This is a genomic window from Pseudomonas sp. GW821-FHT04D07 (genome assembly GCF_059420225.1).
In genome coordinates, this window is the sequence record NZ_JBWKTH010000002.1 from 481235 (window position 1) to 526603 (window position 45369).

Sequence of the window (45369 nt, forward strand, 5' to 3'; positions counted from 1 at the left end):
GAGCACATCCGTTTTGACATGGATGAGGTCGTTGCTGACAGCCACCGGTGCTTCAACAGGTGCACTGGTGTCATTGGCTGCACGTGGAATGTCATCACTGGCGCTTGCTTTGTTGCCAGATACCGAATCCGGCAAGCCGGGAACGGTGGTGCTGGAAGCGACATTCTGGGTCGGCAAGGCAGCCTGACCGTAGTCCTGGTTCCATTTGAGGACCCCGACATAGGTCACGATTGCCAGGGCGACGATCAGGATCGTGCGTTTGATATCCATGATTACTCGGCCATCGAAGAAGAACGGGAGGTAGGGATTGGTGGAACCGGGTCATAACCACCGGCATTCCACGGATGACAGCGACCTAAGCGACGAACGGTCAGCCAGCCACCGCGCAGGAGTCCATGTGTTTCGATGGCTTCATACGCGTAGCAAGAACAACTGGGGTAGAAACGACAGTGATTGGCCATCAAGGGACTGATGGCATAGCGATAAAACTGGATCGGAACGAGGGCCAGTTTACGCATCTGGGCTGTCTACCCCCACAGTTTCGGTTTTGACTGCGGGTACCGCTGGCACCGTACGGGCCAAGCGTTTCCAGAGTTTGCCGAAATGCTGGATCAATTCAGGGTTTTCGATATCGCCCAGACCTTTGCGCGCGACGATAACGATGTCCCAGCCGACCAGTGAATCCTGGTGCAGTCGGAACGACTCGCGCATTAGACGTTTCAGGCGATTGCGCTCAACGGAGAGCTTGACGCTCTTTTTACCGATAACCAGCCCCAGACGGGGATGATCCAGGTCGTTGTTGCGCGCAAGGAGCAGGAGATTTTTCCCCGGAACCTTGCCGGTAGGGGAGTCAAAGACTGCCTTGAAATGCCGAGGAGTAAGCAGACGCTTTTCCCGACTGAAGTCCTGACTCACCACCCGCGCCGGATTATCAAACTGCCAGACGAGCACGGCCTTTGGCGCGGCGACGCGACAGGACGGCACGACCGTTTTTGGTGGCCATGCGAGCACGGAAGCCGTGGGTGCGGGCGCGTTTGATAGTGCTGGGTTGGAAAGTACGTTTCATGGCGTTGCTACCTGGTTCGTCACAACGGGCCGGAATGGCCCCCGTTTTAAGAGACCGGGGATTCTAGAGAAAGCAAGCCCGCAGGTCAATTTCCAACCAGCTTTTACTTCATATAGATATTTGGGCCGATCTGCCTGGCACCCACCATGACCTAGATATAAGAATAAAGAAGGGAATTATTTAAAGCTTTTCTATAAAGCTTATAGAAGCTTAGGAAGCGATTATCTGTGGATAAGTCGCTTTAGGCCATGAAACACGTACTGTACAGAGAATGACAACTGGGTGGGTAAGCGGTGCTCCGCCTGTGCCGCGCTGTCGGATAAGCTGTGGGTGGAATGCCATGTTATCCACAGGCAGGTTACCCACAGACTTTCGCCCCCACTTGTGCAACGCCCTCAGGGGCGGTTATCCACAGAGCTTATGCACATACCATTGGTCGCTTTGTCCACCGATAAGCGGTTGATTCTTCAGGTTGTCCCTGCAACCTACATGTGGATAAGTGCTCGGCCTGCCGGTACAATGGCGGCTTGTTTTTGCCTCACCGGCTTTCAACTTAGGGGATATCCGTGTCAGTGGAACTTTGGCAGCAGTGCGTGGAGCTTCTGCGTGATGAGCTGCCTGCCCAGCAATTCAACACCTGGATCCGTCCACTACAGGTCGAAGCCGAAGGCGACGAGTTGCGTGTCTATGCACCGAACCGTTTTGTGCTCGACTGGGTGAATGAAAAGTACCTGGGACGTTTGCTCGAACTGTTGAACGAGCATGGCAACGGTCTGGCACCAGCGCTTTCCTTATTAATAGGCAGCAAACGCAGTTCCGCGCCTCGTGCGGCGCCGAATGCCCCATTGGCCGCCGCGGCTTCCCAGGCCATGGCCGCCAGCGCTCCGGCCCCGGCCATGGTGACCCCGTCCGCAAAGCTGGCCCCGACCCCGAAGACCGTGGTCGAGGTCAGCGAAGAACCGTCGCGTGACAGTTTCGATCCGATGGCCGGCGCCAGTTCACAACAGGCCCCGGTACGTGCCGAACAGCGTACTGTCCAGGTGGAAGGTGCGCTCAAGCACACCAGTTACCTGAACCGGACCTTTACCTTCGAGAACTTCGTCGAGGGCAAGTCCAACCAACTGGCCCGGGCCGCGGCCTGGCAGGTGGCGGACAACCCCAAGCATGGCTACAACCCACTCTTCCTTTATGGCGGCGTCGGCCTGGGTAAGACTCACTTGATGCACGCTGTGGGTAACCACCTGCTGAAGAAGAACCCGAACGCCAAGGTGGTCTACCTGCATTCGGAGCGTTTCGTCGCGGACATGGTCAAGGCCTTGCAGCTCAACGCCATCAACGAATTCAAGCGTTTCTACCGTTCGGTGGACGCCTTGCTGATCGACGACATTCAATTCTTCGCCCGCAAGGAACGTTCCCAGGAAGAGTTTTTCCACACCTTCAACGCCTTGCTCGAAGGTGGTCAGCAAGTGATCCTGACCAGCGACCGTTATCCGAAAGAGATCGAGGGCCTGGAAGAGCGCCTGAAATCGCGCTTTGGCTGGGGCCTGACCGTTGCGGTCGAGCCGCCGGAGCTGGAAACCCGGGTCGCGATCCTGATGAAGAAGGCCGACCAGGCAAAAGTCGAACTGCCCCACGACGCGGCGTTCTTCATTGCCCAACGTATTCGTTCCAACGTCCGTGAACTTGAAGGCGCGCTGAAGCGGGTGATCGCTCACTCGCACTTCATGGGCCGCGATATCACCATCGAACTGATCCGCGAATCGCTGAAAGACCTGCTGGCGCTGCAAGACAAGCTGGTGTCTGTGGATAACATTCAGCGCACGGTGGCCGAATACTACAAGATCAAGATTTCCGATCTGCTGTCCAAGCGCCGTTCGCGCTCGGTCGCGCGTCCACGCCAGGTTGCCATGGCCTTGTCCAAGGAACTCACCAACCACAGCTTGCCTGAAATTGGTGATGTCTTTGGCGGACGCGACCATACTACGGTCTTGCATGCATGCCGCAAGATCAACGAACTTAAGGAATCCGACGCGGACATCCGCGAGGACTACAAGAACCTGCTGCGAACACTGACTACTTGATGACACCAGCGCAGCTTATTAAGGCAAGGGACTAGACCATGCATTTCACTATTCAACGCGAAGCCCTGTTGAAACCCCTGCAACTGGTCGCAGGCGTCGTCGAGCGCCGCCAGACCTTGCCGGTGCTCTCCAATGTGTTGCTGGTTGTCGAAGGCCAGCAACTGTCGCTGACCGGTACCGACCTGGAAGTCGAACTGGTTGGTCGCGTCCAACTCGAAGAGCCGGCGGAACCGGGTGAAATCACTGTCCCGGCCCGCAAGCTGATGGACATCTGCAAGAGCCTGCCCAATGACGCCCTGATCGACATCAAGGTTGATGAGCAGAAGCTGGTGGTGAAGGCTGGCCGTAGCCGCTTCACCCTGTCGACCTTGCCGGCGAACGATTTCCCAACCGTGGAAGAAGGTCCGGGCTCGCTGACCTGTCAGCTCGACCAGAGCAAACTGCGTCGCTTGATCGAGCGCACCAGCTTCGCCATGGCCCAGCAGGACGTGCGTTACTACCTCAACGGCATGCTGCTGGAAGTCTCGGCCGGTATTATCCGTGCCGTGGCCACCGACGGTCACCGTCTGGCCATGTGTTCGATGCAGGCCGATATCGGTCAGCCGGATCGTCACCAGGTGATCGTGCCGCGCAAGGGCATCCTGGAATTGGCCCGCCTGCTGACCGAGCCGGAAGGCAATGTGAGCATCGTCCTCGGCCAGCACCACATTCGTGCGACCACGGGTGAGTTCACCTTCACCTCCAAGCTGGTGGACGGCAAGTTCCCGGACTACGAGCGCGTTCTGCCCAAAGGTGGCGACAAGCTGGTCCTGGGGGATCGCCAGGCACTGCGCGAAGCCTTCAGCCGTACCGCGATCCTGTCCAACGAGAAGTACCGCGGCATCCGTCTGCAGCTGGCCAATGGTCAGCTGAAGATCCAGGCCAACAACCCTGAGCAGGAAGAAGCGGAAGAAGAAGTCGGCGTCGAATACAACGGCGGTTCGCTGGAAATCGGCTTCAACGTCAGCTATCTGCTGGACGTGCTGGGCGTGATGACCACCGAGCAGGTGCGTTTGATCCTGTCCGACTCCAACAGCAGCGCCCTGGTGCAGGAGTCGGACAACGACGACTCCGCCTACGTCGTCATGCCGATGCGCCTGTAACGGTGTCGCGCCTGCCCATGTCCAGCCAACGCTAGATGTCCCTCAGTCGTGTTTCGGTCACCGCGGTGCGTAACCTGCAGCCGGTGACCTTCTCCCCCTCCCCGCGTATCAATATCCTTTACGGCGCCAACGGCAGCGGAAAAACCAGCGTGCTCGAAGCGCTGCATCTGCTCGGGCTCGCCCGCTCGTTTCGCAGTACCCGTCTGCTACCGGTGATCCAGTACGAGCAACTCGCCTGCACCGTGTTCGGTCAGGTGGAGTTGGCCGAGGGGGGACACAGCGCGTTGGGGATCTCGCGGGACCGCCAGGGTGAATTTCAGATCCGCATCGATGGGCAGAACGCCAAGAGCGCGGCGCAATTGGCGGAAATCCTGCCGCTGCAACTGATCAACCCGGACAGCTTCCGCCTGCTCGAAGGGGCCCCGAAGATCCGCCGCCAGTTCCTCGACTGGGGGGTGTTCCACGTGGAACCTCGTTTCATGTCGACCTGGCAGCGCTTGCAGAAGGCCCTGCGGCAGCGGAACTCATGGCTGCGGCATGGTACACTTGACGCCGCTTCGCAAGCGGCCTGGGACCGGGAACTGTGCCTGGCCAGCGCCGAAATCGATGAGTACCGCCGCGCTTACATCAAAGTCTTGAAACCAGTCTTTGAGCAAACCTTGAGCGAGTTAGTCGAACTCGAGGGCTTAACGCTGAGCTATTACCGTGGTTGGGATAAAGAGAAGGAATTGAGCGCCGTGCTCGCCTCTTCCCTGCACCGGGACCAGCAAATGGGCCACACCCAAGCCGGACCACAGCGAGCTGATTTGCGTCTTCGATTGGGCGCACACAATGCCGCGGACATCTTGTCCCGGGGTCAGCAGAAACTGGTGGTCTGTGCCTTGCGCATTGCTCAGGGACACCTGGTCAGCCAGGCCCGGCGCGGTCAGTGTATTTATCTGGTGGATGACCTGCCGTCCGAGTTGGACGAGCAACACCGTCGCGCACTCTGTCGCTTGCTGGAAGACTTACGCTGCCAGGTGTTTATCACCTGTGTAGACCACGAATTATTGAGGGAAGGCTGGCAGACGGAAACGCCAGTCGCTTTGTTCCACGTGGAACAAGGCTGTATCACCCAGACCCACGACCATCGGGAGTGAAGGCATGAGCGAAGAAAATACGTACGACTCGACCAGCATCAAGGTGCTGAAAGGTTTGGATGCCGTACGCAAACGTCCCGGTATGTACATTGGCGACACCGATGATGGCAGCGGTCTGCACCACATGGTGTTCGAGGTGGTCGACAACTCCATCGACGAAGCGCTCGCCGGTCATTGCGACGAAATCAGCATCATCATCCACCCGGATGAGTCCATCTCCGTGCGCGACAACGGTCGCGGTATTCCGGTAGACGTGCATAAAGAAGAAGGCGTTTCCGCGGCCGAGGTCATCATGACCGTGCTGCACGCCGGCGGTAAGTTCGACGACAACTCCTATAAAGTCTCCGGCGGTTTGCACGGTGTGGGTGTGTCGGTGGTGAATGCCCTGTCCGAATTGCTAGTGCTGACCGTGCGTCGCAGCGGCAAGATCTGGGAACAGACCTACGTCCACGGTGTGCCACAGGAACCGATGAGAATCGTCGGCGACAGCGAAACCACCGGTACCGAAATTCACTTCAAGGCCTCCGCCGACACCTTCAAGAACATCCACTTCAGCTGGGACATCCTGGCCAAGCGGATTCGTGAACTGTCCTTCCTCAACTCCGGTGTCGGCATCGTCCTCAAGGATGAGCGCAGCGGCAAGGAAGAGCTGTTCAAGTACGAAGGTGGCCTGCGGGCGTTCGTTGAATACCTGAACACCAACAAGACTCCGGTCAACCAGGTGTTCCACTTCAACGTCCAGCGTGAAGACGGCATCGGCGTGGAAATCGCCCTGCAGTGGAACGACAGCTTCAACGAGAACCTGTTGTGCTTCACCAACAACATTCCGCAGCGCGATGGCGGTACTCACCTGGTGGGTTTCCGTTCGGCACTGACACGTAACCTGAACACCTACATCGAAGCGGAAGGCCTGGCGAAGAAGCACAAGGTCGCCACCACCGGTGACGATGCCCGTGAAGGCCTGACCGCGATCATTTCGGTCAAGGTGCCGGATCCGAAGTTCAGCTCTCAGACCAAGGACAAGCTGGTCTCTTCCGAAGTGAAGACCGCTGTCGAACAGGAAATGGGCAAGTACTTCTCGGACTTCCTGCTGGAAAACCCGAACGAAGCCAAGCTGGTGGTCGGCAAGATGATCGACGCCGCCCGTGCCCGTGAAGCGGCGCGTAAAGCCCGTGAGATGACCCGTCGTAAAGGCGCGCTGGATATCGCTGGCCTGCCGGGCAAACTGGCGGACTGCCAGGAAAAAGACCCTGCTCTTTCCGAACTGTACCTGGTGGAAGGTGACTCTGCTGGCGGTTCCGCCAAGCAGGGTCGTAACCGTCGTACCCAGGCGATCCTGCCGTTGAAAGGCAAGATCCTCAACGTGGAAAAAGCCCGTTTCGACAAGATGATCTCGTCCCAGGAAGTCGGCACGCTGATCACCGCGTTGGGTTGCGGTATCGGCCGCGACGAGTACAACATCGAGAAGCTGCGTTACCACAACATCATCATCATGACCGATGCTGACGTCGACGGTTCGCACATCCGTACCCTGCTGCTGACTTTCTTCTTCCGTCAGTTGCCGGAGCTGATCGAGCGCGGCTACATCTATATCGCTCAGCCGCCGTTGTACAAGGTCAAGAAAGGCAAGCAAGAGCAATACATCAAAGACGACGATGCCATGGAAGAATACATGACGCAGTCGGCCCTGGAAGATGCGAGCCTGCACCTGAACGAAGACGCCCCGGGTATTTCCGGTGAGGCGCTGGAACGTCTGGTGTATGACTTCCGCATGGTGATGAAGACCCTCAAGCGCCTGTCACGCCTGTACCCGCAGGAGCTGACCGAGCACTTCATCTACCTGCCAGCGGTGAGCCTGGAACAGTTGGGCGATCATGTGGCGATGCAGGAGTGGCTGGCCAAGTATGAAGTCCGCCTGCGTCTGAACGAGAAGTCCGGCCTGGTCTACAAAGCCAGCCTGCGCGAAGACCGTGAACGTAACGTCTGGCTGCCGGAGGTCGAACTGATCTCTCACGGCCTGTCCAACTACGTCACCTTCAACCGCGACTTCTTCGGCAGCAACGACTACAAGACCGTGGTCACCTTGGGCGCGCAGTTGAGCACCTTGCTCGACGAAGGCGCCTACATTCAGCGTGGCGAACGCAAGAAAGCCGTGACCGAGTTCAAGGAAGCCCTGGACTGGCTGATGGCCGAAAGCACCAAGCGCCACACCATCCAGCGCTACAAAGGGCTGGGTGAGATGAACCCGGACCAGTTGTGGGAAACCACCATGGACCCAGCGGTTCGCCGGATGCTGAAAGTGACGATCGAAGACGCCGTCGGCGCGGACCAGATCTTCAACACGCTGATGGGTGATGCGGTAGAGCCACGTCGTGACTTTATCGAGAGCAATGCATTGGCGGTGTCGAACCTGGACTTCTAATGTAGCGGTCACTGAGAACATTCAGTGTGACAAGCGGGCTGGCTAATCTCGCCTTCTAAAGGAAAACCCCGGTCTCAAAGCCGGGGTTTTTTGCTTTGGCCACCGGCCTTTACCCGCTCGTGGCCTGCGCTTATAAACGCGCCTCTTCTTCGGTTATTTTGATTGGGATTTCAAGCGTAAAGGTCGCCCCCTTACCCACCCCCTCGCTATGCACGGTCAAACTACCGCCCATCTCACGCGCAGCTATCACGCAGCTATGCAGACCAAAGCCGTGGCCGTCCTTGCGAGTGGTGAAACCATGGGAAAAGATACGTATCAGGTTTTCTGGTGCAATCCCCTCGCCGTTGTCCACGACCTGGATCTGCACGCTTTGTCCTTGTTCCCAATTCACGCGCAAGATGATCGGCTGTTGCCGGCCAGGCACTCCACTCTGCGCGTGTTTGGCGTTAGTAATAAGGTTGATCAGGATTTCCAGCACCCGGCGCTTGTCCAGCGACAATACGGGCACGTCGGCCACCTCCTTCAGCACTATCACCTCATGCTGCGAGGCGCTCATCTTCACTGCTTCCTCAAACAGATCCTTTAGCTGTACCGGCTCGAGCACACTGGACGCTCCGGCGTAGGCCTGTTGGGCCGCGACGATACCCTTGATATGGTTGATGCCTTTGGTGAGCTGATCCAGCTCGTCGATAATTGCCTCGCGCTCTGCCGTTATGGCCTCTGCCAGCTTGAGCAGATAGTCGGGTAGCATCTTGCCTTTCTGGTCGCCGGTCAGAAATTCGCTCAAGTCGTCGACGTGCTCGTTCATCAGATGAGCCACCTTGCCCAGCCCCTGGGCTTTGGAACCGCGCACCCGGCTGCTGACCAGTTCCGCCGATATGTTCACACTGTTGAGCACATTGCCGACGTTGTGCAGCACATTGGTGGCGATTTCGGCCATCCCGGCCTGACGCGCTGTAGAGACCAGTTTGGACTGCGTCTTTCTCAATTCGTCATTCACTTTAGCCAGCTGTTGCGGACTGGGAATAAGCAGTGCGGCGGGGATCAATTTGATCAGGAGTATGGCGGTGACGCAGGAGGCGACAGCGGTAATGGCCTTGATCAGGGCCGATAGCCAGTAACTGGGATGCCAGATGGTCCATATTTCCATCACGTGGGTGCTGCCACACGCGAGGATAAATATCCCAAAGGCAGCAAACATCCAGTCAAACGGGATATCACGCCTTTTCCGGATAAAGTAGACCAGGGTGATCGGGATTGTCATATAGGCAAAAGCAATCAGGGTGTCCGAAATAACATTCGTCCACAGCAGTTCAGGTATCCACAAGTAGCAGTGCCCATGGGGCATGAATCCGTCGGAGCGTAATAAGTTGGCCAGGTATTCCATTACGGCTCTCCCATTTCATCATGTATTGCGTTCGTACATCTGCGACGTTGGCGAGGCTGTGCCACATGAAATGTAGTAGAGATATCCACTTCCATTCGGAATGGCTGAGGGTCGTGAGGAATCGCCAGCTTCGAGGTGGCGTCGGTGCGCGTCCACCCCCTACGATTTAAAAGCAAACTCGCCCTTCTGTATTCAGCAAGCCCGTCTACACTCATGAGTCTGTGCCCATAGATGGCATTGTGCCGCACCCGCTCATTGAACGGTTTACCACTATCCGACGACTGGCCCCGCGCCATGCTCAAGCAGGCTGGGGTTTTGGCGGATAGCCTTGTTGTGCAGTGGAGCTTTGTCCAACTGATTCAGGGAGGATCCTATGTCGTCATCCAGCAACCTGCAGGGTTTACCGCCCGCCCCCCAGGCTGGTGCTTTCTTCTGGATACCTTTTGTTCCCGCCGCCAGTGGTGTGTGCGTGTTGCTGTTGAGCGACTGGCGCCCTGCCAACCTGGCCTGGTCGGCGGGTTTGTTGGTGGTGGGTGCTCTCGTCGGACTCCTGAACCAGCGTCACTATCGGCAATTGTCAGCCCGGATCCTGAGTGACGCCGAGGCCGCGCAGACCACCACCGATAGCGCCCCAACCGGTGGTCTGGAGGCCGTCTGCCTGGAAGCGATCCCTATCTGGTCCCGGCAAATCGAAAGCTCTCGGACTGAAACCGAGACTGCCATCATTGAACTGACCAGCCGTTTCAGCGCCATTTCCGAGCGCTTGCGACAGACCGTCGATGCCTCCCAGGCCACGGCGGGCGATCTGGCCCACCAGAACCAGGGGGGGGCGCTGGAAGTATTGGCCAAGAGTGATGCCGAGTTGCTGCATGTGATCGAGTCGCTCAAGACCATTCAGCAAAGCCGTGACGAGATGCTGGTACAGGTGCGCAACCTCACCGGTTATACCGGCGAGCTACGGGCCATGGCCGGCGAAGTGGCGGCCATCGCCCAACAGACCAACCTGCTGGCGCTCAACGCCGCCATCGAGGCCGCCCGTGCCGGTGAGGCGGGACGCGGCTTTGCGGTGGTCGCCGACGCGGTACGGACCCTCTCCAGCCAATCCAGCGAAACCGGGCAGAAGATGTCCGCCAAGGTCGACATCATCAACGGCGCCATTAACCAGTTGGTCGAGGCCGCGGCCAGCAGTACCGATCATGACAAGGATTCGGTGGCTGACTCGGAAGCCAGCATCCAGGGGGTACTTGAGCGTTTCAAGAGCATCACCGGTCAGCTCTCGGAATCATCGGCCCTGCTGCAACGCGAAGGCCTGGGGATTCGCGACGAGGTCACCGAGGTGTTGATCAACCTGCAATTCCAGGATCGGGTCAGCCAGATCCTCGCGCAGGTGCGCAACAACATGGAGGCCCTGCTCCGTCACCTGCGCGAGGCCCAGGTGCCGGGCGCCACGGTGCTGGTCGACGCGCCCGCCTGGCTGGCGGAAATGGAGTTGACCTACGCCACCGACGAGCAGCGGCGTAATCACCACACGGGTAAGGTCAACGTCAATCAGCCCGCTAAGATCCAGGAAATCACCTTCTTTTAGGAGCCGGTCATGGCAAAAAACGTAATGGTGGTCGACGATTCGAGCAGTGTCCGTCAGGTGGTCAGCATCGCGCTCAAAAGCGCCGGTTACGACGTGATCGAAGCCAGCGACGGCAAGGACGCGCTGGGCAAGCTCACCGGGCAGAAAGTTCACCTGATCATCAGTGACGTGAACATGCCGAACATGGATGGCATCACCTTCGTCAAGGAAGTGAAAAAGCTGCCCAGCTACAAATTCACCCCGATCATCATGCTCACTACCGAGTCCCAGGAAAGCAAGAAGCAGGAGGGGCAGGCCGCGGGGGCACGGGCCTGGGTGGTCAAGCCGTTCCAGCCGGCACAGATGCTCGCGGCCGTGTCCAAGCTGATCCTGCCCTGAGCCCGGACACCATCAGACCGGGCAAACAGGGAGACTCGAGCATGCCGATCATTTGCCAAGCAAACACTTCGACCCCCCACCTGGGTATCGAAGGTGAGATGACCATCTACACCGCCGCGCAGCTGTATGCCGAACTGGCGCCGTTCCTGACGCTGGCCAGCCCGCTGGACATTGACCTCTCGCAGGTCACTGAAATCGACGGCGCGGGCCTGCAACTGTTGATGCTCGCCAAGCGCGAAACCTTGCGCACAGGCGTTGCGCTACAACTGAGCGGGCACAGCCCGGCGGTGCTTGAGGTGTTCGAATTGTGTGACCTGGGCGGTACGCTGGGTCAGCCTTGATCCAGCGTTGACAGCTTCCCGTGGTTCTCTGACCCCGGGGCGATAAAAGGGACTCTATCGTGACCATCAATCTCGACCAGGCGCAGCAGACCTTTATCGTGGAAGCGCGCGAGCTGCTCCAGGACATGGAATCGTCGTTACTGCAGTTGGAGTCCGAACCCGATGACAGCGACGCCATCGGTGCAATCTTCCGCGCGGCGCACACCATCAAGGGGGCTGCCGGACTGTTCGGCTTGAGTCCCATCGTCGGTTTTACCCATATCGTCGAAGACGTGCTCGATCGCTTGCGCGAGGGCGCCATCCAGGTCGATGCGCCGTTGATCGCCCTGCTGCTCAGAAGCGCCGACCATATGCTGGAGCTGGTTGACGTCGTCGCCGGTGCCGGCGAGGCGTTGAGCGACATCGCCCTGGAGCGTGAGGCGGCGCTGCGGCAAGGATTGCAGAACTACCAGGCCGTGCGGGCGACGTCTGTCGTGCCGGCCTTGCTCGAGATCCCGGTGGCCCAGCCGGTACCTGGCCAGGACTCGGTCGGCTCCGGCTATTGGCACATCTCCCTGCGGTTCGGTGCCGATGTGTTTCGCAATGGCATGGACCCGCTGTCCTTTCTTCGTTACCTGAACACCCTGGGCGAGATCATCCATGTGGTCACCCTCGCCGACACCCTGCCCGCCCTGGAGCGGTTCGATGCCGAGAGCTGCCACCTGGGGTTCGAGATCGACCTGGACTCGGATGCCAGTCGTGAAACCATTGCTGAAGCTTTCGATTTTGTGCGCGACGACTGCCAGATTCATATCCTGGCGCCCTACAGTCGCCTGGAAGAATACCTGCGAGTCATCGCCGCGCTGCCCGAAGAGCCGGCGCGACTGGGGGAGATCCTCACCCGATGTGGTGCGCTGACGGCCCAGGAGCTGGAGGATGGCTTGCGCGCCCAGCGCGAGCATGCCGAGTCGGCCGGCGCGCCAGCCATGCCACTGGGCGAAATCCTGATTGAACAGCGCGTGGTCGAAGCGGCCGTGGTGCAGTCGGCCCTGGAAAAACAGGGCCGGCAGCGTGAGCAGCCCCAGGCTACGGCTGTCGAAGCGCGGTTTGTCCGGGTCAATGCCGACAAGCTGGACGAGCTGATCAACCTGGTCGGCGAGCTGGTCATCGCCAGCGCCGGGGCCAACCTGTTGGCGCGTAGTAGCCCGAGCGGCCCGTTGCAGGAGTCCACTTCGGTGGTGTCGGGGCTGGTGGAGGAGATCCTCGACGGCGCGCTGCACCTGCGGATGATCCCCATCGGCGATACATTCAACCGCTTCCGCCGGGTGGTGCGGGATGTCAGCCAGGAGCTGGGCAAGGACATCGAACTGCTGATCAGCGGTGCCGACACCGAGCTGGACAAGACCGTGGTGGAGAAAATCGGCGACCCGCTGATGCACCTGTTGCGCAATGCAATGGATCACGGCATTGAATCCCCATCGGTACGCCAGGCCGCCGGCAAGCCCGCCAAGGGCCGGCTGCAGCTCAACGCCTTTCACGATTCGGGCAGCATCGTGCTGGAGATTGCCGACGATGGTGCCGGTCTCAATCGTGATCGGATCCTGCAAAAAGCTGTCGAGCGCGGCCTGGTCGCCGCGGCGTCGAACCTGACGGACCAGGAAATCTACAACCTGATTTTCGAGCCGGGTTTTTCCACCGCCGAGGCGGTGACCAATCTGTCCGGACGCGGCGTGGGCATGGACGTGGTCAAGCGCAACATCACGCTGTTGCGCGGTACCGTCGATCTGGATAGCCAACCCGGGCAAGGCACGATCATCCGTATCCGCCTGCCGTTGACCCTGGCGATCATCAACGGATTCCTCGTTGGCATCGGCCAGATCCACTACGTGGTGCCGCTGGAAATGGTCCAGGAATGCATCGAGTTGAGTGCCGGGCAGCGTCAGGATCTGTCGGGAAACAACTACCTGGACCTGCGCGGTGAAGTCCTGCCGCTGGTGCGCCTACGCGACCACTTCGGTCATGCGGGGCACAGCGTTCGCCGCGAGAACGTGGTGGTGGTGCGTTGTGCCGAGCAAAAGGCCGGACTGGTAGTCGATGACCTGCTGGGGGAATTCCAGACCGTCATCAAACCCCTTGGCAAGCTGTTCAACGCACTGCGCGGTATCAGTGGCTCAACCATCCTGGGCAGCGGCGAGGTGGCACTGATTCTCGATGTTCCTGCGCTGCTGGGCGAACTGGTCCAGCGTGAAACCCGCCAGGCCGCAGTTTATTCCTTGACCGATAGCAAACCTGGCAACTCAGCCAACCACACCGTACATGGAGGGGCTCTTCAATGAAATGGTTCTACGATTTGAGGATAGCAACCAAGATCATCGCTTCGTTTCTGGTGGTGTTGGCACTGATGGCGGCGATGGGGGCGTTTGCCGTCATTCAACTGCGTCAGGTCAACCAGACGGCCACTGACATGCGCGAGAACTGGTTGCCCTCCGTGCGCCTGTCCTCGGGCATTCGGTTTTTTGTCGCCAACTACCGGATCAAGGAGATCCGCTATCTGCTGGCCGAAGGTCCGACGGAACAGGCTCAGTATGAACAGGAGGCTGCCGATGCCCGCAAGGATGTCGACACCCGTATTGTCCGTTATGAAAAGGAAGGCCTGATCTCCGGCCCTGCGGAACAAGCGCTGTTCGATACGTTCAAGAACGACTGGGAGAGCTACCTGGCGAGCAGCAAGAAAATGTTCGCCGAGTCCCGGCAGGAGGGCGGACGGGAGCAAGCCATGGCGGTTCTCAGAGGCGATTCGAAGCGAACCTTTGAAGTGATCGCCACCGATCTGCTGAAAATAATCGAACTCAACGACACCGGCGCGACGGCCGCCAATCAACGGGGTAACGAGATCTACACCAATGGACGGCTGTCGATCATGGCCTCGGTGATCGTGGCCCTGCTCGTGGGGATTGCCCTGGCGTTGTTCATTTCGCGGATCATTGCCAACCCGCTGAAAACTGCGGCCGGGGTTGCCGGCCAGTTGGCCGAGGGCAATCTGGCGGTCACCATTGCAGCGGGCTCCAAGGACGAGACCGGTCAGGTGCTCACGGCCATGCAGGCCATGGTCGGCAAGCTCTCGCAGATTATCGGTGAAGTACGCACCGCCGCCGACAACCTGGCCAGCGCGTCCGAGGAAGTCAGCGCCACGGCCCAGTCCATGAGCCAGGCCACCAGCGAGCAGGCGGCCAGTGTCGAAGAGACCAGTGCCTCCGTCGAGCAGATGAGCGCCAGCATCAACCAGAACACTGAGAACGCCAAGATCACCGATGGCATGGCAAGCAAGGCGGCCAAGGAAGCCACCGATGGCGGCGACTCGGTGCAACAGACCGTCCAGGCCATGAAGAAGATTGCCCAGCGCATCAGCATCATCGACGACATTGCCTACCAGACCAATCTGCTGGCCTTGAACGCGGCCATTGAAGCGGCGCGCGCCGGTGAGCATGGCAAGGGCTTCGCGGTGGTGGCGGCGGAAGTGCGCAAACTGGCCGAGCGCAGCCAGGTGGCCGCGCAGGAAATCGGCGAGCTGTCCACCAGCAGCGTCGAAATGGCCGAACGGGCCGGGCACTTGCTGGACGAGATGGTCCCTTCGATCAACAAGACCTCCGACCTGGTCCAGGAGATCACCGCGGCCTCCGAAGAACAGGCGGCTGGCGTGGCGCAGATCAATACCGCGATGAACCAGCTCAACCAGGTCACCCAGCAAAACGCTTCGAGCAGCGAGGAGTTGGCCGCTACCGCCGAAGAAATGAGCAGCCAGGCCGAACAGTTGCAGCAGGCAATGAGCTTTTTCACGCTGGAGGCGGTCAGCGCGCCGGTGATCGTGGCGCAAGGCAAATCGCGCTCGGCGGTCGGTACGCCGCGAGCCGTGGTGCGGGCCATGCAACCGGCCTCGCACAAGAGCTTCGCCCAGGCCGCCGGCCCCGACGAAAGCGAGTTCACCCGGTTCTGAGCGACGCCCGGACGCGGGCCCTTTTCATGCAGGAGAGCAACATGGGCGCATTAACCACTACCCGACAGGCGACCGCGGTGCTGCCGGCGCAGGAGGCGCAGTACCTGACGTTCTTGCTGGCCGGCGAGATGTTCGCCATTGGTATCCTGGGGATCAAGGAAATCATCGAGTACGGCCACGTTACACCTGTACCGATGATGCCCGCCTTTGTCCGTGGCGTGATCAACCTGCGCGGTGCCGTGGTGCCGGTGGTGGACCTGGGGGCGCGTTTCGGACAACAGCGTTCCACCGTGACCCGGCGCAGCTGCGTGGTGATCATCGAAGCCAGCAGCGACGACCGCCAGGCCCAGGATATCGGCTTGCTGGTCGACACGGTGTCCGAGGTGCTGGAAATACCGGCGGCCGAGATGGCACCACCGCCGAGCTTCGGTGCGCGCATTCGCGCTGATTTCATCAGCGGCATGGCCAAGGTCGAGGGTAAGTTCGTCATTGTCCTGCAAGTTGATCGGGTGTTGTCCGTGGACGAGATGTCGCAATTGGCGGAGGTCGGTGACAGCCACCCACAGCAGGTGCAGTGAGTGGCGAAGAGGGAGGCGCAGGGTGAACGGCATTACGCTCGAGGATCGCGAATTTACCCAGTTTCAGGCCTGGCTCTACGGTGTGGCGGGCATCAGCTTGTCGCCCGCGAAAAAGGCCCTGGTCGCAGGACGTTTGTTCAAACGCCTCAAACACCACGAGCTGGAGAGCTACGGTGCCTATTTCAAACTGATCATGGGCAAGGAGAACAAGGGTGAACTGCAGGTGGCCCTCGACCTGTTGACCACCAACGAGACGTACTTCTTCCGCGAACCCAAGCACTTCGATTTTCTGCGTCAACAGGTGTTGCCTCGCGCCGCGCCGGGGAAAACTTTCCGGGTCTGGAGCGCGGCCAGTTCGTCGGGCGAAGAGCCTTACAGCCTGGCCATGACCCTGGCCGAGGGTCTGGGCAGTACGCCCTGGGAGGTGATCGGTTCGGATATCAGCACCCAGGTGCTGACCAAGGCCCGCAGCGGGCACTACCCGATGGAGCGGGCGAGCAACCTGCCGCCGGCGTTGCTGAGCCGCTATTGCCTCAAGGGCATCGGCCAGCAGGCCGGGACTTTCCTGATCGACAAGGCCCTGCGCCAGCGGGTCAGCTTCATACAGGTCAATCTGAACGACAGCCTGCCGCAACTGGGGGAGTTCGAGGTCATTTTCCTGCGCAATGTGATGATCTACTTCGATCAGGAGACCAAGCGCAAAGTGGTCAACCGCCTCCTGCCGTTTCTCCGGCGTGGCGGTTATTTCATCATCAGCCACTCGGAAAGCCTGCACGGCGTCAGTGACGCGTTCAAGCTGGTGGCCCCCTCCATCTATCAAAAGCCATGAAGGTCGCCATCGCCATGGACGTCGAGGAAATCTACCTGGCTCCCGGGAGCCTGTGCTTTCGCAACAGTCCCGCCCGTATCCATACCCTGTTGGGCTCCTGTGTTTCGATGATTGTCTGGCATCCGCTGCGCAAGCTGGGCGGGATATCCCATTGCCTGCTGCCCAACCGTCGACAGCGCGGCGTGACCCTGGACGGCAGTTATGTCGATGAAGCCTTCGAGTGGCTGATACAGAATATTCATGGCCATCAGAGCGAGGCCAGCGAGTATCAGCTGAAGTTGTTCGGCGGCGGTGAGATGTTTCCCGAACAATCGCGTGATTATCCCACCGCTGATATCGCCGGTTTGAACCGCGCGGCGGTCACGGCCATCGCGGCGCGTCTGCAATGGTCGCCTTGTGCCATGGACCTGGGGGGCACCGGGCATCGCAACCTGGTCTTCGATACCTGGAGCGGTGACGTCTGGGTCCGGCATCTCTCTTTGAAAACGCTGGAAGGCAGTCATGAAAAGAATAAGCGTTCTGCTGGTCGATGACTCCGCCGTGGTCCGGCAGGTACTGATGGCGATTCTCGACCAGGCCCCGGATATCGACGTGACGGTCGCCGCCGACCCGATCTTCGCCATGGATAAAATGGCCAAGGCCTGGCCGGATGTGATTGTGCTGGACGTGGAAATGCCACGCATGGACGGCATCACCTTCCTGAAAAAGATCATGGCCGAGCGTCCCACCCCGGTGCTTATCTGCTCCTCGCTGACCGAACGCGGCGCCGAGACCACCTTGCAGGCGCTCGCGGCCGGAGCGGTGGATATCATCACCAAGCCGCAGGGCGGCGTTAAGCATTTCCTGTTGGAGTCCGCCGCGCATCTGCTGGGTGCCGTTCGTGGTGCGGCCGGGGCCAATGTCAGGAATCTCAGCCAACGTGTCGCCGCTCCACGTCTTGAGGTTGCCAGCAAGCTGAATGCCGATGCGATGTTGTCGGCGGCTGGCAGCCACGCGATGGCCCAGACCACCGAACGGATTGTCGCCATCGGTACTTCCACGGGGGGAACCCAGGCCCTGGAGGCGCTGCTCACCGTGTTGCCGAGAGTCTGCCCGGGGATTGTCATCGTTCAGCATATGCCGGAGAAGTTCACCGCCTCCTTTGCCCAGCGTCTCAACGGGCTGGCGCAGATTGAAGTCCGCGAGGCGCAACACAATGATCGGGTGCTGCCGGGCCTGGCGCTAATCGCCCCGGGCGGCAAACACATGATGCTGGTGCGCAACGGCGCCTATTACCATGTGCAGGTGGCGGACGGTCCGCTGGTCAATCGCCATCGGCCGTCGGTGGATGTGCTTTTTCGCTCGGTGGCCAAATTCGCCGGGAAGAACGCCACCGGTATTATCATGACCGGGATGGGCGACGATGGTGCTCGTGGTCTCAAGGAAATGTCTGACGCGGGCGCCGCGACCGTGGCCCAGGACGAGGCCAGTTGCGTGGTCTTCGGCATGCCCAAGGAAGCGATAAAACTGGGGGCGGTCAAACGTGTCCTGCCGCTGCAGGACATGCATCTGGCAATACTGGGCAAGTAGCGCGCGTTCGCCCCGGCTCAGGCTTATTCCTGGGAATACTTCCCAGTCAGCACATTTGCGCCGCAGGCACCTCAATCATTGCGCCAAGTCAGGAGGGGTTCAGGCCTCGGCTGTATGATGTCCAGAAATATGCGGTAATAAAAAATCCGATCAGTGCCTCCCGGCAAACCGTCCTCCAGGATAAGACCATGCCCGACCCGCAGCCCTTGACCCCCCTGGAACCGGAAAGCCCTTCCGCCTCGCTGGGCGACCAAGCCCGCGCGATGGGCTTGCGGGCCAATCGTTTCGTTGCCCTCACGGGACTGCAAGGCAAAGGTCTGGCGCTGCTCGCCGGGTTGCTGGCGTTTGTCTGGATCGTCGGGGGCATCTACAAGGTCCAGCCCGACGAACAAGGCATCGTCCTGCGTTTTGGCAAATGGGTCGACACCACTGAGGCCGGCTTGCACTACCACCTGCCCTTCCCCATCGAAACGGTGCTACTGCCCAAGGTCACCACGGTCAACCAGTTGCAACTGGGGCACGCTCCCGCGCTCGGCCTGAACGACAGCAGCCTGTCCCGCGACAAGCAGATGCTTACCGGCGACGAGAATATTGTCGAGGCCGACTGCGCGGTGTTCTGGCGGATCAAGGACGCCGGACAATTTCTGTTCAGCATGGACAAGCCCGAATTCGCCATCAAGCTGGCCGCCGAAAGTGCCCTGCGCGAAGTTATCGGGCGCACGCCGATCCAGGCGGCCCTGTCGGACAAGCGCCAGGAGATCGCCGAGGAAACCAAGACGTTGTTGCAACGCCTGCTCGACGATGAAAAAGCCGGGGTACTGATCACCCAGATCCAGTTGCAGCGCGTCGACCCGCCGCCGGCGGTGATCGATGCCTTCAACGATGTGCAGCGGGCCCGGGCCGACCAGGAGCGTGCGCGCAACGAGGCCGAGTCCTACGCCAACGACATTCTTCCGCGGGCCCGGGGCGAAGCGTCGCATATCAATCAGGAGGCCGAAGCCTACAAGGCTCAGGCGGTGAACCTGGCTGAAGGCGACGCGAAAAGCTTCCTGGCGGTGTACGAAAGTTATGCACAGGCCAAGGACGTGACCAGCTGGCGCCTGTACATGGAAAGCACCGATGAAGTGCTGAAAAGAGCTTCCAAGGTGATCATCGACACTTCCGGCAAAGGCGTTTCGGGCGTGGTGCCCTATATGCCGCTATCGGAACAGGACAAGCGTCCGGTCAAGGAGCAGACCCGATGAAACCGTCGATTCGCGTGGCTCTGGTGATCCTGACGCTGGTTGTTCTGTGGGGGCTCGGCGCCTCGCTGTATACCGTCGATGAAGCGCAGCAGGCCCTGGTGGTCAGGCTCGGGGCACCGACCGCGCCGGTGAGTACGCCGGGCCTGAAACTCAAGGTGCCGTTGATCGACACCGTCATTTATTACGACACCCGTATCCTGACCCTGGCGCCGCCTTCCGAACAGGTGATACTCGGCGACCAGAAACGTCTGGAGGTGGAAACTTATGCGCGTTATCGCATCGTCGATCCGCTGCGTTTCTATCAGGCCCTGCGCACGGTGGACCAGGCCAATGCGCAACTGGCCCAGTTGGTCAGCTCGTCGCTGCGCCGCGAACTGGGACAGGTGATGCTCAAGTCGTTGTTGTCCGCCGAGCGGCCGAAGATCGTCGAGCATATCCAGAGCGAAGTGGTGGAGAAGGCCAGGCCCCTGGGTATTGAAGTCACCGAAGTGCGTTTTCATCGCGCCGATCTGCCGTTTGAAACCAGCCAGGCCATCTATGACCGGATGAAGTCCGAGCGTCAGCGCGAGGCCAAGGAACTGCGCGCCCAGGGCTTCGAGTGGGCGCAACAGATCCAGGCCAATGCCGAGCGCGAACGGGCGGTGCTGATCTCCGAAGCACAACGGCAAAGCCGCATCACCCGGGGCGAAGCCGATGCCCTGGCGAATCGGATCTCGTCCCAGGCGTTCGACAAGGACCCCGCGTTCTACAAGCTCTACCGCAGCCTGCAGACTTACCGGCAATCCTTGTCCGAATCCGCGCCGACCCTGGTGCTGTCACCGGATACGGCGTTCCTCAAGGATTTCAAAAGTGGCCCGCAGGTAAATAGCCGACCCTGACATCCCGCCAGGGTCGATGAACGGGATTTTTACCTTCTACGCACACGCACTCCATGCGCCGGGAACAGACATGATGCCAAGCGTTTCAATGCCCTCGAGCCGACTGCGCCTGATGGCCGCCGCCGTCGGCCCGGGGCTGGTGGTGATGCTGGCGGATACTGAAGCCGGCAGCGTGATCACCGCCGCGCAGAGTGGCGCGCAATGGGGCTATCGGCTGCTGTTGCTGCAGTTCCTCATCATTCCCCTGCTGTACACCGCGCAGGAACTCTCGATCCGTCTGGGGCTGGGAACGGGCAAGGGCTTCGGTGAGCTGGTGCGCCAGCGGTTTGGCCGGGGCATTGCGTTGCTGTCCCTGGCGACACTGGTGCTCAGTTGTTTCGGCGCGCTGGTGACCGAGTTGAGCGGGCTGGCCGGGGTCGGTGAACTGTTCGGCGTGCCCTTGTGGGAAACCATCGGTGTGCTGGTGGTACTGATTTTCGCGATGGTCTGCACCGGCTCCTACCGGGGCGTCGAACGGGTCGCGATTTGCCTCGGTCTGTTCGGCGTGGCCTTTATCGCCGTGGCCTGGAACGCTCACCCCGATCCCCGGCAGATCATCGCGCAGTGGTACCAGATGCCGCTTCACAATAATGCCTATCTGTATCTGGTGGCCGCCAACCTGGGGACCAGTGTCATGCCGTGGACAGTGTTCTACCAACAGTCGGCGTTGATCGACAAAGGCCTCGATGCCAGGCACTTGAAAGCAGCGCGCATTGAAACGTTGCTCGGTGCGACCCTTTGCCAGATCCTCACGGCCGCCGTGGTGATTGCCGCGGCGGCGTGTTTCAACCGAGCCGACACCGCCTTTACCTTGACCAGCGTACCGCAACTGGCCGATGCCTTTACCGCGTCCCTGGGCCAGACGGTTGGGCGCGGGGTCTTTGCCATGGGGTTGGCCGGGGGCGCACTGGTGGCCACTATCGTGGTCTGCCTGACCGTGGCCTGGGGCGTTGGCGAGGCCACCGGCCGCCGGCATTCGCTGGAACAGCGGCCCACCGAAGCGCCCTGGTTCTACGCGGCATTCGGCGCCATGTTGCTGGGGGCCGGCGTGCTGGTGGGTTCCGGGGTCAATCTGGTCGAGCTGTCGATTTTCACCGGGGTGGTCAACGCGCTGTTGCTGCCGGCGGTGCTGGGCCTGCTCTATTGGTTGGCCCGCACACAATTGACCGGAGCTTTCCGGTTACAGGGCGGGTATGCGTGGGTAGTGGGCCTGGTGTTCGGGTTCGCCTCTCTGGCCGGTCTGTTCTGTGGTGTGGGAGGTTTGCTGAATTGATGACGATGGTTGCGGGAGCGGCAAGATGATCGGCTTGGATACCGGGATACAGGGCATCAACCTGACGTTGCAGGTGTTCCTGCTCGACCTGCTGCTGAGCGGCGACAATGCCGTGGTCATTGCGCTCGCCTGCCGTCATCTGCCGGCGCGGCAGATGCGCCAGGCGCTGTTCGCCGGGATGGGCGTGGCGGTCGGGTTGCGAATCCTGTTCACCTCGGTGATCAGCCTGTTGCTCAAGGTGCCCTGCCTGAAACTGCTGGGCATGTGCGCCTTGGTGGTGATTGCCATCAAGCTGTTGGTCGACGATGAGGGCGCCGAGCATCTGCCGCAGCATTCGGGTGGCACCCTGTGGTCGGTGATCGGGCTTATCGTCTTCGCCGACCTGACCATGAGCCTGGATAATGTGGTGGCCTTGGCCGCCGTGGCCCAGGACAACCTGGGGATCCTGGTGCTGGGGTTGCTGCTGAGCATCCCGATGCTGATGTATGGCAGTTTGTTTGTCAGCGGACTGTTCAAGCGTTATCCGTGGTTGATCCCGGCGGGCGGTGCCTTGTTGGGTTGGGTGGCCGGGGATATCGGCATGTCCGATCCGCTGATTGCCGATTGGGTGGCGACCCAGGCACCGGGCCTGGTGCTGGCGATGCCACTGGCCTGTGCGATTTTTGTGCTGGTGGAAAGTCGGATCATTCAGCGCAACCTGCGTTTGTTGCCCAGACCCGAGCCGGTTTTGCGGCAGGCCCGCATGGATGAGCCGGTGCTCGCCGAGCCGCTGCCGGCCAGCGTGGTTCGGGTGGTCGAAGCAGCAGAGGCTATTCCGGGGGGGCGTGAACCCATCTCCGCCGAGTTACTCTCTCCCGAGGCGGTCCCGCCTGTGGATAACTCGCCTGTCGAGCCTTTGCCAGACAGATCGAACCGCAAGCGCCGCTGGTACTGGGCCGGGGCGCTGGCGGCGGTACCGGTGCTGGCGTATATCGGTTATTCGGTGATCTATGTCGGCATCATCAACAGCGGCTATATGCCGAAGCCCAGGCTGCTGAGCAGTTACGAGTGTCCTGGTCTGAACGGGCCGTTCGTCTTCTTCTACCAGCATGGCAAGGACACCGTGCGTATCCACAGCAGTGCCGGCTCGCTCGACGGCGCGCTGATCAAGGGCCGGCTGGAATGGATCAATGCGACCCGGGCCTCGTCGATGCTCGGTTTTACGCCGCCCCAGGAAATTACCAATGACGATGCCACCTCCATTCGCATCAATGGGGGGAGCTTTTCGCAAATGGAGTGTTACAAGAAAAGCTGAGGGTCGATATTTTTACTGCGCCAGCAACACCCCCTGCTCACTCGCGCACAACGCCAGCAGAAAATCCCACACCACTCGCAAGCGCACTGACTTGTGCAGCTCCCGTCGGGTACTGATCCAGTAGCTGCGCTGGATGGTTTCCTCCGGCAATACCCGCACCAGTTGCGGGTCGTCCTTGGCCATGTAGTTGGGCAACACCGCAATCCCCAGCCCGGCCCGCGCCGCCTGTTGCTGGGCTATCACGCTGGTGCTGCGAAAAATCACATTCGGTGTGCGGCAGAAGTTGTTGAGGAACAGCAGTTCCTCGCTGAACAGCAGGTCGTCGACGTAGCCGATCCAGTTGTGTTGCGACAGATCATCCCGGTGCTGCAACGCCCGCGCCCGGGCGAGGTAGTCCGGGCTGGCATACAGCGCCAGGCGATAGTCGGTCAGCTTGCGAGTGATCAACAGGTCGGCATTCGGCCGGTCGAGGTGGATGCTGATTTCCGCCTCGCGGTTGAGGATGCTGACGAAACGCGGCACCGCCACCAGTTCCACTTCCAGCCCCGGATAACGTTCGTACAGGCTGCCCATGCGAGTGGTGAGAAACATGATGCCGATCCCTTCGGTCACCCCCAGGCGGATCTTGCCCAGGGGCGCGATGGCCTGGGTGATTTCCTCCTGGGCCAGCAAGGCGACATTTTCCATGGCCTCGGCATGCTTGAGCAAGGCCTGGCCCGAAGGCGTCAGCTCGTAGCCCTGGGCATGCTGGACAAACAGCGCCGTGCCCAGACTCTGCTCGATGGTCTCGATATGCCGGGCCACGGTGCTGTGGGTAGTGTTCAGGCGCTTGGCCGCGGTCAGCAGGCGTCCGCTGCGCTGCAACTCGAGGAAAAAACGTAGATCGTTCCAGTCGAACATCGGGCTTCCTTGTGAATCGCAGGGTTCACTGCCTTGCTTGAAAACGCACAGCACTTGCGCAAAAACGAAGGTTTTCATCTCGAAACTAATCAATAACATGAAGGGAGGCAAGAACAATAAAAAAGGCGAGGTTGCCTATGTCATCCGCCCACCTGCCCTATGACTACGTGATAGTCGGTGCCGGGCCCGCAGGCTGTGTGCTGGCCAATCGGCTGTCCGCCGATCCGCGGAACCATGTGTTGCTGCTCGAAGCCGGCGGCCGGGATAACTACCCGTGGATTCATGTGCCGGTAGGGTATCTGTACTGCATCGGTAATCCACGCACCGACTGGTGCTTCAAGACCGAAGCACAACCCGGCCTGCAAGGGCGCAGCCTCGGCTACCCACGCGGCAAGGTGTTGGGCGGCAGTTCTTCGATCAATGGCATGATCTACATGCGTGGCCAGGCCGGCGACTATGATCGCTGGGCCGCGCAAGGTAACCCGGGCTGGGCCTGGAACGATGTCCTGCCGTTGTTCAAGCGCAGCGAAAACCACTTTGGCGGCGCCAGCGAATTCCACAACGACCAGGGCGAATGGCGGGTCGAGCAGCAGCGCTACTCCTGGTCGATCCTCGACGCCTTCCGCGACGCCGCGGCTGAAAACGGTATCGCCAGCGTCAGCGATTTCAACGCTGGCGATAACCAGGGCTGTGGGTACTTTCAGGTCAACCAGCGTTCCGGCGTACGCTGGAATTCGTCGAAAGCCTTTCTGCGGCCGATCCTCAAGCGCCCCAACCTGACGATCCTGACCGGAGTCCAGGTTGACCGGGTAACCCTGGAACAGGGCCGCGCCTGTGCCGTTGTCGCGCGCTGGCAGGGTGAGGAACATGTGTTCAACGTTCGTCGCGAGATCATTTTGTCTGCCGGTTCGGTCGGCTCCCCCGGCATTCTCCAGCGTTCGGGCATCGGCCCGCGGCCCTTGCTGGAAAACCTCGGGATCGCGCTGCATCACGAATTGCCGGGTGTCGGCGGTAATCTGCAGGATCATCTGCAACTGCGCCTGATCTACAAGCTCAGCCATGCCCGTACCCTCAACCAGGTCGCCAATAGCCTGTGGGGCAAAGTCGGCATGGGCCTGCGTTATCTCTACGACCGCAGTGGTCCGTTGGCCATGGCGCCGAGCCAGTTGGGGGCGTTCGTAAAGTCCTCGCCGGAGCAGCCCTCGGCCAATTTGCAGTACCACGTGCAGCCCTTGTCGCTGGAACGCTTCGGTGAGCCGCTGCATCGGTTCCCGGCCTTTACCGCCTCGGTGTGCAACCTGCGACCGATGAGTCGGGGGCGGATCGATATTCGTTCGGCCGATCCGGATGTGCCGCCATTGATTGACCCGAATTACCTGAGCGATCCCGAGGATCTGAACGTCGCGGCCGAGGCAATCCGGCTGACTCGGCGCATTGTCGACTCCCCTGCCCTGCGGCGCTTCCAACCCGAGGAATACCTGCCCGGGGCGGCGCTGCAAACTGAAGAACAGTTGCATGAGGCGGCCGCGCGGATCGGTACGACGATCTTTCACCCGGTGGGCACCTGCCGGATGGGCAGCGGCGCACTGGATGTGGTGGATGCCCGGCTACGGGTGCACGGTGTCGCGGGGTTGCGGGTCGCCGATGCGTCGATCATGCCGGACATCGTCTCCGGCAATACCTGTTCACCAACGGTGATGATTGCCGAGAAGGCGGCGCAGATGATTCTGGAGGATGCCCCGGCCATTCATGACATTCAAACGGAGGAAATTCTGGCCCCCTTGTAGGAGCCGGCTTGCCGGCGATGGCGTCGGTATGGGCGATGCATGACTCCAGGGCCTCATCGCCGGCAAGCCAGCTCCTACAAGGGGCCGCGTTATACCGGTAGATCGCGTCAATAGTGCAAAAGCGGATTCCGGTGGAAGTCAGCCGGAATCCACAGTGGAACAACAACAATAATCACTGTGGCCCTCAGGGCCGAGGACATGGCAAATGTCGGACTACATCGAGCAACAGTCCGTGAGCGCAACCGCGAGCACTGGCAAGGAAGAACGAAAGATCATTTTTGCGTCATCCCTCGGGACGGTTTTCGAGTGGTATGACTTTTTTCTCTATGGCGCCCTGGCGGCGGTGATCAGCAAGCAGTTCTTTGCCGGGGTCAACGACACCACGGCGTTTATCTTCGCCCTCATGGCATTTGCCGCGGGTTTCCTGGTCCGGCCTTTCGGCGCCCTGGTGTTCGGGCGCCTGGGAGATATGATCGGGCGCAAATACACCTTCCTCATGACCATCATCCTGATGGGCCTTTCCACCTTTGCTGTCGGCTTGTTGCCAACCTACACCAGCATCGGCCTCGCCGCGCCGATCATCCTGGTCCTGCTGCGCATGCTCCAGGGGCTGGCGCTGGGTGGCGAATACGGTGGCGCCGCGACTTACGTGGCGGAGCACGCACCGACCGGCAAGCGCGGTTCGTATACCGGCTGGATTCAATCCACCGCCACCCTGGGCCTGCTCCTGTCCCTGCTGGTGGTGCTCGCCAGCCGTTATATCAGCGGCGACCAGTTTGAAGTCTGGGGCTGGCGCCTGCCGTTCCTGCTGTCGATCTTCCTGCTGGCGATTTCCACTTGGATCCGCCTGAGCATGCACGAGTCGCCGGCTTTCGTGAAAATGAAGGCCCAGGGCAAGGTCAGCCGCTCGCCGATCCGCGAATCCTTCGGCTCCTGGCAGAACCTGAAGATCGTCCTGACTGCCCTCTTCAGCATCAACGCCGGGCAGGCGGTGACCTTCTACACCGCGCAGTTCTACGTGCTGTTCTTCATGACCCAGATGCTCAAGATGGACCCGACCCAGGCCAATACCCTGCTGATCATCAGCGTGGTGATCGGTGCGCCGTTTTTCGTGCTGTTCGGCTGGCTGTCGGACAAGATCGGCCGCAAGCCGATCCTGATGCTCGGCCTGCTGCTGGCGACGCTGTGTTATTTCCCGCTGTTCAAGGCCTTGAGCCATTACGCCAATCCGCAGATCGATGCGGCCAGCCGGCAGGCGCCGATTGTGGTGCTGGCCGACCCGGCGAGTTGCACCTTCCAGTTCGACCCGGTGGGTAAAGCCCGTTTCGATAGCCCGTGCGACAAGGTCAAGACCTTCCTGGTCAAGCAGGGTCTGCCCTATAGCTCGCAGGCCGCGGCAGCTGGGACGGAGGTGACGGTATCGGTGGGTGAACAGAAGATCAGCGGTTTCGACGAAGCGGCGATGCGCTCGGCGATCACCACGGCGGGCTATCCGGCCAAGGCCGATAGTGCGTCGGTGAACGAGCCGATGGTGGTGCTGCTGATTGTCTTGCTGATTCTGATTGCCACCATGACCTATGGCCCGCTGGCGGCGGTGATGGTCGAGCTGTTCCCGACGCGCATCCGCTACACCTCGATGTCGTTGCCCTACCATATCGGCAACGGCTGGTTCGGCGGGTTCCTGCCCACGGTGTCCTTTGCGCTGGTGGTCTACACCGGGGATATCTTCTATGGCCTGTGGTACCCGGTATTGGTGACCGGGGTCAGCCTGGTGGTGGGGTTGTGCTGCCTGAAGGAGACCAAGGGCGTGGATCTGGACAAGGTCTGAGGTTACCGACGACCTTGTAGACACCACGAAACCTTGTAGCTGGCTTGCCAGCGATGGCGCCCTTGACGCTTGCATCGCCCATAACGGCCTCATCGCCGGCAAGCCAGCTCCTACAAGGGAGCGTATTTAGCCAGGAAAAACCGGCATTAAAGCCGGTTTTTTTATCGCTTGAAAAAACTTATGCACGATTTACAGCAGAAAGTCATACAGAGAAATAAGCAATAAAATCAGTCGCTTAGGTAGTTTTTCTGAAAGAAATCAAAATCTTGTACACAAGTTATCCACAATTACCTCAAACCACGACGGACGCCTCTGCCGCCGGTGCCGGCGGCAATGAGCCCATCTCCCGCTGAGTCTGCTCGTTCCAGGCCTGAACCCGGTCGTTGAGCTCGGCAATCGCCCGTGGCCCGCTGCCCTCGGCCATCATCGGCGCGCCGATCACCACGGTGATGGTGCCCGGGTTCTTCAGCCAGCCGGTCTTCGGCCAGAACTTGCCGGCGTTGTGGGCAATTGGCAGCACCGGCAGATCGGCGTTCACCGCCAGTGCCGTACCGCCCCGGGAGAACTTGCCGACCGTACCGAACGGCACGCGGGTGCCTTCCGGGAAGATCAGCACCCAGACATTGTCCTTGAGCAACTCGTCGCCCTTCTTCGCCACATGCTTGAGCGCCGCCTTCGGGTTGTCCCGGTCGATGGCGATCGGCCGCAACATGGCCATGGCCCAGCCGAAGAACGGCACGTACAGCAACTCACGCTTGAGCACCTGGCTCAACGGCGAGAAGTAGGCCGAGAGGAAGAAGGTTTCCCAGGTGCTCTGGTGATTCGACAGAATCACGCAAGGGCGCTCGGGCACATTCTCCGCACCCTTGATCTCGACCGTGATGCCGAGGAAGACCTTGGTCAGCCACAGGGCACAACGGCACCAGTACACGTTGATAAAGCGATAACGTGCCTTGAACGGCAGGAACGGCGCGATAAAAAAGCTCAGGGAGCACCACAACAGCGAACTGGTGCCCAGTAGCAGGTAAAAGAAAAAGGTTCTGATGGCCTGCAGGATCGACATAGCGGCATTTACCGTTGCGGGCATTGCCCGCCTATAAAAAGCGCTTCCCGAACAGTCCTTGGTCAGGAGGTCAGAAGAGCTTCAGTTGTGGATAAGTTCTGCGGCAACCGCCGCCAGATCGTCAAAAACCAGGGTGCCCACCGGCAGGGTTTTACCCAGTGTCTTTTCGCCTTTACCGGTTTTTACCAAAACAGGCTGACAGTCGACGGCCTGCGCCGCCTCCAAGTCACCGAGGCTGTCGCCGACAAACCATAGCCTGGCCAACGACACCCCATAATGTTCGGCAATGCTGTGCAACATGCCGGGCTTGGGTTTGCGGCACGCGCAGCCCTCATCCGGGCCGTGCGGGCAATACACCACCAGCCCCAGCGTACCGCCCTGTTGCGCCACTAACGAACGCAGGCGCTCGTGCATGGCTTCCAGGGTGGCGATGTCGTAGTAGCCGCGAGCAATGCCGGACTGGTTGGTGGCCACCGCCACCGTCCAGCCGGCCCTGCTCAACTGCGCGATGGCTTCGATCGCGCCGGGGAGTGGAATCCATTCCTCCACCGACTTGATGTAGGCGTCGGAGTCCTGGTTGATCACCCCGTCCCGATCGAGAATCAGCAGTTTCAAGACGCGCCCTCAGCCCAGCAGCGAAATATCGGCGACACCCAGGAACAGGCCTCGCAGACGCGCCAGCAGCGCATAACGGTTGGCGCGTACCTTGGCGTCCTCGGCATTTACCATCACCGCTTCGAAGAACGCATCCACCGGCTCGCGCAGGGCGGCCAGGCGTGCCAGCGATTCGTTGTACTGGCGTGCCGCGGCCATCGGCTGGACCGCCTGGTCCGCCTGCTGGATCGCCGAGTACAGCGAGAACTCGTTGGCGTTGTCGAAGTACTTGGCTTCCACGGTGCTCGGGATGCTGCCTTCGGCCTTGCTCAGCAGGTTCGATACACGCTTGTTCACCGCCGCCAGGGCTGCCGCTTCCGGCAACTGGCGGAATTTCTGCACGGCTTGTACGCGTTGGTCGAAGTCCAGCGCCGAACCCGGCTTGAGGGCACGTACCGACAGGTAGGTCGCGACGTCTACGCCTTCGTCTTCGTAACGGGCGCGCAGGCGGTCGAAGATGAACTCCAGCACCTGGTCGGCCAGGCCGGCGGCCTTGACCCGGGCACCGAAGGCCTTGACCGCGAACTCCACGGTCTCGATCAGATCGAGGTCGAGCTGCTTGTCGATCAGGATGCGCAACACGCCGAGGGCGGCGCGACGCAGGGCGTAGGGGTCTTTGCTGCCAGTCGGCAGCATGCCGATGCCGAAGATCCCGACCAGGGTGTCGAGCTTGTCGGCAATCGCCACCGCCGCACCGGTCAGGGTGCCTGGCAGTTCTGCGCCGGCACCGCGGGGCATGTACTGTTCGTTCAGGGCCAGGGCGACATCTTCCGGCTCGCCGTCATTGAGGGCGTAGTAGTAACCGGCAACACCTTGCATCTCCGGGAACTCGCCGACCATCTCGGTGGCCAGGTCGCACTTCGACAGCAGACCGGCACGGGCCGCGCGCTGGGCGTCGCCGCCGATGCGCGGGGCGATGAACGCGGCCAGCTTGGAAACACGCTCGGCCTTGTCGTAGACGCTGCCCAGTTTCTCCTGGAACACCACGTTTTGCAGACGCAGGTTGAACTGTTCGAGCTTCTGTTTCTTGTCCTGCTTGAAGAAGAATTCGGCGTCGGTCAGGCGCGGGCGAACGACTTTCTCGTTACCGGCGATGATCTGTTGCGGGTCCTTGCTCTCGATGTTGGCGACGGTGATGAAGCGCGGCAGCAGCTTGCCTTCGCCGTCCAGCAGGCAGAAGTACTTCTGGTTGTCCTGCATGGTGGTGATCAGGGCTTCCTGAGGCACGTCGAGGAAGCGTTCTTCGAAGGCGCACACCAACGGCACCGGCCATTCGACCAGGGCGGTGACTTCGTCGAGCAGGTCGGCCGGCATGATCGCGGTGCCTTCCTGCTGGGTCGCCAGCTCGGTGGTGCGTTTGCTGATCAGCTCGCGCCGTTCGCCAGCGTCGGCCAGGACATAGGCGGCGCGCAGGTCGTTCAGGTAGTTGGCCGGCGAGGTGATACGCACGCTTTCCGGGTGGTGGAAGCGGTGCCCACGGGAGTCGCGACCGGATTTCTGGGCGAGGATGGTGCAGTCGATGACCTGATCACCGAGCAGCATCACCAGCCACTGGGTCGGACGCACGAACTCTTCCTTGCGCGCGGCCCAGCGCATGCGCTTGGGAATCGGCAGGTCGTTCAGCGAATCCTCGACGATGGTCGGCAGCAGGCTGCTGGTTGGCTTGCCCTGGATGCTCTGGGTGTAGCGCAGTTTCGGCCCGCTCTGGTCGATTTCGCTCAGTTCCACGCCGCATTTCTTGGCGAAGCCGAGGGCGGCCTGGGTCGGGTTGCCTTCGGCGTCGAAGGCGGCCTGGCGTGGCGGCCCGTCGAGGTTGATGCTGCGGTCCGGCTGCTGGGTTTGCAGCTGGGTCAGCAGTACCGCGAGGCGGCGCGGCGCGGCGTAGACCTGTTTGCTCTCGAAACTCAGGCCGGCGCTTTGCAGGCCCTTTTCGATGCCGGCGAGAAAAGCCTCGGCCAGGGTATTGAGGGCCTTGGGTGGCAGCTCTTCCGTGCCCAGTTCAACCAGAAAATCTTGAGCACTCATTGTGCTGCCTCCAACTTAGCCAACACTTCGTCACGCAAATCCGCGGTTGCCATCGGGAAGCCCAGTTTGGCCCGGGCCATCAGATAGGCCTGCGCCACCGAACGGGCCAGGGTGCGGACCCGCAGGATGTACTGCTGGCGCGCGGTGACCGAGATCGCCCGGCGTGCATCCAGCAGGTTGAAGGTGTGCGAGGCCTTGAGGACCATTTCGTAGCTCGGCAACGGCAGCGGCTGGTCCAGTTCGATCAGGCGCTTGGCTTCGCTTTCATAGAAATCGAACAGTTCGAACAGCTTCTCGACGTTGGCGTGTTCGAAGTTGTAGGTCGACTGCTCGACTTCGTTCTGGTGGAACACGTCGCCGTAGGTCACCTTGCCGAACGGGCCGTCGGCCCAGACCAGGTCGTAGACCGAGTCGACGCCCTGCAGGTACATCGCCAGGCGTTCGAGGCCATAGGTGATTTCGCCGGTGACCGGGTAGCACTCGATGCCGCCGGCCTGCTGGAAGTAGGTGAACTGGGTGACTTCCATGCCGTTGAGCCAGACTTCCCAGCCCAGGCCCCAGGCGCCGAGGGTTGGCGATTCCCAGTTGTCCTCGACGAAACGGATGTCGTGCACCAGCGGGTCGAGGCCGACATGCTTGAGCGAGCCCAGGTACAGCTCCTGGAAGTTGTCCGGGTTCGGCTTGAGGACTACCTGGAACTGGTAGTAATGCTGCAGGCGGTTCGGGTTTTCGCCGTAGCGGCCGTCAGTCGGGCGGCGGCTGGGTTGTACGTAGGCGGCGTTCCAGGTTTCCGGGCCGATGGCGCGCAGGAACGTGGCGGTATGAAAGGTGCCGGCGCCTACTTCCATATCGTAGGGCTGAAGTACCACACAACCTTGCTCGGCCCAGTATTGCTGGAGGGCGAGGATCAAGTCTTGGAAGGTACGCACGGCTGGCGTAGGCTGGCTCACGAAATTCACCTGTTACTTGGGCTGCGATTCAAAAGGCGGGAGTATACCCGATTCGGCCACGCGCACGCCCCCTGGAGCCTTATGCCACGCTGCTTTTGGTGCAACGACGATCCTTTGTACATGGCCTATCACGATCAGGAGTGGGGCGTGCCGCTGCGCGATGGGCAGCGTCTGTTCGAGTTGCTTTTGCTCGAAGGGTTCCAAGCCGGTTTGTCGTGGATCACCATCCTGAAGAAACGCGAGCACTACCGGAAGGTCTTGTTCGGCTTCGATGTGCACGCAGTCGCGGCCATGAGCGATGCCGATATCGAGCAATTGATGCTCGATCCGGGGATTATCCGTAATCGTCTGAAACTCACTGCCGCGCGGCGCAATGCCCAGCTCTGGCTGACGCTGGAGGATCCGGTGGCGCTGCTCTGGTCCTTTGTCGGTGGCGTGCAGAAGATCAATCATTTCAAGGTCCGCGGCGAAGTCCCGGCCGTCACCCCCGAGGCCGAGGCGATGAGCAAGGCGCTGAAGAAACTCGGCTTCAAATTCGTTGGCCCGACCATCTGCTACGCCCTCATGCAGGCCTCCGGCATGGTCATGGACCACACCACCGATTGTGATCGCTACGCGACATTGGCCACGCCACGGTTACAATAGCCGGCTAACAAGCTCGATCACGACAGGAGTGGCCTGTGGACAAGTTTAAAGGCGCCATGCTGGTGGGGGCGTTGCGGTTGTTTGCACTGCTGCCCTGGTGCGCGGTGCAGCGGGTGGGCGCGGCCATCGGCTGGATGATGTGGAAGCTGCCCAACCGTTCCCGCGAAGTGGTGCGGATCAACCTGGCGAAATGTTTCCCGGAACTCGACCCGGTGGCTCGCGAGCAATTGGTCGGCCGCAGCCTGATGGGCATCGGCAAGTCCTTTACCGAAAGTGCCTGCGCCTGGATCTGGCCGGCCCATCGCTCCATGGAGCGGGTGCGCGAAGTCGAAGGCCTGGACATCCTCAAGGAGGCCCTGGCCTCGGGCAAGGGGGTGGTCGGTATCACCAGCCACCTGGGCAACTGGGAAGTGCTCAATCACTTCTATTGCAGCCAGTGCAAGCCGATCATTTTCTATCGCCCGCCCAAGCTCAAGGCGGTCGACGAGCTGTTGCGCAAGCAGCGGGTGCAGTTGGGCAACCGGGTTGCCGCCTCCACCAAGGAAGGCATCCTCAGCGTCATCAAGGAAGTGCGCAAAGGTGGTGCGGTGGGCATTCCCGCTGACCCGGAACCGGCCGAATCCGCCGGGGTGTTCGTGCCGTTCCTCGGTACCATGGCGCTGACCAGCAAGTTCGTGCCCAATATGCTCGCCGGCGGCAAGGCGGTGGGCGTGTTCCTGCATGCGTTGCGGTTGCCGGACGGTTCGGGCTTCAAGGTGATCCTCGAAGCCGCGCCCGAAGCCATGTACAGCACTGATACAGAGACCTCCGTGGCTGCCATGAGCCAGGTGGTGGCGCGTTATGTGCGGGCTTATCCGGACCAGTACATGTGGAGCATGAAGCGCTTCCGCAGGCGCCCGGCGGGTGAGAAACGCTGGTACTGAAACGAGATTGGCATGATCTGTGGATAAGTCCGCGATACGGATTTATCCACAGGTGCACCTTCCAAGGACGCAACAGATGTCCAATAACAAGAACTCCTTGCGCATCAAGATCCAGCATCCCAGCATCGGCGAGTGCCTGGGGCAGACACGCAACCTGTCCAGCAAGGGCGTGTATGTGACGCACCCGAGCTTGTCGTGCCTGACCACCGGCGAGGTGGTCTATGGCCAGGTGCAGGGGCTGTCGGCGGTGGCGCCGCGGATTCGCATGGAAGTGGTGCGGGTCGACGTCGACGGCATCGGCCTGCGCTTCATTGACCTTTGAGCGCGGCTTTTTCGAGCTTTTTCAGAAACACCGTCATTTCCTTTTCCGCCTGCTTGTCGCCATGGCCGCGGGCGGCTTCCAGTCCCTGCTCCCAGGCTTGCCGGGCCGCGGCGGTGTCGCCCGCGGCCTGATGGGCCTTGCCCAGCAGTTTCCAGGCGGCGGAGTATTTCGGGTCGAAGTCGACGCAGCGTTGCAGGTGTTCGGCGGCTTTGGTGTTGTCCCCAAGGTCCAGGTAACCCTTGCCGAGGCCGAAGCGCAGCAGCGAGTTATCCACACCCTTGGCGAGCATTTTTTCCAGTGATTCGAGCATGACGTTCCTTCTGTGTTGCCGTTGAGATAGCTATCGCTGGCAAGCCAGCGATGACGGCCGTCCAGGCGCCGCAATACTTAGAAAAAGCTCAGACCGACATGAAACAGCTTTTCCACATCGCGGATCTGCTTTTTATCCACAAGGAACAGAATGACATGATCGCCAGCCTGGATCACCGTCGCATCGTGGGCGATTAGCACCTCTTCGTCGCGAATGATCGCGCCGATGGTCGCCCCCGGCGGCAAGGCGATATCCGCGATCGCCCGGCCCACCACCTTGCTCGACTTCGCATCGCCATGGGCAATCGCCTCGATCGCCTCCGCTGCCCCGCGCCTGAGGGAATGCACGCTGACGATATCGCCGCGCCGCACATGCGCGAGCAAGGTGCCGATGGTCGCCAGTTGCGGACTGATGGCGATATCGATCTCGCCGCCCTGGACCAGGTCGACATAGGCCGAGTTGTTGATCAGGGTCATGACCTTCTTCGCCCCGAGGCGCTTGGCCAGCAGCGACGACATGATGTTGGCTTCATCGTCGTTGGTCAGGGCCAGGAACACGTCGGTGTCGGCGATGTTTTCTTCCAGTAGCAGGTCACGGTCCGAGGCGCTGCCTTGCAGCACCACGGTGCTGTCCAGGGTGTCCGAGAGGTAGCGGCAACGCGCCGGGTTTTTCTCGATGATCTTGACCTGGTAACGGCTTTCAATGGCTTCGGCCAGCCGCTCGCCGATCTGTCCGCCGCCGGCGATCACAATGCGCTTGTAGCGCTCGTCGAGGCGGCGCATTTCGCCCATTACCGCGCGGATATGCGCCTTGGCGGCGATGAAGAACACTTCGTCGTCGGCTTCGATCACCGTGTCGCCACGGGGCATGATCGGCCGGTCGCGGCGGAAGATCGCCGCCACGCGGGTGTCGACGTTGGGCATGCGTTCGCGCAACTGACGCAATTGTTGCCCCACCAGTGGCCCGCCGTAGTAGGCCTTGACCGCCACCAACTGGGCCTTGCCCTCGGCGAAGTCGATCACCTGCAAGGCGCCCGGGTGCTCGATCAGGCGCTTGATGTAATGGGTCACCACCTGCTCCGGACTGATCAGCACATCCACTGGAATCGCGTCGTTGTCGAACAGCCCGGCGCGGGTCAGGTAGGCCGCTTCACGGACCCGGGCGATCTTGGTCGGGGTGTGGAACAGGGTGTGGGCGACCTGGCAGGCAACCATGTTGGTTTCGTCGCTGTTGGTCACCGCCACCAGCATGTCGGCGTCATCCGCGCCGGCCTGGCGCAGGATTGTCGGAAACGAGGCGCGGCCCTGCACGGTGCGGATATCCAGGCGGTCGCCGAGGTCGCGCAGGCGCTCGCCGTCGGTGTCGACCACGGTGATGTCGTTGGCTTCGCTGGCCAGGTGTTCGGCCAGCGTGCCGCCGACCTGGCCGGCACCGAGGATGATGATTTTCATCAGCTCGCTCCGTTACCCCGGCTCAGCCGCGCGCGGCGATCTTGATCAGTTTGGCGTAGTAGAAGCCATCGTGACCACCTTGCTGGGCGAGCAACTGGCGACCGTGGGGCTGCTTGATGCCAAAGGCCCCGGCGATGTCCAGCTCGCGGGCGCCGGAGGTCCGGGACAGGAACGCCGCGATCACTTCGGTGTTCTCGGTCGGCAAGGTCGAGCAGGTGGCGTAGAGCAGGATGCCGCCGACTTCCAGAGTCGTCCACATTGCGTCCAGCAGTTCGCCTTGCAAGGCGGCCAGGGCGGCGATGTCGTCGGGCTGGCGGGTCAGCTTGATGTCGGGATGGCGACGGATCACGCCGGTGGCCGAGCACGGCGCGTCCAGCAGGATGCGCTGGAACGGCTTGCCGTCCCACCATTTGGCGGTGTCACGCCCATCGGCGGCGATCAGTTCGGCGTCCAGGCCAAGGCGTTCGAGGTTCTCGCGCACCCGTACCAGGCGCTTGGCCTCCAGGTCGACGGCAACCACGCCGGCCAGTTGCGACTGGACTTCGAGGATATGACAGGTCTTGCCGCCAGGGGCGCAGCAGGCGTCGAGCACCCGCTGGCCGGGCGCCAGGTCGAGCAGGTCGGCGGCCAGTTGCGCGGCTTCGTCCTGGACGCTGATCCAGCCTTCGTTGAAGCCGGGCAGGTTGCGCACGTCGCCGGCCTCTTCCAGGACGATACCGTCCGGGCTGTAGACACAGGCCTGCGCGCCGACTCCGGCGTCGCCCAGCAGCTTGAGGTAGGCATCGCGCGAGTGATGGCGGCGATTGACCCGCAGGATCATCGGCGGGTGGGCATTGTTCGCCGCGCAGATGGCTTCCCATTGTTCCGGCCAGAAGGCTTTCAGGGATTTCTGCAGCCAGCGTGGGTGGGCGGTACGCACCACCGGGTCGTGTTCCAGCTCGGCCAGCAGCGCCTCGCTTTCCCGTTGCGCGCGGCGCAGCACGGCATTGAGCAAGGCCTTGGCCCAGGGTTTTTTCAGCTTGTCGGCGCAACCGACGGTCTCGCCGATGGCGGCATGGGCTGGCACGCGGGTGTAGAGCAGTTGATAGAGGCCGACCAGCAGCAAGGCTTCGACGTCGGTATCGGCGGCCTTGAAGGGTTTTTGCAGCAGCTTGGCCGCCAGTGCCGAGAGGCGTGGCTGCCAACGCGCGGTGCCGAACGCCAAGTCCTGGGTCAGACCGCGATCGCGAGCCTCGACCTTGTCCAGTTGCAGCGGCAACGAGCTGTTGAGCGACGCCTTGCCGTTGAGGACGGCGGTGAGTGCCTTGGCGGCGGCCAGACGCGGGTTCATTGGCCGAGCACCGTACCGAGGGCGAATTTCTCGCGGCGGCTGTTGAACAGATCGCTGAAATTCAGCGCCTTGCCGCCGGGCAGTTGCAGGCGGGTCAGGCACAGGGCGCCGGCGCCGGTGGCGACGATCAGGCCGTCCTTGCTCGCGGCGAGGATTTCACCCGGCGCGCCCTTGCCTTCGGCCACGCCACCGGCCAGTACTTTCAGGGCTTCGCCGTCGAGGGTGCTGTGGCTGACCGGCCAGGGGTTGAAGGCACGAATCAGGCGTTCCAGCTCGACCGCCGGACGGTTCCAGTCGATACGCGCCTCGTCCTTGTTCAGCTTGTGGGCGTAGGTGGCGAGGCTGTCGTCCTGCACTTCGCCGTCCAGGGTCCCGGCGGCGAGACCGGCGATGGCCTGGAGCACGGCGGGCGGGCCGAGTTCGGCCAGGCGATCATGCAAGGTGCCGCCAGTGTCTTCGGCGCTGATCGGGGTGACGCTCTTGAGCAGCATCGGCCCGGTGTCGAGTCCGGCCTCCATGCGCATCACGGTCACGCCGCTTTCGCGATCACCGGCTTCGACGGCGCGCTGGATCGGCGCCGCACCGCGCCAGCGCGGCAGCAGCGAGGCGTGGCTGTTGATGCAACCCAGGCGCGGGATATCCAGCACCACCTGTGGCAGGATCAGGCCGTAGGCGACCACCACCAGCAGGTCCGGCTTGAGCGCCGCCAGTTCGGCCTGGGCCTCGGCGTTGCGCAGGGTCGGCGGTTGCAGGACGCTGATGCCGTGCTCCAGCGCGAGCTGCTTGACCGGGCTCGGCATCAGCTTCTGCCCACGGCCCGCCGGCCGATCCGGTTGGGTGTAGACCGCGACGATCTGGTAAGGGCTGTCGAGCAGGGCCTTGAGATGTTCGGCGGCGAATTCGGGGGTGCCGGCAAAGACGATGCGCAGTGGCTCAGACATAAAAAGGGCTCGCTTGGATACTGTAGGAGCGAGCTTGCTCGCGAGGGTGGCCGGGGCAGCGCGGGGTATCAGGTACCCCGCGTTATCGTTGACGTCCATCGCGAGCGAGCTCGCTCCTACAGGAGATACAGGAAGGGGCGGATCAGGCGTTCTGGCGATGGAGCTTTTCCAGCTTCTTCTTGATCCGGTCGCGCTTGAGCGTAGACAGGTAATCGACGAACAGCTTGCCGTTGAGGTGATCGCATTCATGCTGGATGCACACCGCCAACAGGCCTTCGGCCTCCAGTTCGAACGGCTTGCCGTCGCGGTCCAGGGCCTTGACCCGCAGTTTCGTCGGGCGGTCGACGTTTTCGTAGAAGCCCGGCACCGACAGACAGCCTTCCTGGTACTGCTCCACTTCCGCGGTCAGGGTTTCGAACTCGGGGTTGATGAACACCCGGGGTTCGCTACGATCTTCGCTCAGGTCCATGACCACGATACGCTGGTGCACATTGACCTGGGTCGCCGCCAGGCCGATGCCTGGGGCTTCATACATTGTTTCAAACATGTCGTCGATCAGCTGCCGCGCCTGGTCGTCCACCACGGCCACGGGTTTGGCGATGGTGCGCAGGCGCGGGTCTGGAAATTCGAGGATGTTTAAAATGGCCATAGGCGTATTTGCTGCACTTGTGAGGTAAAGTCAGAGACGGTTGCCGAAATGTCCCGGTGGGATCGGCTACCGTTGTAAAACGTTCTCCCTGGGAGCGAGCCGCGGGGGCTCTGGCGTTTCACGCGAAGGCACATAATAAAGGGATTCACTGCATGAGGAAAACACTACTCGCCCTGTTGCTGGCCGTTAGCGGCGTCGTGCAGGCGCAAGTGCAACTCAAGGACGGTTATCCACAGCGCTATACCGTAGTGCGCGGTGACACACTTTGGGACATTTCCGCCAAGTTTCTCAGCGAGCCGTGGAAGTGGCCGGAGATCTGGCACGCGAACCCCCAGGTGGCCAATCCGGACCTGATCTATCCCGGCGACACCCTGACCCTGCAGTTCGTCGACGGCCAGCCGCGGTTGGTGGTGGATCGCGGCGCGTCGCGGGGGACCGTGAAGTTATCGCCGCAGGTGCGCCGCTTGCCGGTGGCCGAGGCGATTCCGAGTATTCCGCTGGAAAAGATCAATGCGTTCCTGTTGAGCAACCGCATTGTCGACAACGCCAATGATTTCCAGAAAGCCCCGTATATCCTGGCCGGCAGCAATGAGCGGGTGCTCAGTGGCATGGGCGACCGGATCTATGCCCGTGGCGTGTTCGACCCGGCGCACACGGTGTACGGCCTGTTCCGCCAGGGCAAGGTCTATACCGACGCGCAGACCAAGGAGTTCCTTGGGATCAACGCCGACGACGTCGGCACGGGCGAGTTGGTGGCGACCGAAGGCGATATCGGCACGTTGAACCTGCGCCGCACCACCCAGGAAGTTCGCCTGGGTGACCGCCTGTTCGTCAGCGAAGAGCGCCCGGTCAATTCGACGTTCATGCCCAGTGCGCCGCAAGTGCAGATCCTCGGCACGATCATAGATGTGCCACGGGGTGTTACACAGATCGGGGTCATGGACGTGGTCACGATCAATAAGGGGCGACGCGATGGCCTGGTCGAAGGCAACGTTCTAGCGGTGATGAAGACCGGCGAGACCGTACAAGACCAGATCACCGGACAGCGGGTGAAGGTCCCCGACGAACGTTCGGGCCTGTTGATGGTGTTTCGCACCTACGAAAAGCTCAGCTATGGTTTAGTACTTACTGCCACGCGGTCCCTGACAGTTCTGGACAAGGTGCGCAACCCGTAGCGCTGGATGCTCGATGGCTGGCCGAAGACTCGGTCCCCCTGAAACCCCGCGTCTTTGTGGGAGGCCGGCTTGCTGGCGATGGCGATGCAAGACTCACCGCCGCCATCGCTGGCAAGCCCGCTCCCACAATGATCGTGTTTGGGTCCTGCAATTGCGCTTTCCAATGGATCAGAACGCTGCCTCCAGGGTAGCGTCCAAGGTCGCCTCCGTTAGCAGGCTAAACAGGTTACCCACAGAGTTATCCACAGCTTGTTCCTGCTGTTCCAGGACCGCCACAGATCAAGGATGATCCGATGTCGCTGTCCAACTGTACCTCCCTGTCCCCGGCAGAGCTGGAAGCCCGCCTGCGTCTGCACCGACTGCCGGAACTCGGTCCACGGCGCTTTCGCAGCCTGATCAAGGCCTTCGGTTCGGCCTCGGCGGCCCTTGGTGCGCCGGCCGCCGCCTGGCGTGCGCTAGGCTTGCCGACGGCCTGTGCCGAGGCGCGCCGCAGCCCTGAAGTGCGTGACGCTGCCAGCGCTGCATTGCGCTGGCTAGAGCGCCCGGCTTGTCATTTGGTGATGTGGGACCAGGGCGATTACCCGGCCCTTCTCGCCGAACTGGACGACGCCCCGCCGTTGCTGTTCGTGGCCGGCGACCCTACCCTTCTGGAACAACCGCAGCTGGCGCTGGTTGGCAGTCGGCGTGCCTCCAAGCCAGGCATGGACACGGCGGCGGCCTTTTCCCGAAGCCTGGCCGGCGCCGGTTTTGTCATCACCAGCGGGCTGGCGCTGGGGATCGACGGCGCGGCCCATCAGGCGGCCCTGGACATCGGCGGGCGAACTATCGGGGTACTCGGTACCGGCCTGGAAAATTTTTATCCACAACGCCATCGCCGGCTGGCGCAGGCCATGATTGCCCAGGGCAGCGCCGTGGTGTCCGAGTTGCCGCTGGAGGCAGCGCCGCATCCGAGCAACTTTCCCCGGCGCAACCGGATCATCAGCGGCTTGTCCCTGGGCGTGCTGGTGGTGGAGGCCAGTGTCGCCAGCGGCTCATTGATCACCGCCCGGCTGGCGGCGGAACAGGGACGCGAGGTGTATGCGATTCCCGGCTCCATCCACCACCCCGGCGCCAAGGGTTGTCATCAGTTGATCCGCGACGGTGCGGTGCTGGTGGAAACCGTCGAACATATCCTCGAACCCTTGCGTGTCTGGCAGCGGGTGACGGCCAGCCCTATTCCCACTGCGTCCGAGCACCCGCTACTAGGCTTGCTGCACGCCGCGCCGCAGAGCAGCGAGGCCCTGGCCCAGGCGTCTGGCTGGGCACTGCCGCGAGTATTGGCGGCACTGACCGAGTTGGAGCTCGAAGGCCGGGTTGCCAATGAAAGCGGACGCTGGTTAGCTCGCGCGAGGTAGGCTTACCTGAGTAAACTGCGAGCAGCGTTAAATCCGGAGAGCGAGCAATGGTCAACAGTTGGCGTGTGCAAGAAGCCGCACGAGAAATTCGCGCAGGGGCGGTGATTGCCTATCCAACCGAGGCGGTCTGGGGCTTGGGTTGCGATCCCTGGAACGAAGAAGCGGTGGACCGCTTGCTGGCGATCAAAAATCGTTCGGTGGACAAGGGCCTGATCCTGATCGCCGACAATATTCGCCAGTTCGATTTTCTCTTCGAGGATTTCCCGGAAGACTGGATTGACCGCATGGCCAGTACCTGGCCGGGACCCAATACCTGGTTGGTGCCGCATCAGGACCTGTTGCCGGAGTGGGTGACCGGTGTGCATGACACCGTGGCCTTGCGGGTCAGCGATCATCCGTTGGTGCGCGATCTGTGTTCGTTGGTGGGGCCGCTGATTTCCACTTCCGCCAATCCCCAGGGGCGCCCGGCGGCGCGCACGCGGATTCGCGTGGAGCAGTATTTCCGTGGGCAGCTCGACCTGGTGCTGGGCGGTAACCTGGGTGGGCGCAAGAACCCGAGCCTGATTCGCGACCTGGCGACCGGCAAGGTGGTGCGCCCGGCGTAAGAGCGGTGTGCGGGCAAGCACCGCTCCCACAAGAGGGCGGACGCTTCCTCGGAGACCGCGTTATCGTTCATCGCCAGCAAGCCGGCTCCTAGAGGACGGTGTCGATCACAAAAAGGTGTTGCGACACGGAGACTGTCGGAGCCGGCTTGCTGGCGATCCGCTGCGTCAACAGCGGCCGCCCACCTCGATCACGGCAACAATACGGTCGACCCGGTGGTCCGTCGCGCCGCCAGTTCGGTCTGGGCCTTGGCCGCGTCCGCCAGGCCATACCGTGCGCCGATCTCGATCTTCAGTTTGCCGCTGGTGATCATCCCGAACAGATCCTTCGCCATGAGCTGCAGGTTTTCTGCGTTGTTGGCGTAGGTCGCCAGCGTCGGTCGGGTCACATACAACGAGCCCTTGGCCGCCAGGATCCCCAGATTGACGCCGTCCACCGCGCCCGAGGCATTGCCGAAGCTGACCATCAGCCCACGGGGTGCCAGGCTGTCCAGCGAGGTCAGCCAGGTGTCCTTGCCCACGCCGTCATACACCACCGGGACCTTCTTGCCATCGGTCAACTCCAGCACCCGCTTGGCCACATCCTCATGGCTGTAGTCGATGGTTTCCCAGGCACCCAGAGACTTGGCCAGGGCCGCCTTTTCCGGCGAACTGACGGTACCGATCAGCTTTACGCCCAGGGCCTTGGCCCACTGGCAGGCGAGCAGGCCGACACCGCCGGCCGCGGCGTGGAACAGCACGGTTTCGCCACCCTTCAACTCATAGGTCTGGCGCAGCAGGTACTGCACCGTCAGGCCCTTGAGCATCACCGCGGCCGCCTGTTCGAAGCTGATACCTTCCGGCAGATGCACCAGATTGGCCGCCGGCAGCACATGCACTTCGCTGTAGGCGCCCAAAGGACCGCTGCCATAGGCCACGCGATCACCGACCTTGAACTGGCTGACCTCGCTGCCGACCGCCTCGACCACGCCAGCCCCCTCGGCCCCCAGGCCCGACGGCATGGTCGGTGGTGCATACAGCCCGCTGCGCAAATAGGTGTCGATGAAGTTCAGGCCGATGGCGTGGTTGCGTACCCGCACCTGCTGCGGGCCCGGCTCGGCGGGGGTGTAGTCGACATACTCAAGGACTTCGGGGCCCCCATGGGTGCGAAACAGGATACGTTTGGCCATCTTTCTCTCCTTGGACATTTCACTAAGGGGCGCGGTGTGGCGCGATGCAAGGGCCCTATCGGACTCCTTCGCTTGATCTTCGTCAACAGCGACGAGCATAAACGCGGTGCTATGCTACGCGCCTCTTTGCCACCGGCCGTCCGAGAGGCCGCGTGGCTTTGCCCGATTCAAGGTGATGCCATGACTACCCGCACCGAGGCCGTGAAAGCCTACCTGCTCGACCTGCAAGACCGTATCTGTGCCGCCCTGGAAGCCGAAGACGGTGGCGCGCATTTTGTCGAAGACGCTTGGACCCGCCCCGCCGGTGGCGGCGGTCGGACCCGGGTGATCGGCAACGGCCAGGTCATCGAGAAAGGCGGCGTGAACTTCTCCCACGTCTTCGGCAGCGGCCTGCCACCGTCGGCCAGCGCCCATCGGCCGGAACTGGCCGGGCGCGGCTTCGAGGCCCTGGGCGTGTCGCTGGTGATTCACCCGCACAACCCCCATGTACCGACGTCCCACGCCAATGTGCGCTTTTTCATCGCCGAGAAGGAAGGTGAGGAACCGGTCTGGTGGTTCGGCGGCGGTTTCGACCTGACGCCCTACTACGCCAATGAAGAAGACTGCGTGCACTGGCACCGGGTGGCCGAGCGTGCCTGTGCGCCGTTTGGCGCCGATGTCTACCCACGCTACAAGGCCTGGTGCGACAGTTACTTCCATATCAAGCACCGCAACGAGCCACGGGGTATCGGTGGCCTGTTCTTCGATGACCTGAATGAGTGGGACTTCGACACCAGCTTTGCCTTCATGCGGGCGATCGGCGATGCCTATATCGAGGCGTACCTGCCGATCGTGCAGCGGCGCAAGGCCCAAGCCTGGACCGAACAGCAGCGCGAGTTCCAGGAGTTCCGTCGCGGTCGTTACGTGGAGTTCAACCTGGTGTACGACCGTGGCACCCTGTTCGGCCTGCAATCGGGTGGCCGTACCGAGTCGATCCTGATGTCGTTGCCGCCGCAAGTGCGTTGGGGCTATGACTGGAAGGCCGAGCCCGGCAGTGCCGAGGCGCGCTTGACCGAGTACTTCCTGCAGGACCGCGACTGGCTGGCGGAGGGTGATGCCTGATGGATCGTTATGTCGTCTTCGGTAACCCCATCGGCCATAGCAAGTCGCCGTTGATTCACCGTCTGTTCGCCGAGCAGACCGTTCAGCCGTTGGACTACAGCACCTTGCTGGCACCTCTTGATGATTTTTCCGGCTGTGCCCGGGCGTTTTTCCAGGAAGGCCGCGGGGCCAATGTGACGGTACCGTTCAAGGAAGAGGCCTATCGCCTGGCCAACAGCCTGACGGCCCGGGCACAGCGGGCCGGGGCGGTGAATACCTTGAGCAAGCTGGCCGATGGCAGTTTGTTGGGTGATAACACCGATGGCGCCGGGTTGGTGCGTGATCTGACGGTCAATGCCGGGTTCAGCCTGCGGGGCAAGCGCATCCTGCTGCTGGGGGCTGGCGGTGCGGTACGTGGCGCGCTGGAGCCGTTGCTGGCGGAGCAGCCGGCTTCGGTGATCATTGCCAATCGGACCGTTGAGAAAGCCGAGTTGCTGGCTGAGTTGTTCGCCGACCTGGGGCCGGTGTCCGCCAGTGGGTTTGACGGGTTGCGCGAGCCGGTGGACCTGATCATCAATGCCACTTCGGCGAGTCTGTCGGGGGATGTGCCACCGATTGCGCCAAGCCTGATCGAGCCAGGCAAGACCCTCTGCTACGACATGATGTACAGCAATGAGCCGACGGCGTTCTGCCGTTGGGCGAGCGAGCATGGTGCGGCGGTGTCGATGGATGGCCTGGGCATGTTGGCGGAACAGGCGGCGGAGGCTTTCTTCCTCTGGCGCGGTGTACGCCCGGATACGGCGCCGGTGTTGGCGGAGTTGCGGCGTTTGCTGGCCCTCTGAGCAAGGGCACAATATGACTGGCGGATCGCTCTAATGTGGGAGCGGGGGGGGGGGGGGGGGGGGGGGGGGGGGGGGGGGGGGGGGGGGGGGGGGGGGGGGGGGGGGGGGGGG

The 45369-nt window shown here is 61.6% G+C and carries 43 protein-coding genes (1 of these 43 running past the window's edge); 27 read left to right on the forward strand and 16 right to left on the reverse strand.

From position 1 onward, the window contains the following. The 4 genes in view from yidC to rpmH are tightly spaced (at most 13 nt apart) and all read right to left on the reverse strand, a layout consistent with a single transcriptional unit that may run on beyond the window. Nucleotides 1–270, reverse strand: the 5' end (the start) of a protein-coding gene (yidC, locus tag AC07T0_RS05770; RefSeq protein ID WP_495000249.1) for a membrane protein insertase YidC. 1413 nt of this gene lie to the left of the window's left edge; the window shows 270 of its 1683 coding nt (coding positions 1–270); the start codon lies at nt 268–270; its stop codon lies beyond the left edge, outside the window. A 2-nt stretch (nt 271–272) separates the two neighbouring features. Next, nucleotides 273–518: a membrane protein insertion efficiency factor YidD gene (gene yidD / locus AC07T0_RS05775; protein WP_100939920.1), complete on the reverse strand. Its 246-nt coding sequence runs from the start codon at nt 516–518 to the stop codon at nt 273–275. After that, the gene (gene rnpA / locus AC07T0_RS05780) at nt 511–918 is read right to left on the reverse strand and encodes a ribonuclease P protein component (protein WP_495000307.1); all 408 of its coding nucleotides are present in this window, start codon (nt 916–918) and stop codon (nt 511–513) included. The genes yidD and rnpA overlap by 8 nt, the downstream gene beginning before the upstream one ends. 13 nt (nt 919–931) lie before the next feature. Then, nucleotides 932–1066 (reverse strand): 50S ribosomal protein L34, encoded by a 135-nt coding sequence (gene rpmH, locus AC07T0_RS05785; RefSeq protein ID WP_003213577.1) that lies wholly within the window; start codon nt 1064–1066, stop codon nt 932–934. Nucleotides 1067–1632: 566 nt separating this feature from the next. On the opposite strand from rpmH, the gene dnaA reads away from it, so the two are divergent. Genes dnaA through gyrB form a run of 4 tightly spaced genes read left to right on the forward strand, consistent with a single transcriptional unit; the run spans nt 1633 to nt 7850 of the window. After that, nucleotides 1633–3147, forward strand: a complete 1515-nt coding sequence (dnaA, locus tag AC07T0_RS05790; RefSeq protein ID WP_495000250.1) for a chromosomal replication initiator protein DnaA — start codon at nt 1633–1635, stop codon at nt 3145–3147. Between the two features lie 38 nt (nt 3148–3185). Further along, complete coding sequence (dnaN, locus tag AC07T0_RS05795) at nt 3186–4289, forward strand: DNA polymerase III subunit beta (protein WP_495000251.1); 1104 nt, start codon at nt 3186–3188, stop codon at nt 4287–4289. Nucleotides 4290–4324: 35 nt separating this feature from the next. Then, nucleotides 4325–5428, forward strand: a complete 1104-nt coding sequence (gene recF, locus AC07T0_RS05800; RefSeq protein ID WP_100939924.1) for a DNA replication/repair protein RecF — start codon at nt 4325–4327, stop codon at nt 5426–5428. 4 nt (nt 5429–5432) lie between these two features. Further along, nucleotides 5433–7850 carry a DNA topoisomerase (ATP-hydrolyzing) subunit B gene (gene gyrB, locus AC07T0_RS05805; RefSeq protein ID WP_495000252.1) on the forward strand — a complete coding sequence of 806 codons (2418 nt, stop codon included), beginning with the start codon at nt 5433–5435 and terminating at the stop codon, nt 7848–7850. 130 nt (nt 7851–7980) lie between these two features. Here gyrB and AC07T0_RS05810 read toward each other — a convergent pair whose 3' ends face one another. Continuing rightward, nucleotides 7981–9237: a sensor histidine kinase gene (locus AC07T0_RS05810; RefSeq protein ID WP_495000253.1), complete on the reverse strand. Its 1257-nt coding sequence runs from the start codon at nt 9235–9237 to the stop codon at nt 7981–7983. 913 nt (nt 9238–10150) lie between these two features. Here AC07T0_RS05810 and AC07T0_RS05815 point away from each other — a divergent pair. The 13 genes from AC07T0_RS05815 (at nt 10151) to AC07T0_RS05875 (ending at nt 23218) form a co-directional block, all read left to right on the forward strand. Continuing rightward, entirely contained in the window at nt 10151–10822 is a 672-nt protein-coding gene (locus AC07T0_RS05815) for a methyl-accepting chemotaxis protein (protein ID WP_495000308.1), read from the forward strand. A gap of 9 nt (nt 10823–10831) precedes the next feature. Then, a complete protein-coding gene (locus AC07T0_RS05820; protein WP_495000254.1) occupies nt 10832–11200 on the forward strand; it encodes a response regulator in 369 nt (122 codons plus the stop codon). 41 nt (nt 11201–11241) lie between these two features. Further along, nucleotides 11242–11541: an STAS domain-containing protein gene (locus AC07T0_RS05825; protein ID WP_495000255.1), complete on the forward strand. Its 300-nt coding sequence runs from the start codon at nt 11242–11244 to the stop codon at nt 11539–11541. 59 nt (nt 11542–11600) lie between these two features. Next, nucleotides 11601–13856, forward strand: coding sequence for a chemotaxis protein CheA (locus AC07T0_RS05830; RefSeq protein WP_495000256.1), 2256 nt, complete (start codon nt 11601–11603; stop codon nt 13854–13856). Next, on the forward strand, nt 13853–15514 hold the full coding sequence (locus AC07T0_RS05835; RefSeq protein ID WP_495000257.1) for a methyl-accepting chemotaxis protein: 1662 nt from the start codon (nt 13853–13855) through the stop codon (nt 15512–15514). Before AC07T0_RS05830 ends, AC07T0_RS05835 begins: the two co-directional genes overlap by 4 nt. A gap of 41 nt (nt 15515–15555) precedes the next feature. Then, nucleotides 15556–16092 (forward strand): chemotaxis protein CheW, encoded by a 537-nt coding sequence (locus tag AC07T0_RS05840; protein WP_495000258.1) that lies wholly within the window; start codon nt 15556–15558, stop codon nt 16090–16092. 22 nt (nt 16093–16114) lie between these two features. Beyond that, nucleotides 16115–16921, forward strand: coding sequence for a CheR family methyltransferase (locus AC07T0_RS05845; RefSeq protein ID WP_495000259.1), 807 nt, complete (start codon nt 16115–16117; stop codon nt 16919–16921). Then, a complete protein-coding gene (locus AC07T0_RS05850; RefSeq protein ID WP_495000260.1) occupies nt 16918–17454 on the forward strand; it encodes a chemotaxis protein CheD in 537 nt (178 codons plus the stop codon). Before AC07T0_RS05845 ends, AC07T0_RS05850 begins: the two co-directional genes overlap by 4 nt. Next, on the forward strand, nt 17423–18490 hold the full coding sequence (locus tag AC07T0_RS05855; protein WP_495000261.1) for a protein-glutamate methylesterase/protein-glutamine glutaminase: 1068 nt from the start codon (nt 17423–17425) through the stop codon (nt 18488–18490). The genes AC07T0_RS05850 and AC07T0_RS05855 overlap by 32 nt, the downstream gene beginning before the upstream one ends. A gap of 188 nt (nt 18491–18678) precedes the next feature. Continuing rightward, entirely contained in the window at nt 18679–19734 is a 1056-nt protein-coding gene (hflK, locus tag AC07T0_RS05860; protein WP_495000262.1) for an FtsH protease activity modulator HflK, read from the forward strand. After that, on the forward strand, nt 19731–20612 hold the full coding sequence (gene hflC, locus AC07T0_RS05865; protein WP_495000263.1) for a protease modulator HflC: 882 nt from the start codon (nt 19731–19733) through the stop codon (nt 20610–20612). Before hflK ends, hflC begins: the two co-directional genes overlap by 4 nt. Before the next feature lie 88 nt (nt 20613–20700). Beyond that, nucleotides 20701–21924, forward strand: coding sequence for an NRAMP family divalent metal transporter (locus AC07T0_RS05870; protein ID WP_495000264.1), 1224 nt, complete (start codon nt 20701–20703; stop codon nt 21922–21924). Between the two features lie 25 nt (nt 21925–21949). After that, on the forward strand, nt 21950–23218 hold the full coding sequence (locus tag AC07T0_RS05875) for a TerC family protein (RefSeq protein WP_495000265.1): 1269 nt from the start codon (nt 21950–21952) through the stop codon (nt 23216–23218). Between the two features lie 12 nt (nt 23219–23230). Here the strand turns inward: AC07T0_RS05875 and AC07T0_RS05880 are convergent, their stop codons facing one another. Further along, on the reverse strand, nt 23231–24118 hold the full coding sequence (locus AC07T0_RS05880) for a LysR family transcriptional regulator (protein ID WP_495000266.1): 888 nt from the start codon (nt 24116–24118) through the stop codon (nt 23231–23233). A 137-nt stretch (nt 24119–24255) separates the two neighbouring features. On the opposite strand from AC07T0_RS05880, the gene AC07T0_RS05885 reads away from it, so the two are divergent. Then, the gene (locus AC07T0_RS05885) at nt 24256–25905 is read left to right on the forward strand and encodes a GMC family oxidoreductase (protein ID WP_495000267.1); all 1650 of its coding nucleotides are present in this window, start codon (nt 24256–24258) and stop codon (nt 25903–25905) included. 205 nt (nt 25906–26110) lie between these two features. Beyond that, nucleotides 26111–27733 carry an MFS transporter gene (locus tag AC07T0_RS05890; RefSeq protein ID WP_495000268.1) on the forward strand — a complete coding sequence of 541 codons (1623 nt, stop codon included), beginning with the start codon at nt 26111–26113 and terminating at the stop codon, nt 27731–27733. Between the two features lie 292 nt (nt 27734–28025). Here AC07T0_RS05890 and AC07T0_RS05895 read toward each other — a convergent pair whose 3' ends face one another. Genes AC07T0_RS05895 through glyQ form a run of 4 tightly spaced genes read right to left on the reverse strand, consistent with a single transcriptional unit; the run spans nt 28026 to nt 32425 of the window. Further along, nucleotides 28026–28820 carry a lysophospholipid acyltransferase family protein gene (locus AC07T0_RS05895; RefSeq protein ID WP_495000269.1) on the reverse strand — a complete coding sequence of 265 codons (795 nt, stop codon included), beginning with the start codon at nt 28818–28820 and terminating at the stop codon, nt 28026–28028. Nucleotides 28821–28877: 57 nt separating this feature from the next. Beyond that, nucleotides 28878–29411, reverse strand: a complete 534-nt coding sequence (gene gmhB / locus AC07T0_RS05900) for a D-glycero-beta-D-manno-heptose 1,7-bisphosphate 7-phosphatase (RefSeq protein WP_495000270.1) — start codon at nt 29409–29411, stop codon at nt 28878–28880. 9 nt (nt 29412–29420) lie between these two features. Next, nucleotides 29421–31475: a glycine--tRNA ligase subunit beta gene (gene glyS / locus AC07T0_RS05905; RefSeq protein ID WP_495000271.1), complete on the reverse strand. Its 2055-nt coding sequence runs from the start codon at nt 31473–31475 to the stop codon at nt 29421–29423. Continuing rightward, entirely contained in the window at nt 31472–32425 is a 954-nt protein-coding gene (gene glyQ / locus AC07T0_RS05910; RefSeq protein ID WP_248804124.1) for a glycine--tRNA ligase subunit alpha, read from the reverse strand. Before glyQ ends, glyS begins: the two co-directional genes overlap by 4 nt. An 81-nt stretch (nt 32426–32506) precedes the next feature. Here glyQ and AC07T0_RS05915 point away from each other — a divergent pair, with 81 nt between their 5' ends. From AC07T0_RS05915 to AC07T0_RS05925, 3 genes are all read left to right on the forward strand, one after another. Further along, the gene (locus tag AC07T0_RS05915) at nt 32507–33070 is read left to right on the forward strand and encodes a DNA-3-methyladenine glycosylase I (protein ID WP_495000272.1); all 564 of its coding nucleotides are present in this window, start codon (nt 32507–32509) and stop codon (nt 33068–33070) included. A gap of 35 nt (nt 33071–33105) precedes the next feature. Beyond that, nucleotides 33106–33993, forward strand: coding sequence for a lysophospholipid acyltransferase (locus AC07T0_RS05920; protein WP_495000273.1), 888 nt, complete (start codon nt 33106–33108; stop codon nt 33991–33993). A gap of 76 nt (nt 33994–34069) precedes the next feature. Next, nucleotides 34070–34315 carry a PilZ domain-containing protein gene (locus tag AC07T0_RS05925; RefSeq protein ID WP_495000274.1) on the forward strand — a complete coding sequence of 82 codons (246 nt, stop codon included), beginning with the start codon at nt 34070–34072 and terminating at the stop codon, nt 34313–34315. On the opposite strand, the gene AC07T0_RS05930 is transcribed toward AC07T0_RS05925, so the two are convergent. The 5 genes from AC07T0_RS05930 to def form a co-directional block, all read right to left on the reverse strand. Then, nucleotides 34302–34625: a tetratricopeptide repeat protein gene (locus tag AC07T0_RS05930; RefSeq protein ID WP_495000275.1), complete on the reverse strand. Its 324-nt coding sequence runs from the start codon at nt 34623–34625 to the stop codon at nt 34302–34304. The genes AC07T0_RS05925 and AC07T0_RS05930 overlap by 14 nt on opposite strands. Nucleotides 34626–34702: 77 nt before the next feature. Beyond that, nucleotides 34703–36076 carry a Trk system potassium transporter TrkA gene (gene trkA / locus AC07T0_RS05935; protein WP_495000276.1) on the reverse strand — a complete coding sequence of 458 codons (1374 nt, stop codon included), beginning with the start codon at nt 36074–36076 and terminating at the stop codon, nt 34703–34705. Nucleotides 36077–36098: 22 nt separating this feature from the next. After that, nucleotides 36099–37406, reverse strand: a complete 1308-nt coding sequence (gene rsmB, locus AC07T0_RS05940) for a 16S rRNA (cytosine(967)-C(5))-methyltransferase RsmB (RefSeq protein WP_495000277.1) — start codon at nt 37404–37406, stop codon at nt 36099–36101. Further along, the gene (gene fmt / locus AC07T0_RS05945; RefSeq protein ID WP_495000278.1) at nt 37403–38347 is read right to left on the reverse strand and encodes a methionyl-tRNA formyltransferase; all 945 of its coding nucleotides are present in this window, start codon (nt 38345–38347) and stop codon (nt 37403–37405) included. The genes rsmB and fmt overlap by 4 nt, the downstream gene beginning before the upstream one ends. A gap of 142 nt (nt 38348–38489) precedes the next feature. Then, nucleotides 38490–38996: a peptide deformylase gene (gene def, locus AC07T0_RS05950; RefSeq protein ID WP_495000279.1), complete on the reverse strand. Its 507-nt coding sequence runs from the start codon at nt 38994–38996 to the stop codon at nt 38490–38492. Nucleotides 38997–39148: 152 nt separating this feature from the next. Between def and AC07T0_RS05955 the strand changes: the two genes are divergently transcribed. The 3 genes from AC07T0_RS05955 to tsaC all read left to right on the forward strand — a co-directional run bounded on the left by AC07T0_RS05955 (nt 39149) and on the right by tsaC (nt 42170). Further along, nucleotides 39149–40171: a LysM peptidoglycan-binding domain-containing protein gene (locus AC07T0_RS05955; protein WP_495000280.1), complete on the forward strand. Its 1023-nt coding sequence runs from the start codon at nt 39149–39151 to the stop codon at nt 40169–40171. 293 nt (nt 40172–40464) lie between these two features. Further along, nucleotides 40465–41565 (forward strand): DNA-processing protein DprA, encoded by a 1101-nt coding sequence (gene dprA / locus AC07T0_RS05960; RefSeq protein WP_495000281.1) that lies wholly within the window; start codon nt 40465–40467, stop codon nt 41563–41565. A gap of 47 nt (nt 41566–41612) precedes the next feature. Continuing rightward, nucleotides 41613–42170, forward strand: coding sequence for an L-threonylcarbamoyladenylate synthase type 1 TsaC (gene tsaC / locus AC07T0_RS05965; protein WP_248799700.1), 558 nt, complete (start codon nt 41613–41615; stop codon nt 42168–42170). Nucleotides 42171–42358: 188 nt separating this feature from the next. Here the strand turns inward: tsaC and AC07T0_RS05970 are convergent, their stop codons facing one another. Then, nucleotides 42359–43336, reverse strand: coding sequence for a quinone oxidoreductase family protein (locus AC07T0_RS05970; RefSeq protein ID WP_495000282.1), 978 nt, complete (start codon nt 43334–43336; stop codon nt 42359–42361). Between the two features lie 180 nt (nt 43337–43516). On the opposite strand from AC07T0_RS05970, the gene hemF reads away from it, so the two are divergent. Continuing rightward, a complete protein-coding gene (hemF, locus tag AC07T0_RS05975) occupies nt 43517–44437 on the forward strand; it encodes an oxygen-dependent coproporphyrinogen oxidase (RefSeq protein ID WP_495000283.1) in 921 nt (306 codons plus the stop codon). Continuing rightward, nucleotides 44437–45258 (forward strand): shikimate dehydrogenase, encoded by an 822-nt coding sequence (gene aroE / locus AC07T0_RS05980; protein ID WP_495000284.1) that lies wholly within the window; start codon nt 44437–44439, stop codon nt 45256–45258. Before hemF ends, aroE begins: the two co-directional genes overlap by 1 nt. Nucleotides 45259–45369 lie beyond the last annotated feature (111 nt).

Coding starts and splice junctions, on each gene's coding strand:
- AC07T0_RS05885 (WP_495000267.1), top strand. CDS start 24,256: ATGTCATCCGCCCACCTGCCCTATGACTACGTGATAGTCGGTGCCGGG.
- rpmH (WP_003213577.1), bottom strand. CDS start 1,066: ATGAAACGTACTTTCCAACCCAGCACTATCAAACGCGCCCGCACCCAC.
- aroE (WP_495000284.1), top strand. CDS start 44,437: ATGGATCGTTATGTCGTCTTCGGTAACCCCATCGGCCATAGCAAGTCG.
- hflC (WP_495000263.1), top strand. CDS start 19,731: ATGAAACCGTCGATTCGCGTGGCTCTGGTGATCCTGACGCTGGTTGTT.
- glyS (WP_495000271.1), bottom strand. CDS start 31,475: ATGAGTGCTCAAGATTTTCTGGTTGAACTGGGCACGGAAGAGCTGCCA.
- AC07T0_RS05895 (WP_495000269.1), bottom strand. CDS start 28,820: ATGCCCGCAACGGTAAATGCCGCTATGTCGATCCTGCAGGCCATCAGA.
- AC07T0_RS05930 (WP_495000275.1), bottom strand. CDS start 34,625: ATGCTCGAATCACTGGAAAAAATGCTCGCCAAGGGTGTGGATAACTCG.
- dprA (WP_495000281.1), top strand. CDS start 40,465: ATGTCGCTGTCCAACTGTACCTCCCTGTCCCCGGCAGAGCTGGAAGCC.
- fmt (WP_495000278.1), bottom strand. CDS start 38,347: ATGTCTGAGCCACTGCGCATCGTCTTTGCCGGCACCCCCGAATTCGCC.
- trkA (WP_495000276.1), bottom strand. CDS start 36,076: ATGAAAATCATCATCCTCGGTGCCGGCCAGGTCGGCGGCACGCTGGCC.
- gyrB (WP_495000252.1), top strand. CDS start 5,433: ATGAGCGAAGAAAATACGTACGACTCGACCAGCATCAAGGTGCTGAAA.
- AC07T0_RS05970 (WP_495000282.1), bottom strand. CDS start 43,336: ATGGCCAAACGTATCCTGTTTCGCACCCATGGGGGCCCCGAAGTCCTT.
- AC07T0_RS05810 (WP_495000253.1), bottom strand. CDS start 9,237: ATGGAATACCTGGCCAACTTATTACGCTCCGACGGATTCATGCCCCAT.
- yidD (WP_100939920.1), bottom strand. CDS start 518: ATGCGTAAACTGGCCCTCGTTCCGATCCAGTTTTATCGCTATGCCATC.
- AC07T0_RS05890 (WP_495000268.1), top strand. CDS start 26,111: ATGTCGGACTACATCGAGCAACAGTCCGTGAGCGCAACCGCGAGCACT.
- AC07T0_RS05850 (WP_495000260.1), top strand. CDS start 16,918: ATGAAGGTCGCCATCGCCATGGACGTCGAGGAAATCTACCTGGCTCCC.
- AC07T0_RS05815 (WP_495000308.1), top strand. CDS start 10,151: ATGCTGGTACAGGTGCGCAACCTCACCGGTTATACCGGCGAGCTACGG.
- rsmB (WP_495000277.1), bottom strand. CDS start 37,406: ATGAACCCGCGTCTGGCCGCCGCCAAGGCACTCACCGCCGTCCTCAAC.
- dnaN (WP_495000251.1), top strand. CDS start 3,186: ATGCATTTCACTATTCAACGCGAAGCCCTGTTGAAACCCCTGCAACTG.
- AC07T0_RS05955 (WP_495000280.1), top strand. CDS start 39,149: ATGAGGAAAACACTACTCGCCCTGTTGCTGGCCGTTAGCGGCGTCGTG.
- def (WP_495000279.1), bottom strand. CDS start 38,996: ATGGCCATTTTAAACATCCTCGAATTTCCAGACCCGCGCCTGCGCACC.
- tsaC (WP_248799700.1), top strand. CDS start 41,613: ATGGTCAACAGTTGGCGTGTGCAAGAAGCCGCACGAGAAATTCGCGCA.
- AC07T0_RS05880 (WP_495000266.1), bottom strand. CDS start 24,118: ATGTTCGACTGGAACGATCTACGTTTTTTCCTCGAGTTGCAGCGCAGC.
- AC07T0_RS05820 (WP_495000254.1), top strand. CDS start 10,832: ATGGCAAAAAACGTAATGGTGGTCGACGATTCGAGCAGTGTCCGTCAG.
- AC07T0_RS05870 (WP_495000264.1), top strand. CDS start 20,701: ATGCCCTCGAGCCGACTGCGCCTGATGGCCGCCGCCGTCGGCCCGGGG.
- AC07T0_RS05855 (WP_495000261.1), top strand. CDS start 17,423: ATGAAAAGAATAAGCGTTCTGCTGGTCGATGACTCCGCCGTGGTCCGG.
- AC07T0_RS05825 (WP_495000255.1), top strand. CDS start 11,242: ATGCCGATCATTTGCCAAGCAAACACTTCGACCCCCCACCTGGGTATC.
- hemF (WP_495000283.1), top strand. CDS start 43,517: ATGACTACCCGCACCGAGGCCGTGAAAGCCTACCTGCTCGACCTGCAA.
- AC07T0_RS05925 (WP_495000274.1), top strand. CDS start 34,070: ATGTCCAATAACAAGAACTCCTTGCGCATCAAGATCCAGCATCCCAGC.
- AC07T0_RS05875 (WP_495000265.1), top strand. CDS start 21,950: ATGATCGGCTTGGATACCGGGATACAGGGCATCAACCTGACGTTGCAG.
- AC07T0_RS05840 (WP_495000258.1), top strand. CDS start 15,556: ATGGGCGCATTAACCACTACCCGACAGGCGACCGCGGTGCTGCCGGCG.
- hflK (WP_495000262.1), top strand. CDS start 18,679: ATGCCCGACCCGCAGCCCTTGACCCCCCTGGAACCGGAAAGCCCTTCC.
- AC07T0_RS05835 (WP_495000257.1), top strand. CDS start 13,853: ATGAAATGGTTCTACGATTTGAGGATAGCAACCAAGATCATCGCTTCG.
- AC07T0_RS05915 (WP_495000272.1), top strand. CDS start 32,507: ATGCCACGCTGCTTTTGGTGCAACGACGATCCTTTGTACATGGCCTAT.
- recF (WP_100939924.1), top strand. CDS start 4,325: ATGTCCCTCAGTCGTGTTTCGGTCACCGCGGTGCGTAACCTGCAGCCG.